Genomic DNA, 57437 nt, shown 5'->3' with positions numbered 1-57437 from the left:
GAGGTGTAGACCCACTTGTCGAACAGGGCGTCGAGCTGCTTGCCGGAGACCTTCTCGGCGAACGCGATGAAGTCCCGGGTGGAGACGTTGCCGTCCCGGTTGACCGTCGGCCACAGCTTGACGAGCCGGAAGAACGCCCGGTCGCCGATGGTCTTGCGGAGCGCGTGCAGGGTCATCGCGCCCCGGTCGTAGACGGTGGAGTGGAAGATGTTGTCGCGGCCGGGGTCGGCCGTGACCGGCTTCCACAGGTCGTCGTCGGCGGGCGTGGCGTACACCTCGTCGAAGCTCTGCTGCGCGGTCTTGCCGGTGTACTTCTCGAAGTACAGCCACTCGGAGTAGGTGGCGAAGCCCTCGTTGAGCCAGATGTCGGCCCAGCGCTCGGGCGTCACGCTGTCGCCGAACCACTGGTGGGCCAGCTCGTGGACGGTCAGGTCCGGCCGCGGGATGGTGCCCGGCCGCCGGCCCAGGTCGTACACCGGGCGGCCCTGGGTCTCCAGCGCGTACCCGACCCCGGCGTCGACCACGATGCCGCCGGTGGAGGAGAACGGGTAGCGGCCGTAGGTGTCCGCCAGCCATTCCAGGAACTGGCCGGTCTGGTGGTGGAAGTCCGTCGCCGACGAGGCGGGGATGCCGAGCCGGGTGTGGGTGGCGGTGATGTTGGGGATGCCGCGCTTGGTCCGGCCCTTGACCACGTCGAACTTCCCGATCGCGATCATGCTGAGCTCGCTGGCCATGGGCCTGTTCATCACCCATCGGGTGGTGGTGCGGGCGCCGCTGGTCCAGCGGCCCGCCGGGTCGCCGTTGGCCAGCGTGGTGAGGTCCTTCGGCGCGGTCAGCGTGAAGGTGTAGGTGGCCTTGTCGGCCGGGGTGTCGTTGACCGGGTAGACGGTCGCGGCGCCGATCGGCTGGTTGAGCATGACCGCGCCGTCGGCGGTCGGGATCCAGCCGGAGCGGCCCAGCGCCGGGTCGTCCACGCCCTCGGGGACGCCCGAGTACGCCACCCGGACGGTGAAGCCGGTGCCCTTGCGCAGGCCCTTGGCCGGGGTGATCTGCAGCTCCTGGGCGCCGGTGCGCTTGTAGGCGGCCTTCCTGCCGTTCACCGTCAGCGCCGAGATCCGCAGCGGCCCCTGGAAGTCGAGGTTGAACCGCGACAGGTGCTGGGTGGCCCGCGCCTTGATCGTGGTGACCGCGGAGATGCCCTTGGACGCCGGGTCGTAGGTCAGCGCGATGTCGTAGTGGGCGGCGTCGTAGCCGCCGTTGCCCATGTCGGGGAAGTAGGGGTCGCCCGCGCTCGCCGCGCCGGGCGTGTACCGCACGGCGGCCGCGCCCGCGGGTGCGGCCGTCGCCATCAGGCTCGCGGCGACGCCGAGCGCCACCGCGGCCGCCGCTCGGGGAGATCTGCTCATCGGCTCGTCCTCAGCTCATCAGACAACGCCCATCAAGCTGGCAGCGCGATCTGCGCGGGACAAGCTCGATTCGGTATCGAATTCGTTGGGACCGCCCGCCCCGGCCGGGGCGGTCAGCCCGCGGTGCCGGGCAGGGCGGTGAGGAACAGGCGGGTGATCTCGCGGGTGTCGTCGGTGCGCCAGGCCACGGCCAGCTCGGCGGGCGTCAGGCCGCGCACGGGCCGGCAGACCACGCCGGGCCGCTGGTAGAGGCGCGTGTTGCCCTCGGCGAGCAGGACGACGCCCAGGCCGGACGACACCGCCTCGAACACCTCGTCCGGGGCGGTGGCCTCGGCGCCGATCCGCGGCGGACGCCCCCCGCGGGCGTCCAGCGCCAGCCAGAAGTCGCGCAGCGGACCGGCCGCGGCGGGCAGCGCGATGAACGGCTCGTCCAGCAGGTCGGCGAAGTCGATCTCGGCGCGGGCGGCCAGCGGGTGGTCGTCGGGCAGCGCCACATGGCGGCGCTCGCCGGCCAGGGTGCGGGTGCTGATGCCGGCGGTGGGCACCGGCAGCCACACGAACGCCACGTCGCTGGAGGCGTCGGCCAGCCCGGCGCTGGGGTCGTCCCAGCCGACCAGCCGCAGCGAGACCGTCCAGCCGGGCGCCAGCTCCCGGAACCGGCGCAGGGCCCGGCGCTGCAGGTCGCGGCCGACGGCCGTCTGCATGCCGACGACCAGGGTGCGGGGGCGGCCGAGCACGCGGGTCTCGGCGTAGGCGCGGTCCCAGACGTCCAGGACGTCGCGGACGGCCGGCAGCAGCGCCGCGCCCTGCGGCGTCAGCGCGATCCCGCGGCCGCGCCGCTCGAACAGCTCGAAGCCCAGCCGCCGCTCCAGCGCGCGGATCTGCTTGGACAGCGCCGGCTGCGAGACGAACAGCCGGGCGGCGGCGCGGGTGAAGTTCAGCTCGTCGGCGATGGCCGCGAAGTAGCGCAGCTCCCGGAGATGGGCATCCATTACTTCTGGTTATACCGCTATGTCTTGGACGTTCGGACCGTCCCGGCGGCAGCGTGGGGGCATGACCGAGATTCCTGCGCGCGAGCTGGGCCGCCTGCGGGTGCCCGCGATCGGATACGGGGCGATGGTGCTGTCGCCCGGCATGTACGGCGACATCGACGAGGACCGGGCGCTGGCCGCGCTGCGCCACGCGCTCGACGCCGGCGCCACGTTCGTCGACACCAGCGACGGCTACGGCGAGGACGGCCACAACGAGCGGCTCGTCGGCAAGGCCGTCAAGGGCCGCCGGGACGAGGTGGTGGTGGCCACCAAGTTCGGGTTCCGCGTGCCCGACGGCGCCGAGCCGCACCGCTTCCCGGTCGGGTTCGCGTTCGGCGAGCTGGCCGTCAACGCCGAGCCCCGGTACGTGCGCGGGTACGCCGAGGCCAGCCTGCGCAACCTGGGCGTCGACGTGATCGACCTGTACTACCCGCACTTCCCCGACCCGCAGGTGCCGATCGAGGACACCGTGGGCGCGGTCGCCGAGCTGGTGGACGACGGCCTCGTCCGCTACCTGGGGCTGTCCAACGTCACGGCCGAGCAGCTGCGGCGGGCGCACGCGGTGCATCCCGTGCAGGCCGTGCAGACCGAGTGGTCGATGTGGCGGCCGGTGGACCCCGACCTGTCGGCGGCCGCACGCGAGCTCGGCGTCGGGCTGGTGGCGTGGAGCCCGCTGGGCGCCGGGTTCCTGACCGGCACCGTCGAAAAGGTCGGCGACGGCGATTTCCGCCGCAACCACCCCCGGTTCGACGACGCCAACCTCGCCGCCAACAACGACGCCTACGTGGCCGTGCGCGGCATCGCCGCCGACCTCGGCATCACCCCCGGGCAGCTGGCGCTGGCGTGGCTGCTGCACCAGGGCGACGACGTGGTGCCGATCCCCGGCAGCCGCACCCCCGCCCACATCGATGAGAACCTTCAGGCCGCCCGCATCGACCTGCACGCCGACACGCTCGCGCAGGTGGACGCCGTGCTGGCGCGGTTCGCCCCGGCGGGCGGCACGCTGCTGCGGGACGGCGGCCGATGACCGGGCGGCGGACCGCGGCGGCGGCCGCGCTGGCCGCCGCGCTGACGCTCGCCTGGTGCGCAGGGACCGGCGAGTCTCCGGACGCCGCGTCGGCGACGTCGGCGGGGGAGCCGGCCGGGGAGTCGTCGGCGCGGCCGCCGGACCGGGCCCCGCCGCCGGGGTCGACGCCGCCGCGCAGGCGTACGTGGACGCGGTCGACCGGCGCGATCTGGACGCGCTGGTGGACGCGTTCGCCGCCGGCGAGACGGTGGTCGACGCGTCCCGGAGGATCAGCGGCCGCGACGCCATCCGCACCTGGGCGCGCAACGAGGTGATCGGCGGCACCCTGCGGGTCCTGTCGATCGTGGAGCGGCGGGGCGACGGGCAGAAGCTGCTGGTGCACTGGGCGCCGTCCGGGGCGCAGGGCTGGCGGGCGCACTACGACTTCACCGTGTCCGGCGGCAAGATCCGCACCGCCGACCTGCAGTACGCCTGAGACCGGCACGCCTGAGACCGGTGCGCCTGAGACCGGTGCGCCTGAGACCGGTGCGCCTGAGGTGCGCGCGTCCGCCGCGGCAGGGACTCACAGGCGGCGGGCCTCCCGGGGGCGGGCTCCACCGGCGGGGCGGTCACCAGCGGCGGGGCTTGCCCTTGCCGTACAGCCAGGCGCGGAACAGGCCGTCCAGGTCGCGGCCGGAGATCCGCTCGGACAGCCGGACGAACTCGGGCGTGGTGGCGCTGCCGTCGCGGTGGGTGCGCGCCCACTCGCGCAGGATCGCGAAGAACGCGCGGTCGCCGACCCGCCGGCGCAGCGCGTGCAGGCACATCGCCCCCCGCGTGTAGACCGAGAACCCGAACATGTCCTTGCGGCCGGGCACCCCGGGCGGCGGGCGGAAGACCGAGGAGTCGCCGGGCATCCGGTAGTACCGGCGGAACACCTGCTCGGCGGTGCCGCGGTGGCGTCCGCCCCGCTCGCCCCGCTCCCGCCACAGCCACTCGGCGTAGGTGGCGAAGCCCTCGTTGAGCCAGATGTCCCGCCAGTTGCGCACGCTGACGCTGTTGCCGAACCACTGGTGCGCAAGCTCGTGCACGATGAACTCCTCGCTCGGCACGAACCCGGCGTAGACCGGACGCTCCTGGGTCTCCAGCGCGTAGTCCAGCTGCGGGTCGTCGACGACGGCGCCCGCCGTGGCGAACGGATAGCGGCCGAACATCTTCTCCGCCCAGCGCACTGCCTTGATCGTGGTGCGGTGCACGCGCTCGGCCGACCCGCGGAACTTCGGATCGACGGCGGTGATCACCGGGATGCGGCCCGCCCGGCCGCGCCGCATCCGGAACCGGCCGATCGCGACCGTCGCCAGGTAGCTGGCCATGGGCGAGTCCTCGGCCCACTCGTAGGTCGTCCGGCCGCCCCGGCGGACGACGCGGCCGGGCCTGCCGTTGGCGACCGCGCGCAGGCCCTTGGGCACGGTGATCCGGAACGAGTAGGTCGCCTTGTCGCTGGGATGGTCGTTGACCGGCAGCCAGGTCGGCGCGCCGTCCGGCTGGGACAGCACGACCGCGCCGTCCCGGGTCGGTATCCACCCGTAGGTGCCGAGGGGGCCGTCCGGCATCGGGCCGGGCCGCCCGGCGTACCGCACCACCGCGGTGAACGTCTGCCCCGCGGGGATCATCCGCGGCGGGATGATCATCAGTTCCTGGCCGTCGCGCTCGTGGCGGGCGGGCCTGCCCTCGACCGTGACCGAGGAGATGGCCGGACCGCGGAAGTCCAGGCTGAACGCCGACAGCGACTGCGCCGCCCGGGCGTTGACGGTGACGGCGGCGTCCACCTCGCCGCCCTTCCTGCCGGAGTAGGTGAGATCGACGTCGTAGTGCTGGACGTCGTAGCCGCCGTTGCCCGCGTGGGGGAAGTAGGGGTCGCCGAGGCCAAAGCCGCCGATCACGCCGTAGTCGGCGGGATCCTCCCCGGGGACGGCGGACGCGTCCCCGCCGCCCGTGGTCACCAGCAGGACGGCCGCGGTCGTCGCCGCGGTCGCGCGCACCCAAACCCCGTTCATCGAGGTCACTGTGCGCGGCGGGGCGGCGCGGCGGCGCACGGACGCGCCGGAGGCTGCCCAGAGCTTGCCTGCGCTTGGCCGCCGTTTGACGGTCGCGGCCCCTGGCCGGGGTCAGCGGCCGGGGCGGCCCCGCTTGTACAGCCAGTCGTCGAACAGCGTGCGCAGCTTCTGCCCCGACACCCGTTCGGCCACCTCGATGAACTGCTCGGTGGTGCCCGAGGAGTGCCGCCGCTCCTTGGTCCAGGTCTGCAGGATCCGGAAGAACGCGTCGTCGCCGACCTTCGTGCGCAGCGCGTGCAGGGTCATGCCGCCCCGGTCGTACACCGAGCGGGCGAACATCTGCGTGCGGCCGGGGTTGCCCGGCGGCACGTCCCACAGCTCGCGGTTCGCGCGGTTGGCGTACAGCTCGTCGAACTTGGACTGCACGGTCTGCCCGCCCGACTTCTCCAGCCACAGCCACTCGGCGTAGGTGGCGAAGCCCTCGTTCAGCCAGATGTCCTTCCAGCGGGTCAGGCTGACGCTGTTGCCGAACCACTGGTGCGCCAGCTCGTGCGCCAGCAGCGACTCGTCGAGGTCGTACGCCCCGTACACCGGGCGGTTCTGCGTCTCCAGTGCGAACCCGACCTCGGCGTTGTCGGCGATGCCGCCGGTGGAGGAGAACGGGAACGGGCCGAACCGCCGCGCCAGCTCGTCGGTGATCTCGGCGTTCTTGGCGTGGAAGGCGTCCAGCTCGGTGCCCGGCAGCGTCGGGTCGACCGCGGTGATGTTGGTGACCCCGCCGGACGTGCGGCCCGTCGCGACGTTGAACCGGCCCACGGTGACCGTGGCCAGGTAGGTGGCCATCGGCTCCTTCACCCGCCACTTGGTCGTCGTCGACCGGCGCGCGGAGATCGGCGTGACCGCCGGGCTCTGCTCCGCGCCGGGCGAACCGGGCGCCTCGGGGCCGCCGGACGGGGCGCCGCCCCCGGTGTTCAGCGGGGCGGCGGGCTCGCCGTTGGCGACGGCGGTCAGCCCCTCCGGAACGGTGATCTCGAAGTCGAACGTGGCCTTGTCGCTGGGGTGGTCGTTGCTGGGGAACCAGGTGTGCGCGCCGCTCGGCTGGCACGCCACGAACACCCCGTCGGGGGTGCGGATCCACCCGTAGCGGCCCAGGATCGGGTCGTTGACCGCGCGCGGCGTCCCCGAGTAGCGCACCACCACGGTGAACCGGGCGCCCTTCTCCACCGGCTTGGCCGGGGCGACGGTCAGCTCCTCGCCCTCCTGCCGCTGCTGCGCCGCCGCGCCGTCCACCGTCACCTGCGACACCTGCAGGCCGGCCAGGTCGAGGTTGAACGACGGCAGCCGCTGCGTGGCGGTGGCGGTGATCTCGGCGGTGCCGTCCAGCTCCTGGGCGCCGCCCGGCGTGATGGCCAGCTTGAGGCCGTAGTGCTGGACGTCGTACCCGGCGTTGCCGGCGCCGGGCACGTAGGGGTCGCCGATGGTGTCCTGCCCGGGGCGGACGGCCGCCTCCTGCGAAGCCTGGGCCGACCGGCCCGTGCCGCGGTCCGTGCTGGGCAGCTGGCAGGCCGCCGCCGCGCCGACGAGCGCCAGCGCGGTCAGGCCCGCGGCACCGCGTGCGGCGGCACGCGAGCGACGCGGGCGGGCGGGCCTGTGCGGGTCTCCGGCGATAGGCACGGTGCCCAGCCTGCCCGCCGCCGGGCGGAGTGGGCAAATCCGCAGTAAAAAGATCTACCGCCGGGGGTCGATCAGCGCCGGGCGTAGGGGTTGGGCGAGCCGGGCGGCGCCTTGACCACCACCGTCCCCGCGACCTTGTCGTGCAGGGCCTGCCTGCGCTCGTCCCACAGGATCCACGCCACGTCGACGATGCCGACGCAGCCGCACAGGCCGCCCAGGACGCTGTAGAACGCCGACCGGCCCGCGGCCTGGCCGGCGCTGATCGCGCCGCCGGTGTCGGCCCGCACCACCCTGGTCCTCAGCAGCATCTTGCCGAGCGTCTGCCCGAACCGCAGGTGCATCAGCCAGTAGTAGAGGAACGCGAGCCCGAGGTAGGCCAGGTTCACCGCCAGCTGCCCGCGGTCGACCGCCGGGGCGTTCGGGGACGGGCCGGTCATCTGCCGCCAGTCCACCAGCGGCAGCAGGACCGGCAGCATCACCACGCTGAGCAGAAGGGAGTCGACGACGGCCGCGCCGAGCCGCGCCCAGCGGCTGGCGAGTTCGGCCGGGGGCCCCGCTGTTCCGGACGGGCCGTGGCCGCCGGGGGACGGGGGCGTCCCGTACCGGGGGACCTCGCCCTTGGCGCCGTAGGAGCCGGGATACGGAGGCGGCTCGCCGGGCTGTTCGCCGGGCTGGGGCTGCCGGGGCGGCGGCTGGGCGCCGGACTCGCCGGGGGCGCGCCACGGCCGGTCCTCCGGCCGTTCCCCGGGCGTGGGGTCGTGCGGCGGATGCGTCATGCCGTCAAGGTGGGCTGGCGCCACCGCCGCCCGGACCTCACCACGCCCGGGACCGGCGAATGTTTACCGCCCGCTGATCGCCCGTTGCCGCCGGGCGCGCCGCGGGGCGGGCCGGCTCACAGGTTGCCGCGGCGGGCCTGCTCGCGCTCGATCGCCTCGAACAGGGCCTTGAAGTTGCCCTTGCCGAAGCCCAGGGAGCCGTGCCGCTCGATGAGCTCGAAGAACACCGTGGGCCGGTCCTGGACCGGCTTGGTGAAGATCTGCAGCAGGTAGCCGTCCTCGTCGCGGTCCACCAGGATGCGGCGCTTCTGCAGCTCCTCGACCGGCACCCGCACCTCGCCGATGCGGGCGCGCAGCTCGGGGTCCTCGTAGTAGGAGTCGGGGGTGTCGAGGAACTCCACCCCGGCGGCCCGCATGCCGTCCACCGCGGCCAGGATGTCGTTGGTCGCCAGTGCGACGTGCTGCACGCCCGGGCCGCCGTAGAACTCCAGGTACTCCTCGATCTGCGACTTGCGCTTGCCCTCGGCGGGCTCGTTCAGCGGGAACTTCACCTTGCGGGTGCCGTCCGCCACGACCTTGGACATCAGCGCCGAGTACTCGGTGGCGATGTCGTCGCCGATGAACTCGGCCATGTCGGTGAAGCCCATGACCCGGTGGTAGAAGTCGGCCCACTCGTCCATGCGCTCGACGTTGCCCACGCAGTGGTCGATCGCCTGGAAGTACCGCTTGGCCGGCGGCTCGACGATCGGGTCGGCGGGGACGAAGCCGGGCAGGTAGGGCCCGGTGTAGTTGGAGCGGTCCACCAGGGAGTGCCGCGTCTCCCCGTAGGTGGCGATCGCGGCGATCACGACCTTGCCGTGGTCGTCCTCCAGAACGTGCGGCTCGGCCAGGCCCGTGGCGCCCTTGGCGAGCGCGTGCCGGTAGGCCGCCTCGACGTCGGGGACCTCGATGGCCAGGTCGACCACCCCGTCGCCGTGCTCGGCGACGTGCCGTCCGAGGTCGGTGCCCGCCCGCACCGGCCCGCGGAACACGAACCGCACCGAACCCGACTCCAGCACGTGCACCGCCTCGTCGCGGCTGCCGTTCTCCGGGCCGCGGTAGGCGACCCGGCGCATGCCGAACGCGGTGGAGTAGTAGTGCGCCGCCTGCACGGCGTTGCCGACGGCGAACACGACGGCGTCCATGCCCTTGACCGGAAACTCGTCCATGCCGCCAATCTCGACAGACGGCTGCAGAGTGCGCAAGAGTGGTCCAAATCACTAGGCAATCTGCACAGTGCCATGGGGGAACGCCCGAGAGACCTGTACAGGATGACCACGAGGAGGACGCGGTGCCCGCCGAACCCGTCGACGGCCTGGACGGACGGTTGATCGAACTGCTGGCCGCCGAACCGCGCATCGGGGTGCTGGAGGCGTCCCGCCGCCTGGGCGTGGCGCGCGGCACCGTGCAGGCGCGGCTGGACCGCCTGGCCAGGCGCGGGATCGTCCGCGGCTACGGCCCCGACGTGGACCCGGCCGCGCTCGGCTACGGCGTGACGGCGTTCGTCACCCTGCAGATCCGCCAGCCCGGCGGGCACGACCCGGTGGCCGAGCGGCTCGCCGCGATCCCCGAGGTGATCGAGGCGCACACGATCACCGGGCCGGGCGACATGCTGTGCCGCATCGTCGCCCGCAGCAACCAGGACCTGCAGCGCGTCATCGACCTGGTCGTCGACGTGCGCGGGGTGGAGCGCGCCTCGACGGTGATCTCCCTGGCCACGCAGGTGCCCTACCGCACCCTCCCGCTCGTCCGCCAGGCCGCCCGCGCCGCCGAGGCCGCCCGCCGCGCGGGAACGCCCGCCGACGACCGGCAGCCGCGCAACGGGGGCCGGTGAACGGTCGGTCTCGCGCGGGCGGCCGGGGGGACGCGGGGGCGCACAGGGAGCGTGGGGCGGGAAAGGCGACGGCCCGCCGCCCTGGCGGGCGGCGGGCCGGGTGCTCGGTCGGCTGTGGCCGGGAGGTCAGGAGCCCTGGTAGGCGGTCGCGCCGAGGATCTCGACGGTCATGGTGCGCCCGTTGGGCAGCGTGTAGGTGGCCTTGTCGCCGACCTTCTTGCCGAGGATGGCGGCGCCGAGCGGCGACTTGGGCGAGTACACGTCGATGGGGGCGCCGCTCTCCTCGCGGGAGGCCAGCAGGAAGGTGACCTCCTCGTCGTCGCCCTCGAACGCCACGGTGACGGTCATGCCGGGACCGACGACGCCCTCGGTGCGCGGGGCCTCGCCGACGCGGGCGTTCTCCAGGATGCTCTGGAGCTGTACGATCCGCGCCTCGATCTTGCCCTGCTCCTCCTTGGCCGCGTGGTAGCCGCCGTTCTCGCGCAGGTCGCCCTCCTCTCGCGCCGCCTCGATTTTCTGCGCGATCTCGATGCGGCCGGGGCCCGACAGGTGGTCCAGCTCGGCCTTGAGCCGGTCGTACGCCTCCTGGGTGAGCCAGGTGACGTTGTCAGCGCGGGTCTCGGTCACGGGTACTCCTCATCCACATGTTGCGATCCTCGCTCGCCCGGGGGAGAGCGCCACATCGACATGAAATGCGGCCAGGTGAAACCTCTAGCCTATGCGATGTGTGCGGGTAAAGGTTCCCTGCGGGCGGGCTACGTAATCTGCCAAAACCGAACTCACCGGCCGCGGCCCGCCGCCGGGCGAATCAAATCTTCCGGCACTCCGTGATCCGGGCACTGACGGCCCGCCGGGACGTCTGCAGGGTGTCGGTGCGGCTGAGCTTCTCCGCCCCGGGCGGGACGGTGATCTCCTTGTGCGCCACCACACCGAAGTCGTCGCCGAAGGCGTACACCGCGCAGCGCACCTCCGTGTCCTTCGGTTTGGCCACCTGGTACCGGATCTGAACAGAAGAATCGTTCGGTATGGAAAAGGCGACGGTCTGTGCCGCTATTCCCGCCGGCTGGCCCACGTTCGCCAGAACCGCGGTCCACCCCAGGGCCAGCAGCGCGGTCAGCACGCCGATGACGACGTACCCCAGCCGGCCGCCGCGGCGCGGCCGCTCGGAGGCGGTGGGGGCGGGGGACGCGCTGGTGGCCATGCGGGAATCTCCGTGCGATCCGTGGACGTTGTCAGGGACAATTCTCATCTGTCGCGGCGGGTGCTCCGTACCGGGGGCCTCGTAACGCCCGAACATGCTGCTGAGAGGGAGAACCCCAGGTGTCCGAGCTCATCGACGGTACCGTGCCGGCCGGTTCGCCGAACGGCGCGCAGGGCGGTCCACGACCGGACGGATCCGGCCGGGGCGGCGGCCGGCTGCGGCTGATGGCCGTGCACGCCCACCCCGACGACGAGTCGAGCAAGGGGGCCGCCACCATGGCCCGCTACGTCGCCGAGGGCGTGGACGTGCTGGTGGTCACCTGCACCGGCGGCGAGCGCGGCGACATCCTCAACCCGGCGATGGAGCGTCCGGAGATCCGCGCGGACATCGGCCGGGTGCGGCAGGAGGAGATGGCCCGCGCCCGCGAGATCCTGGGCGTCGACCAGCGCTGGCTGGGCTTCGTCGACTCCGGCTTCCCCGAGGGCGACCCGCCGCCCCCGCTGCCGGAGGGCTGCTTCGCGCTGGAGCCCCTGGAGAAGGCCGCCGAGCCGCTGGTGCGGGCCGTGCGCGAGTTCCGCCCGCACGTGATCCTCACCTACGACGAGAAGGGCGGCTACCCGCACCCCGACCACGTCAAGACGCACGAGGTGTCGGTGGAGGCGTTCGAGGCCGCGGGCGACCCCGACCGGTACCCGGGGACGGGCGAGCCGTGGCAGCCCCTCAAGCTCTACTACCACATGACCTTCAACCAGGAGCGCATCCTCGCCCTGCACAAGGCGATGCAGGACGCCGGGCTGGAGTCCCCCTACGGCGACTGGATCGAGCGGTTCGACGAGCGGCCGCAGCAGTGGGAGATCACGACCCGCGTGCCGTGCGCCGACTACTTCGAGATCCGCGACAAGGCGCTGCTGGCGCACGCCACCCAGATCGACCCCAACGGCTTCTGGTTCGCCTGCCCGCTGGACCTCCAGCGCGAGGCATGGCCGACCGAGGACTACCATTTGGCCAGGTCCCTGGTGGACACGGAACTGCCGGAGGACGACCTGTTCGCCGGCATCCGGGAGAAGGTGTCTGTGTGATGCTTCCGCTGGCCGTACCGCTCGACCGGGCCGCCGCGCTCGGCAACGCCATTCCGCTCAACGACGACACGGTCACCCCCGGCTTCCTGGGGTTCGGCTTCTTCGTCGCCCTGGCGGTGGCCACGTTCCTGCTGCTGCGCTCGATGAACAAGCGGATGCGCAAGATCCAGGCCCCGCGCGAGGAGGACCTCAAGCAGCAGGAGTGGGAGCGCGCCCAGAAGGCCGAGGCCGAGAAGGCCGCGGACGCGCCCCGCAAGGACTGACCGCGTAAGAACAGCGCGGGAACCGGCCGGGCCGCCCCCGGCGCGCAGCGGCTCCGGCGGCGTGCGGGCCGGGGTCAGGCCTTGCGGTGGTCCCAGCTGACCACCCGGTCCGGCTCCATCACGATCACGACGCGCTTGGCCAGCGACTTCTCCAGGCCCGCGGCGAAGTCGGCGTCCAGCGGCCGGCCGGGCCCGGGCACGGGCAGCCCGGCCATGCGGGCGCCGACCACCGCGCCGACCCGCAACCTGACGTCCGGGTCCTCGATGATGCGGCCCTTGCCGTACAGCACGGCGCCGCGCAGCTCGTGGTACTGGGTGCCGTCCTCCACCAGGCAGGTCATGGTGGGGTTGCGGCGCAGGTTCAGCACCTTCTGCGAGCGCTGGTAGGTGGTGAAGGCGATCTTGCCGTCGAGCAGCGCGTAGAACATCGTCACCAGGTGCGGTTCGCCCTGCGGGCCGACCGTGGCGACCTGCACCTTGAACGACGCGGCCAGGAAGTCGGCGACCTCCTGCGGCGTCATCTTGATCTGCTCGCGCTTGTTTCCGGCCACCGGCGCTCCTCGGGTCCCATCGCGTCACCGACGTCGCCGCCAGAATAACCAGTCGCTTACCTGGGTGGGGCGGGGCCCATCATGGGGGCATGTCCGCGCGTGATCTCGTCGTCCTCGGCTCCGCGAGCGCGGTGCCCACCAGGTTCCGCAACCACAACGGCTATCTGCTGCGCTGGGACGGGCACGGCCTGCTGTTCGACCCGGGGGAGGGCACGCAGCGGCAGATGACCCTCGCCGGCGTCTCGGCGCACGACGTGACGTGGATCTGCGTCACCCACTTCCACGGCGACCACTGCCTGGGCGTGCCGGGCATCGTCCAGCGGATCGCCCGCGACGGCGTGCCGCACCCCGTGCACGCCGTGTTCCCCGCCTCCGGCGCCGTCTACTGGGAGCGGCTGCGGCACGCCACCGCGTTCGTCGACACGGCCGTGATCGACGAGCGGCCGGTCTCCGGCGACCGCGCCGAGATCGCCGCCGGCCCGTTCACCCTCACCGCGCGGCGCCTGTCGCACCCCGTGGAGTCCTACGGCTACCGCCTGGAGGAGCCGGACGGGGTGACGATGCTGCCCGCCGAACTGGCCGCCCGGGGCGTGCGCGGCCCGCTCGTGCGGCGCCTGCAGCAGGAGGGACGGGTCACCACCCGCGGCGGCCGCACCGTCACGCTGGAGGAGTGCAGCGTGCGGCGGCCCGGCCAGAAGGTCGCGTTCGTCATGGACACCCGGCTCTGCGACGCCGCCTTCGAGCTGGCCGACGGCGTCGACCTGCTGGTCATCGAATCGACGTTCCTCGACGAGGACGCGGCGCTGGCGGCCGAATACGGCCACCTCACCGCCGGGCAGGCGGGCCGGGTCGCCGCCCGCGGCGGGGTGCGGCGCCTGGTGCTCACCCACTTCTCCGAGCGCTACCGCACCGACGACGAGCCGCGTTTCGCCGCCCAGGCCGCCGCCGCGGGCTTCACCGGCGACATCGTCGTCGCCCACGACCTCGACCGCGTCCCGCTGCCCCGCCGCCGGCGCGCGCCCGCGGGCGGGGGCCGGGCGGACGGGTGAGGAACCGGCGGATCGGGCAGGATCGGTGGCATGAACCGCCTCAAGGACGCGACCAGCCCGTACCTGCTGCAGCACGCCGACAACCCCGTGGACTGGCGGGAGTGGGGCGAGGAGGCGTTCGCCGAGGCCAGGCGCCGCGAGGTGCCGGTGCTGCTCTCGGTGGGCTATGCCGCCTGCCACTGGTGCCACGTGATGGCGCACGAGTCGTTCGAGGACGAGACGACCGCGCGGTTGATGAACGAGATGTTCGTCAACATCAAGGTCGACCGGGAGGAGCGGCCCGACATCGACGCCGTCTACATGGAGGCGACCCAGGCCATGACCGGCCAGGGCGGCTGGCCGATGACGGTGTTCATGACGCCCGAGGGGCACCCGTTCTACTGCGGCACCTACTTCCCGCGCCCGCAGTTCCAGGCGCTGCTGCAGGCCGTCCACAAGGCGTGGACGGAGAAGCGCGACGAGGTGGTCGGGCAGGGGCGGCAGGTCGTCGACGCCCTGGCCTCGCGCGGCCCGGTGGCGGCGCGGGCCGAGCCGCCCGGCGCCGAGCAGCTCGCCGGCGCGGTGCGGGCGCTGGCCGCGACCTACGACGCGGCGCGCGGCGGGTTCGGCGGCGCGCCGAAGTTCCCGCCGTCGATGGCGCTGGAGTTCCTGCTGCGCCACCACGCCCGCACCGGCGACGAGCAGGCGCTGGCCATGGCCGGGCACACGCTGGAGGCGATGGCGCGCGGCGGCATCTACGACCAGCTCGGCGGCGGCTTCGCCCGCTACTCGGTGGACGACTCCTGGGTCGTGCCGCACTTCGAGAAGATGCTGTACGACAACGCGCTGCTGGCGCGCGTGTACGCGCACTGGTGGCGGCTGACCGGCAGCCCGTTCGCCCGCCGGATCGCCGTGGAGACCTGCGACTGGATGCTGCGCGACCTGCGCACCCCCGAGGGCGGGTTGGCCTCGGCCCTGGACGCCGACAGCGAGGGCGTGGAGGGCAAGTACTACGTGTGGACGCCCGCGCAGCTGCGCGAGGTGCTCGGGGACGACGACGGCGCTTACGCGGCCGAGGTCTTCCAGGTCACCAGGGGCGGCTCGTTCGAGCACGGCACCTCGGTGCTGCGACTGCCGCGGGACCCCCAAGACGCCGAGCGCCACGCGCGCGTGCGCGCCGCCCTGCTGGAGGCGCGCGGGCGGCGCGTGCCCCCGGCCCGCGACGACAAGGTCGTGGCGGCCTGGAACGGGCTGGCGGTCGCCGCGCTGGCCGAGTGCGGGGCGCTGTTCGAGCGTCCCGACCTGGTGGCGGCGGCGACGGAGATCGTCCGGCTGGTGGCGGACGTGCACCTGCGCGACGGCCGCCTGGCCCGCACCTCGCGGGCGGGGGCGGCCGGGGCCAACGCGGGCGTGCTGGAGGACTACGCCGACATGGCCGAGGGGCTGCTGGCCCTGCACGCCGTCACCGGCGACGCCGCGCACGTGCGGCTGGCGGGGGTGCTGCTGGACGCGGTGCTGGAGCGGTTCGGCGACGGCTCGGGCGGCTTCTACGACACCGCCGACGACGCCGAGCGGCTGTTCCGGCGGCCCCAGGACCCCACCGACAACGCCACCCCGTCCGGCCAGTTCGCCGCCGCCGGGGCGCTGCTGTCGTACGCGGCGCTGACCGGTTCGTCCCGGCACCGGGAGGCCGCCGCGGCGGCGCTGGCGCCGGCCGGCCTGCTGGCCGCCCAGCACGCCCGGTTCGCCGGGTGGGGGCTGGCCGTGGCCGAGGCGCATGCGGCGGGGCCGGTGGAGATCGCGATCGTGGGGGAGCCGGAGGACGAGCGCACGCGTCGGCTGCACCGCACGGCGCTGCTGTCGCCCGCGCCGGGCGCGGTGGTCAGCGTGGGGGCGCCCGGCGCCCCGGCGGAGGTGCCGCTGCTGGAGGGGCGCGGACCGGTGGACGGCGCGCCCGCCGCGTACGTGTGCCGCGACTTCGCCTGCCGCCTGCCGGTGACGACGCCGGCCGACCTGACCCGGGAGCTGCATTCCTAGGGCCGGGTGCGGACAGCGGCCCGGCTTCTTTGGACGAGAGATCCATTTTTATGGCACTGTGACGTTGATCTCGTCTCAGCCGGGTGTTACCAATGAGTAGCTGAGACGGATATGCCGTTTTTCCGGCGGATCGCCGCAAGTGGCGCTGGTTACGGTATGAACCTGGACGTAGGCCGTGGAATCGGCCATGGTCACCAGGGCCGCGGTCCTGGGGGCCGATCGGGGCGAGGACGAGGGAGTGGTGGGGTGCGCGAGCCGAGCCGCCGGATGCTACCGATGATCATCGGCGTGACGGCGGCGACCACACTGGCCGCCGACGTCGCGGTGCTGCTGGCCCACGGCTCGTCGGCGTCCCCCGGAGCGCAGCCGCAGACCCAGATCGCCGGCCGGTTCGTCGCCGCGTCCGGCAACTCCGCGCTGACGCCGGCGGCGGTGGCCCCGCTCGGCAAGCGGCTCACCCCGCACGTGCTGGTGGCCGCGCCCGGCACGCTGCCCGCGAGCACCGTCGAGAAGATCCGCCGGATCAAGGGCGTGCGGGGCGTCGAGGTCGTCGACGCCGTCCAGGCCGTGGTCGCGGGCAAGCGGGTGGGGCTGCTGGGCGTCGACCCGTCCACCTTCCGCAACTACACGCCCAAGCCCACCGCCCAGTCCGACGCGCTGTGGCGCAACATCGCCGCGGGCGACGTGGCGGTGTCGTTCACCATGGGCAGCGACGGCGGGCTGCAGCTGGGCAGCAGCGTCCCCATCGGCGGCCGGGAGCGGCAGAGCCAGGTGCGGGTCGGCGCGTACGCCACCATGGGCATCGCCGACGTCGACGCCGTCGTCTCCCACGACGTCGCCCGCGCGCTGGGGGTGCCGTCCGGCAACGCCCTGCTGATCTCCGCCCCCAAGGTCGACCCGGACAAGCTGATCAAGTACCTGCGCGCCAAGGTGCTGCCGAAGCAGGCCAAGGCCGTCGAGGTCGATCCCGAGATCGACTACCCGAGCACCGGGCGGCTGCCCGAGGCCAGGGGCCAGGTGATGACCGCCCGGCAGGTGCGCACCGTGATCGAGGCCGCGCGGTCGCGGCTGGGGTGGCCGTACGTGTGGGGCGGCGAGTCGGAGGCCGAGGGCGGCTACGACTGCTCGGGGCTGATGCAGTACGCCTTCGCCCGCGCCGGCATCCGCCTGCCGCGCGTGGCCGCCGACCAGGCCCGCGCCGGCTGGGTGATCCCGTTCGAGAAGGCGCAGCCGGGCGACATGCTGATCTGGGCCAACGACCCGACCGCGCCCGGCTACATCTCGCACATCGCCCTCTACATCGGCAACGGCAAGATGATCGCCGCGCCGCGCCGCGGCACCGTGGTGCAGGTGCAGGACGTCTACTTCCGCAACTTCAAGGGCGCGGTGCGCGTCAACCCGCGGCGCGCCGCGAGCATCGCCTACTGAGCGTCGCGGGCTGACGGCCGCGCCCTGGATCTTGCGCGCCGCCTCTTGCGCCCCGGCCCCGGTCAGCCCGCCGCGGGCGGGGCGTCGATCGGGCAGCCCGCCGCCAGGAACGCCATGTTGCGGTCGATGAGCTCGCCCAGGTCCTCCTCGCCGCCGCCGTCGATCCAGGTGTACATGGCGCCGATCATCATGCCTATCAGCGCCCAGGAGAACGCCTGCACCTCCGGGTCCCCGACCGACCGCCCGGTGCGTTCGGCGACGAGTTCGCTGACGACCCCGAGCGTGCCCGCGCGGATCGACTCCAGCGTCCGGGCGCGCAGCGCCGGCACCTCCGCCATCAGCCGCACCCGCGTGACGATCGCGTCCCTGTCCTCGGCCCACATGTGCCGGAACACCTCGCGGTAGGTCGTCCGCAGCGCCTCCACCACGGACAGCTCCGGCGGCTGGGCGCGGAACAGCTCGGCCATGATCGGGTCGTACTCGTCGGTGACGACCACGTCCTCCTTGGACGGGAAGTACCGGAAGAACGTGCTGGGGGACACCTCGGCGGCCGCGGCGATCTGCTCCACGGTGGTGGCCTCGTAGCCCTGCTCGGCGAACAGCCGCAGGGCGTGGTGCTGGATCGCCCTGCGGGTGCGCAGCTTCTTGCGCTCGCGCAGCGGCAGCCCGCGCAGGTGGCGCTCCAGCCGGTCCAGCGGATGGTCGGCGGGACGCTCCCCGTTCTGGCCGGACGGGCGGTTCTGCCCGGACGGGCGCTGGTCAGTCGGCCGCGTGCGCATGGGACGATTGTCGGCCATCGCCGGACGCGGCCGCATCCCGGTCCGCCCGCCGCCCCGGCAGGAACGCCAGCACCGGCACCGCCATGACGGCGGTGACGCCCGCGCAGGCGGCCAGCAGCCCGTTCATGCCGAACACGAACGCCTCGCGGGCCGAGGCGAGCAGCGCGTCGTCGCCCAGCCGCTGCGCCACCGCCGCCGCCCCGGCGACCGAGTCGCGCGCGGCGCCGGCCGCCTCGCCCGGAAGCCCGTCGGTCTCGACGCGGGCCCGGTACAGCTGGGACAGCAGGCTGCCGAGCATCGCGATGCCCAGCGCGGAACCGGTCTGCCGCAGCGTCTGCACCAGCCCGGAGTCGCGGCCGACCTCGCCGCCGGGCAGCAGCGAGATCACCAGGTCCATGGCGGGCACCATGGTGAGGCCGAGTCCCGCACCGAGCACGGTCAGCCACAGGGCGGCGTAGGAGTAGCCGCCGGTCGCGCCGGTCAGCGCCCCCAGCGCGAACCCGGTGCCGAGCACCGCCATGCCGGCGACCATGATCGGCTTGTGCCCGGTGCGGGCGGCCAGCCGGTCGGTGAGCACCGCGCCGACCATCAGGCCGAGCAGCATCGGGATCAGCCGCAGCCCGGTGCCGAACGCGTCGTTGCCCAGCACCACCTGCAGATACTGCGGCAGGACGAACAGGATCCCGGCCATCATCAGGTTGGCCGCCGCGGTGACCGCCGCCGACCACACGAACCGCCGGTCCCGGAACAGCGCCAGGTTCATCATCGGCTGCGGGGCCCGGCTCTCCCAGACGACCAGGTTCGCCAGCAGCACCGCCCCGGCGGCCAGCGCGATCAGCACCCCGGGGTGGTCCCACCCCGACACCGGCCCCTCGATCACCCCGTAGACCAGGGCCGCCAGGCCGGTGATCGACAGCAGCGCGCCCGGGAGGTCCAGCGCGGGCCGGGCCGGGTCGCGCGACTCGGGGACGAGCAGCGCGATGGCCGCCATCGCGACGACGACCACCGGAACGTTGATCACGAAGATGGAGCCCCACCGGAAGTGCTCCAGCAGCCAGCCGCCCAGCAGCGGCCCGAGCGGCAGGCCGAGCGCCATCGAGCCGGTCCACACCGCGATCGCCCGGGTGCGCTCCTCCGACGAGAAGATCGTCGGCAGGATCGACATGGACAGCGGCAGCATCACCGCGGCGCCGAGGCCCATCGCGACGCGGGCCGCGATCACCCCGGCGGGGGTGTCGGCCAGCGCCCCGCCGACGGAGGCGGCGCCGAACACCGCCAGCCCCAGCAGCAGCATCCTCTTGCGGCCGAACCGGTCGCCCAGCAGCCCGGTGGGCAGCAGCAGCGCCGCGAACACCAGGACGTAGGAGTCGACGATCCACTGCAGTTCGCTGGTGCCGGCGTCCAGCTCCCGGGAGATGGTGGCCAGCGCCACGTTCAGGATCGTCATGTCGAAGCCCAGGGTCAGCATCGCCAGGGCCAGTGCGCCGAGGGCCCACCAGCGCCGCGGGTCCGCTGCTGGCATGAGAGTCACCTCCTGTTGAGTCCTTGTCTGAAGTGGAAGTAACTCTCAAAAAATAGACAGTGTCAATCGGGGGGCGGCTGGCCGAGGGCGGCGGGGAGTTGTAATTTTGATTACGTGACTACGAGCGAGGCGGTGGAGAAGGTCCGGGGCTGGTTCACCGGCCGCCTGCCCGAGGACTGGTTCGAGGGGCCGGTCGAAGTCGTCCTCGACCGCGAGGAGATCAGCGTGGTCGGCCGCCTGCCCGAGCCCGCCGCCGCGCGCGGCGTCTCGGAGACCGAGCGCGCCGCCATGCTGGCCGGGCACATCCAGCGCTTCCGCGAGGACACCCGGGAGCGCCGCATGGCCATCGCGCGCGAGGCCGAGCACCGCTTCGGGCAGCGCGTGTCGTGGGGGGTGGTCTGCGGGGACGTCCGCGAGATGTTCACCACGCTGTCGGTGCCGGTGATGACCCGGCTGCGCCAGCCCGAGCGGCGCGTGCTGGACACCCTGGTCGAGGCGGGCGTGGCGCGCAGCCGCAGCGACGCGCTGGCCTGGTGCGTCCGGCTGGTCGGCAAGCACACCGACGACTGGCTCGCCGACCTGCGCGACGCCCTGCGGCATGTCGAACGCGCCCGCGCCGCCGGTCCGCAGGTGTAGCGGCCCCGACCGGCACGTCACCCCCCGGAGGGATTTCCCGTCGTTCAGCGCGAAATATGCTGAAACGGCGCACGAGGCGGCAAACGTCCAAGACGGTAGGACAGACCTTGCTCGCGAGCCATAATTGAGCCTCGTTCTCACAGGAGACGGCTGCTCGAAGGGAAGCCCACATGGGGGTTCGGTGGGGTGGGACGCGTCGCGGCGCGGGGCGCGGCGCGAGTCGTGACGCCGCCAAGGAGGGCGGGCGCCGGGCGCGCGTGACCTCGGCGGTCCGCCGCAGCGGCCCGTACGCGGCGATCCGCGACGCCGTCTACCGCATGTACGAGCGGCGCGTCGAGGCGTCGCTGCCCACCGACAACATCCCCCGCCACGTCGGGGTGATCCTGGACGGCAACCGCCGCTGGGCCCGCTCCATGGGCCTGACCGACGTCAGCACCGGCCACCGCGCCGGAGCCGACAAGATCTCCGATCTGCTGCACTGGTGCACCGAGGCCGGGGTGGAGGTGGTCACGCTGTGGCTGCTGTCCACCGACAACCTGTCGCGGCCCGCCGCCGAGCTCGACCCGCTGCTGGAGATCATCGAGAACACCGTGCAGAAGCTCGCCGCCGACGGCTGGCACGTCAAGCCCGTCGGCGCGCTGGACCTGCTGCCCGACAAGACGGCGCGTGTCCTGAAAGACGCCTACGAGGCCACATCCGGCGCCCCCGGCCTGATTGTGAACGTCGCGGTTGGGTATGGAGGTAGGCGTGAGATCGCTGATGCGGTGCGCTCACTGCTGCTTGAGCAGGCGGGCAAAGGCACCAGCATCGAGGAGCTCGCCGAGGTCCTCGAAGTCGAGCACATCGCAGAGCATCTCTATACGCGCGGCCAGCCCGACCCGGACCTGCTCATCCGCACCTCGGGGGAGCAGCGCCTGTCGGGGTTCATGCTGTGGCAGAGCGCCCACTCGGAGTTCTATTTCTGCGAGGTCCACTGGCCGGACTTCCGCAAGGTCGACTTCCTGCGGGCGCTGCGCTCCTACGCCGCGCGGCACCGGCGCTTCGGTTCCTGAGGATCACCCGCGGGAGCGCCCGCCGTTCCCGCCGATCGCCGCCCCGGGCGTCCCGGCGATCCCGCCGGTCCGGCACGCGAAGGGGGCGGACTGCGGCGCCACCGGCAAATCCCCTCTGCACAGGGAGATCGAGTGGCCACAACCTCCACGCGCCGGCCCCTTCCCGGGGGCTCCTCCGGGCCCGCACCCGACGGCTCGGTTCGGCGCACGTACGTCCTCGACACCAGCGTCCTGCTCGCCGACCCGGGGGCGATGACCCGGTTCGCCGAGCACGAGGTCGTACTCCCCGTCGTCGTCATCTCCGAGCTCGAAGCCAAGCGGCACCATCCGGAGCTGGGCTACTTCGCCCGGCAGGCCCTGCGCACCCTGGACGACCTGCGGATCGCACACGGGCGGCTGGACGCCCCGGTGCCGGTCGGGCAGCAGGGTGGAACGGTCCGAGTCGAACTCAACCACTCCGACCCCGCCGTGCTCCCGGACGGGTTCCGGCTGGGCGACAACGACACCCGCATCCTGTCGGTGGCGGCCTGGCTGGCCCGGGAGGGCCGCGACGTGGTGCTGGTGTCCAAGGACCTGCCGATGCGGGTCAAGGCGTCGGCGGTGGGGCTGGCGGCCGAGGAGTACCGGGCCGAGCTGGCGGTGGTGGAGTCCGGCTGGACCGGGATGCGCGAGCTGGAGGTGCCCGCCGACCGGATCGAGGAGCTGTACGAGACCGGCACGGCCGATCTGGAGGAGGCCCGCGACCTGCCCTGCCACACCGGCCTGCGGCTGCTGTCGGAGCGCGGCTCGGCGCTGGCCCGGGTGCAGCCCGACAAGTCGGTCCGGCTGGTGCGCGGCGACCGCGAGGTGTTCGGCCTGCGCGGCCGCTCCGCCGAGCAGCGGATCGCGCTCGACCTGCTGATGGACGAGGACGTGGGCATCGTGTCGCTGGGCGGCCGGGCCGGCACCGGCAAGTCCGCCCTGGCGCTGTGCGCGGGCCTGGAGGCCGTGCTGGAGCGCGGCCGGCACCGCAAGGTCGTGGTGTTCCGCCCGCTGTACGCCGTCGGCGGCCAGGAGCTGGGCTACCTGCCGGGCACCGAGAACGAGAAGATGTCGCCCTGGGCGCAGGCCGTCTACGACACGCTGTCGGCGGTGACCACGCCTGAGGTCATCGAGGAGGTCCTCGACCGCGGCATGCTGGAGGTGCTGCCGCTCACCCACATCCGCGGCCGGTCCCTGCACGACGCCTTCGTGATCGTGGACGAGGCGCAGTCGCTGGAGCGCGGGGTGCTGCTGACCGTGCTGTCGCGCATCGGCGCGGGGTCGCGCGTGGTGCTCACCCACGACGTCGCGCAGCGCGACAACCTGCGGGTCGGACGGCACGACGGGGTGGCCGCCGTGGTGGAGCGGCTCAAGGGGCATCCGCTGTTCGCGCATGTCACTCTGACGCGCTCGGAACGGTCGCCGATCGCCGAGCTGGTGACCGACCTGCTCGGCGACGTGGGCGTCTGACGCTCGCGCGGGTCGCGCGCCGCGCCCCGGTGGTCCCCTGCGGGCCGCCGGGGCGCGGCGTTTTCCGAGACCGATTCGGGTGCGAGAAGTAATCATTCGACGCCGTTGTGTGCATATGTGAGTAAGGTCACAAGATTGGGCGGCGTGTCGCGGAATCGCAGGTCCTGCACCCGTTTTGGGGACGTTACCGGCGAGTTGACAAATACCTCATCCGCAGCATTCGTCGCATTCTTGTTGCGGAGCCTCCCTTTCCGTCGGGCATTGTGTCTGCCCGTAAGCACCCCCCGAGTGGGCCGGGGGTGGAAGCAGTTCGTGCGCGTGACCATGCGCGTGCGACCGTCGGAAGGACCGCCTTGTACGGAGACCGTCCCGGGTCCCCTAGGCGAGACGATCGACAGTCCCCACAGCCGGAGCCGCAGACGCCCTTCCAGGCGGCTCCCCAGCAGCTTCCGCGGCAGAGTCCCCACGCGAGCGACGTGCGGGTCGCCGGGGCGTCCGCGCGTGCGGGCGTCGGTCTCGGCGAGCCCGGCGGGGACACCGCCACGATGCAGGCCGTCCCGGTGGGCGACCCGGCGCAGGCGCCCCACGGCGCCCCCGACGCCCCGCGCGACGAGATCGAGGTCGGCGGCATGCCCCAGCAGGGCGCTCCGCGTTCCCGCAAGCCCGCCAGGGCGCGCCGGCCCGCCCGGATCTCCAAGTCAACCAAGGCGCCCAAGGCCGCCACGGGGCCCGGCGAGCCGGGCCGGCCGGGCGGCGGGCGCACCGGGCTGAAGGTCGCCGCGGTGACGGCGGGTGCGCTGGTGCTGGTGGGCGGCGGCGCGGTCGCCGCGTTCGCCTTCACCGGCGGCGAGGACAAGAAGACCGTCGTGCAGCCGTCCCCGCTGGCGGACGCCCCCAGGCAGCAGCCGACCGTGGACCTGGAGGCCATGGAGGCCGCGCGCAAGAGGCAGGCGGTGGAACGCGCCTCCCGCAGCGCGCGCAAGGAGACCGCCAAGCGGCCCGTGCTGCTGCCCAAGGGCACGCCGATCCCGACCAAGACGCCCGAGAAGAAGGAAGAGAGCGGGTCGGACGAGGCGCCGACGGCGGGCAACCCGATGCCCGCGGGCGAGGCGCAGGCGTACGCCAAGGCCATCATGGGCAACTACGGGTTCGACCCCAGCACCCAGTTCGGCTGCCTGGTGAACCTGTGGAACAAGGAGAGCGGCTGGAACTACCGCGCCACCAACCCCTCCTCCGGCGCGTACGGCATCCCGCAGGCGCTGCCGGGTTCCAAGATGGCCAGCGAGGGCGCCGACTGGCGCACCAACGCCAAGACGCAGATCCGCTGGGGACTCAACTACATCAAGGGCCGGTACGGCAGCCCGTGCGCGGCGTGGCAGCACTCGCAGAGCACGGGCTGGTACTGACGGCCGTCCGGCCCCGAGCGGACGCCGATCGTCGTCAGGAGCGCCGGGGCGGCTCGGCGTTGGCCATGGACAGCACGTCCAGGGCCGCGTCGAGCTGCTCCAGCGTGAGCCTGCCGGCGTCGACGTGGCCGCGTTCCAGCACCACCTCGCGGATGGTCCGGCGCTCGGCCAGGGCCTGCTTGGCGACCTCGGCGGCCTCCTCGTAGCCGAGGTAGCGGTTGAGCGGGGTGACGATCGACGGGGACGACTCGGCGTACTCGCGCAGCCGCTCGGCGTTCGCCTCGATGCCGTCGACGCAGCGGTCGGCCAGCAGCCGTGCCGCACTGGCCAGCAGGCCGATCGACTCCAGCAGGTTGCGGGCCAGCATCGGCAGCATGACGTTCAGCTCGAAGCTGCCGGACGCGCCGCCGAACGCGACGGCCGCGTCGTTGCCGATCACCTGGGCGGCCACCTGGGCCACCGCCTCGGGGATCACCGGGTTGACCTTGCCCGGCATGATCGAGGAGCCGGGCTGCAGGTCGGGCAGCCGGATCTCGGCCAGCCCGGCGCGCGGCCCCGAGCCCATCCAGCGCAGGTCATTGACGATCTTGGTGAGGCCGACCGCGATGGTGCGCAGCGCCCCGCTGGCCTCCACCAGGCCGTCCCGGGCGCCCTGGGCCTCGAAGTGGTCGCGCGCCTCGGTCAGCGGCAGCCCGGTGGCGCGGGCGACCTCGGCGATGACGCGCGGCGCGAAGCCCTCGGGGGTGTTGATGCCGGTGCCGACCGCGGTGCCGCCCAGCGGCAGCTCGGCCAGCCGCGGCAGCACGGCCTCCAGCCGCTCCACCCCGTGCCGCACCTGCGCCGCGTAGCCGCCGAACTCCTGGCCGAGCGTGACGGGGGTGGCGTCCATCAGGTGGGTGCGGCCCGCCTTGACGACCGTGGCGAACTCGGCGGCCTTGCGGGCCAGCGCCGCCTCCAGGTGCCACAGCGCCGGGATCAGGTCGTTGACGACCGCGCCCGTCGCCGCGATGTGGATGGAGGAGGGGAACACGTCGTTGGACGACTGGGAGGCGTTGACGTGGTCGTTGGGGTGCACGGGGCGGCCCAGCCGCTCCTGCGCCAGCGTCGCGATGACCTCGTTGGCGTTCATGTTGGACGACGTGCCTGACCCGGTCTGGAAGACATCGACGGGGAACTGGTCGTTCCAGCGGCCGGCGGCGACCTCCAGGGCGGCCTCGCGGATCGCCTCGGCCAGCTCCTTGTCCAGCACGCCCAGCTCGGCGTTGACGGTCGCGGCGGCCGCCTTGACATGGCCGAGCGCCGCGATGTGCGCGGGTTCGAGCGTCCGCCCCGAGATCGGGAAGTTCTCCACCGCGCGCTGCGTCTGCGCCCGCCACTTGGCGTCGGCGGGGACGCGCACCTCGCCCATGGAGTCGTGCTCGATCCGGAACTGCGCGTGCTCGCTCATGGAAGGCCACCTCCGGCTTCGGGTTCCAGCTCTGCTCTCTCAGCAGCCCGGAGACGGCTCTGTGCATTCCCGGCGGGGCCTGCCGCATGCGGTGCGGGCGCGCGGCCCGGCGCCCGGACGCGCGGACCGGCGGGCGGTCAGCTTCCGGAGGTCTCCTTGGTGACGGTGTAGGTCTGCCGGCGGCCCGACTCGCCGAGCGGCTTGCGCTGCCCGTTGACCCACACGTCGCACGCGGACGCGTCGTGGATCACGGCGTTGAGGCGGGGCCGGTCGTACTGGCGGGCGTCCCCGCGCGAAAGCGTCTCGTCGGAGAGCACCTCCATGCTGGGGCCGGGCACCGACACGAAGATCCTGCAGTTGTCGGTGCGGGCCCGCACGACCAGCGCGGCGGACGCGGTGCCGGGCGGGGCGTCGTCGGCCGCGCCCGCCCGGGCCTGCGTGGCGGCCGTGGCGGGCTCGGTGGCCGACGGGCCGGAGCTCTGCCGGGACATGCCGATGACCAGCGCGGTGACGCCGATGCCGCAGGACGCCACCGTCGCCCCGGCCAGCGCGATCGCCGCCATCATGCGCAGCCGCGGGGTCGGCGGCCGGCGGCCCGAGCGCGGCCCGGCCAGCGCCCGCTCCAGCCGGTCGGCCGCGCGGGCGTGGCTGAGCCGCCGGGCGGGGTTCTTCGCCAGCAGGCCGCTCACCACGGGCGCCAGGGGGCCGGCGTTGCGCGGGACGGGCGCGGGCTCGTTGGCCAGCGCGCTGAGCGTGGCCAGCACGTTGTCGCGTTCGAAGGGCGGGCGGCCCTCCAGCGCGGCGAACAGCGTGGCGCCCAGCGACCACAGGTCCGAGCGCGGGGTGGCCTGCTCGCCCGCGGCCACCTCCGGCGCCACGTACGCGGGCGACCCCATGAAGTGGCCCGACTTGGTCAGGCTCGCCGACCCGGCCGGAAAGCACAGGCCGAAGTCGGTGAGCACCGCCCGGTCGCCGTCCAGCAGCACGTTGCCGGGCTTGATGTCGCGGTGCACGATCCCGGCGCGGTGCGCGGCCGCCAGCGCGTCCAGCAGCTGGCGGCCGATGGGGCCGACCCGCTCCGGCGGCAGCGGGCCGGACTCCCGGATGATCTGCTCCAGGCTGGGCGCCTCGACCAGCTCCATCACGATCCACGGCCGGCCCTGCTCGATCACCACGTCGTAGACCTCGACGATCGAGGGGCTGCGCACCTGGGCCGGGGCCCGCGCCTCGCGCAGGGTGCGCCGGTAGAAGACGATGCGGTCGTCCTCGGACAGCTCCTCGGGCACCCGCAGCTCCTTGATCGCCACGGCGCGGTCGAGAAGGTCGTCATGGCCCTTCCAGACCGTGCCGTGGGCGCCCTGGCCTATGCGCGAGACCAGGCGGTAGCGCGTCGCGAGTACGAGGCGCTCTGACCGGGACATGGCGGACAAGATACCGGAGGGGCTCCTCCGTCACCTGGCGGTGTGGGGCAGTTTGTTGGGGTGTCGGGTGAAATGCCGATCGACGGCCCGCGCCGTCACCGCCGTCCGATGGTCAGCAGCGGGCCGGTGGTGTCGGCGAAGAAGTCGTTGCCCTTGTCGTCCACCACGATGAACGCCGGGAAGTCGACCACCTCGATCTTCCAGACGGCCTCCATGCCCAGTTCCGGGTACTCCAGGACCTCCACCTTCTTGATGCAGTCCTGCGCCAGCCGCGCGGCCGGGCCGCCGATGGAGCCCAGGTAGAAGCCGCCGTACTTCTTGCACGCGTCGGTGACCTGCTGCGACCGGTTGCCCTTGGCCAGCATGACCAGCGACCCGCCCGCCGCCTGGAACTGCTCGACGTAGGAGTCCATGCGGCCGGCGGTGGTCGGGCCGAACGAGCCGGAGGCGTACCCCTCGGGCGTCTTGGCCGGGCCCGCGTAGTAGACGGCGTGGTCGCGCAGGTACGACGGCATCGGCTCGCCCGCGTCCAGCCGCTCCTTGATCTTGGCGTGCGCGATGTCGCGGGCCACCACCAGCGGCCCGGTCAGCGACAGCCGGGTCTTGACCGGGTAGCGGGTGAGCTCGGCGCGGATCTCGTCCATCGGCCGGTTCAGGTCGATGCGCACCACCTCGCCGTCGAGCTCGTCGTCGGTGGTGTCGGGCAGGAACCGGGCCGGGTCGGTCTCCAGCCGCTCCAGGAACACGCCCTCCGCGGTGATCTTGCCGAGGGCCTGCCGGTCGGCGCTGCACGACACGGCGATCGCCACCGGGCAGGACGCGCCGTGCCGCGGCAGCCGCACCACGCGCACGTCGTGGCAGAAGTACTTGCCGCCGAACTGCGCGCCGATGCCGAGCCGCTGGGTCAGCTCGAACACCTGCTGCTCCAGCTCCAGGTCGCGGAAGCCGTGGCCGAGCGGGGAGCCCTCGGTGGGCAGCGTGTCCAGGTAGCGCGCGGAGGCGTACTTGGCGGTCTTGAGCGCGTACTCGGCGGACGTGCCGCCCACCACGATCGCCAGGTGGTACGGCGGGCAGGCCGCCGTGCCCAGCGAGCGGATCTTCTCCTCCAGGAAGGACATCATCCGCTTGGGGTTCAGGACGGCCTTGGTCTCCTGGTACAGGAACGACTTGTTGGCGCTGCCGCCGCCCTTGGCCATGAACAGGAACTTGTAGGCGTCGTCGGACGTGGCGTACAGCTCGATCTGCGCGGGCAGGTTGCTGCCGGTGTTCTTCTCCTCCCACATGGTCAGCGGCGCCATCTGGGAGTAGCGCAGGTTCAGCCGGGTGTAGGCGTCGTACACGCCGCGGGAGATGTGCTCCTCGTCGCGGCCGTCGGTGAGCACGTGCTGGCCCCGCTTGCCCATGACGATCGCGGTGCCGGTGTCCTGGCACATCGGCAGCACGCCGCCGGAGGCGATGCCCGCGTTCTTCAGCAGGTCCAGCGCCACGAACCGGTCGTTGGGGCTGGCCTCGGGGTCGTCCAGGATCTTGCGCAGCTGCGCCAGGTGCGCGGGCCGCAGCAGGTGCGCGATGTCGCGCATCGCGGTCTCGGTGAGCAGCCGCAGCGCCTCCGGCTCGACCTGCAGGAACCTCCGCCCGCCCGCCTCGAACGTCGACACGCCCTCGGACGTCAGCAGCCGGTACTCGGTGTCGTCCGGGCCGGTCGGCAGCAGGTCGGTGTAGGAGAACTCGGGCATCGATGTACCTCGCGCGCTGTCTCGCTCGCGGGCGCGCACCCGGCTGGGGAGCGGCCCGGGCTTCCGGTGGGGCCGCCCTACAGCGTACGACCGCCGCGCGGGTGGGGCGCCGCTGGGGCACGGGCCCGGTGGTCCACGGGTGACGGGATACGGCGTCGGGAACGCTGAACCTGATGTGACGGATCTGCATCTTCCCCTCGACCGGTCCGCCGGACGGCTGGCCGCACAGATTGCCGCGGGATTCCGCGCGGCGATCCGCTCGGGGCGGCTGGCCCCGGGGACGCGGCTGCCGTCCAGCCGCGACCTTTCCCGCGACCTCGACGTCTCCCGCGGTGTGGTGGTCGCCGCCTACGAGCAACTCGTCGCCGAGGGCTTCCTCCTCGCGCGGCGCGGGGACGGCACGCGGGTCGCGCCCCTGGCCCGCCCCGACGAGCCCCCGCCGCCCCGCCTCGCCCCCTGGGACGCCGCGCACACCGCCCCCGGCCCGCAGCCGAAGGCCACCGTGCGCAGGGCGCCCGCCGTCGACGCGCCGTCCCACGGCACCGGGACGGCCGCGGCGGACGAACCCGCCGCCGCGCCGCGGGACACGCCTTTCGAGTTCGCCTACGACCTGTGGCCCGGCCTCCCCGACCTGTCGGCCTTCCCCAGGGCGCGCTGGCTGGCGACGACGCGCGCGGTACTGCGCGACGTGCCGGACGAGGACCTGGCCTACCCCGACCCGGCGGGCGTGCCCGCGCTGCGCGCGGCACTGGCCGCATACCTCGGCCGAGTCCGCGCCCTGCACGCCGAGCCGAGGCAGGTGCTGGTGATGAACGGGGTGGCGCAGGGCCTTGCGATCACGGTGCGGCTGCTGGCCGAGGAAGGGCACCGCGTCCTGGCCGTGGAGGACCCCACGAGCGTGCGGCAGCTGCCGATGCTCGAGGCGGCCGGGATGCGGCTGGAGCGCGTCCCGGTGGACCGCGACGGCCTGGACGTCGACGCGCTCGCCCGCACCCGGGCGCGCGCGGTGCTGGTGACGCCCGCGCACCAGTACCCCACCGGCGTGGTGATGGCCCCCCACCGCCGCGCCGCCCTCGTCGCATGGGCGCGCAGGACGGGGGGCGTCATCCTGGAGGACGACTACGACGCCGAGTTCCGCTACGACCGCGATCCCGTCGGGTGCATCCAGGGCATCGCCCCCGAGCACGTCGTGCTGTTCGGGTCGGTGAGCAAGTCCCTGGCCCCGGCCATGCGGCTGGGCTGGGCCGTGGCGCCGCCGCACCTGGCCGAACGGCTGCGCGCCTACCGCGCCCACACCGACCTCGGCAGCCCCGCACTGGAGCAGCATGCGCTGGCGCGCTTCATCGCCGACGGCGGATACGACCGGCACCTGCGGGTCATGCGGCGGCAGTACCGCTCCCGCCGCGACGCCCTGGTGACGGCGCTGCGCACCCACGTCCCCGACGCGGTGGTGCGGGGCATCTCCGCCGGGATCCACCTGTACCTGGAGCTGCCCAGGGGATGCGACGAGGAGGCCGTCGTCGCGTCCGCCGCCCGCGCCGGGGTGTCGGTGGCGGGGGCGACGCCGATGTGGTCGTCCGCGCGCGCCGGGCAGGCCACGCCCGCGCTGGTGCTCGGCTACGCCCGGCTGCCGGAGGAGCGCCTGGCGCGCGCCGCCGAACTGCTGGGCAGGGCGGTTACGGAGGGTACAGGAGGGTAGGAAGAGGCTCCCCGCACAAGGAGGTATGGATGAGCCTGGACGAGGCCGCACGGCAGCTCAAGATGGCCGTTCACGACGCGCAGGTGGCGTTCGACTGTGTCGGGCTCGGCGACCTCGACCGGGCTCAGGAGCACGCGGTCACCGCCCGGGCCGCCGTGAACGCCGCCGAGGCCGCCCTCGCTCGCGCGCAGCAGGACATGACCCCCGAGGAGGCGCAGGCCGCGGGAGAACGCGCCGTCACCGCCCTGGAAGACGCCTGAACCCTGCCGACGCCCCGTTGCGTGCGGCATCGCGTGCGGCCCGGCCCACGCCGTCCGGGCCGTCCGGTCACACGGCCGGGCGCTCCACCGCCGGAGCGCCCGGCCGAGCCGCCTCGTCCACCACCGGGTCGAAACCCCGTGCGGTGACGAACACCAGCAGCACCAGCACCGTCGGCACGGCGAACGCCAGCCGCAGCCCGTGGTCGGGGTCGAGGGGCGCGATCGCCCCCACGACGGCGGCGCCCAGCACGAACCCCACGTAGTTGAAGACGTTGACCCGCGCCACGGCCACGCCCAGCCCGGTCGGGTCCACCTTGCCCGCCGCCGAGTACGACACCGGCACGATCACACTGAGGCCCAGCCCCGCCACACCGAACGCGGCGATGGCGACAGGCGCGTTGGGCGCGGCCACCACGCCCGCCATCCCCGCCAGGCCGACCGCCCCGCCCACGCGCACGACCCGCACCGCGCCCCACCGGCGCACGCCGAAGTCGGCCACCGCGCGGCTGACCACCATCGCGATCTGGTAGGCCACGTAGCCCAGCGGCGCCACCCAGGCGCTGCCGGACAGCTCGTCCTCCAGGTAGAGGGCGCCGTAGTTGGACAGCGCGGCGTCGGCGAGGTACGCCACGGCCATCGCCGTGCCCACCACCAGGATGGGCCGCCACGGGACGCTGCGTCCGGCCGCCTTCAGCTCCTCGGGGCTCGGCCCGTCGCCCTCCTCGTGCCTGCGGTACAGCAGGTGGCCGGTGCCCAGCGTCCCCGCCAGCCCCACCGCCGCGGCCGCGGTGAAGCAGACCGGCAGCGGCAGGTCGAGCCGGTTGGACAGCGAGGCCCACAGGCCGCCGAGGATGCCCGCCACGCTCCACACCGCGTAGCAGCCGGTGATCAGGCTCATGCCGTAGCGCCGCTCCACCGCGACGCCCTGGGCGTTCATCGCCGCGTCCACCGCCCCGACGGACAGCCCGAACAGCGCGACCGCCGCGTACAGCGGCGCGTCCGCGTCGCCGGTCGCCCCGATCAGCACGATCGCCGCGCACACCGCCGGCTGCGCCACCCGCAGCACCGGTCCGCTGCCGGCGCGCGCGAACACCGCGCCCGCCAGCACGCTGCCCAGCCCGGCGACCAGCGGAACGGCCAGCAGCACCAGCGACAGCGCGACGTCGCCGAGGTGGTGCGCCTTCTGGATGCGCGGCACCTGGGTCACCAGCGCGGCGAAGCACAGGCCCTGCACGGCGAACGCGGCGTAGGCGGCCAGCCGCGCCCGCCGGTCCCGACCGGTGATCCGCACGGTCATCCGGCGCCGCCTCTCCGCCACCCGGGCCGAAGATGAGAAAGTTTCGCGTCAGGGTCGGCAGCGTACCGCAGCGCCTCCGCCGTGCGAATCCCCCGAACGGGACGGTCTCAGCCGGTGAGACGGTGTTCGCCGGTAAGTTCGGCCGGTGGGTTCGGCCGGTGGGTTCGGCCGGTGGGTTCGGCCGGTGGGTTCGGCCGGTGGGGCGGTGGTCAGTCGATGAGGCGGCGGCGCATACCGCGCACGGCCAGCAGCCACATCAGCGCGGAGAACACCACCAGCAGGGCCAGATGCCCCAGGTCGGCCGCCGGGCGCAGCCCGAACACCGCGTGCCGCACCAGCTCCACGCAGTGGAACAGCGGATTGGCCATCGCCACGTACTGCGCCCACCGCGGCAGCGCGTCCACCGGGAAGAAGGTGCCCGCCACCAGGAACAGCGGCGTCACCACACCGGTGATCACGTAGTCGAACGAGTTGATGGACGGCACGACCGTGGACGTCCACATCCCGAACAGCGCGAACCCCAGCGACAGCCAGAACACCACGACCGGCACCAGCAGCATGCCCGGCGCCGGGTCCAGCCCGAAGAACAGCGCCACCACCAGCGGCGTGCACGAGTACACCGACGACTTGGCCGCGATCCACAGCGCCTCGCCGGCGACCAGCTCGTGCACGTCCACCGGCGTGGCCAGGATCGCGTCGTAGGTGTGCTGGAACACCCGCCGGATGTAGCCGTTGAACATCCCGGGGAACACGGCGGTGAACAGCGCGGCGATGCCCACCACGCCGGTCGCCATGAAGTCCAGGTAGCGCATGCCGGACACCACCGCGACCAGCGACCCGAACCCGTAGCCGAACGCCAGCAGGTAGAACGTCGGCTCGACGGTCGCGGCGAACGTCTGCGACCGCCAGTAGCGGCGGAACAGCGCCAGCTCGTGCCGCCAGATCCCGCCCACCGGCGCCAGCTCGAAGCGGCGCAGCGGACGCGGCGGCGCGACCCGCTCCGCCGTGCGGTCGGCGGTCATTCGACACTCTCCCCGGTGAGCACCACGAACACGTCCTCCAGGGTGGCCGCGCGGCGGACGCCGTCCGGCCCCAGCTCCTCGGCCACCGACGGCGGCATCGCCTCGGCCTTCAGCACCGACACCGACGGGCCGGTGCGCCGGGTGGCCAGCCCCGCCGCGTGCGCCAGCCGCTCGACCTCCGCCAGCCGGTCCGGCGGGCCGAAGTGCTCGACGACCTGCCGCCCGGCATGCTCGGCGATCAGGTCGGCCGGGGTGCCCCGCGCCACCACCCGGCCGCGCGACATCAGCGCGCAGTCGTCGGCCAGCCGCTCGGCCTCCTCGATGTAGTGCGTCGACATCAGCACCGTCGTGCCGTGCGAGCGCAGCCCGTCGATCAGCCCCCACAGCTCGGCGCGCACCTGCGGATCCAGGCCCACGGTCGGCTCGTCCAGCAGCACCAGCGCGGGACGGTGCACCAGCCCGCGCGCGATCAGCAGCCGCCGCCGCATCCCGCCCGACAGGTCGTCCACCTTGGTGTGCGCCCGGTCGGTCAGGTGCGCCAGGGCCAGCGCGTCGTCCACCGCCGCCCGCCGCTCGCGCCGCGGCACCCGGTACAGGTGCGCGAACACCTCCAGGTTCTCCCGGGCGGTCAGCTCCTCGTCCAGGTTGTCCTGCTGCGGGACGACGCCCATCGCCGCGCGCACCCGTTTGGACTGGCCCGGCACCGGCAGGCCCAGCACCCGGATCGTGCCCTCGTCGGCGATCGCCTGGGCGGTGAGCAGCTTCATCGTGGTCGACTTGCCCGCGCCGTTGGGGCCCAGCAGGCCCAGGCAGGTGCCGGGCGCGACCTCCAGGTCGAGGCCGTCCACGGCGGTGAAGTCGCCGAAGCGCTTGACGACGCCCCGCATGCTGATCGCGGCCGTACCCCCCTCGGCCGGGTCCCGGACGGAGGTCTGCGCACCACGCTGAACGGCCATGAGCGTCACTCTAGGTGACAGAACGGGCAAAACCCTACAGATTTTTCCGTGCCGTTGACGATCTTTTCCGGCGCCGCTTCCGTCGCGGCGGTCGACACGGCCCGCCCGCCTCCGCGGATCCGGCGGGCGCGGCGCGGCCGGCGGCTACCCTCTAAGCGTGGAGACCCCCAGCCGACGGCCCACGGACGAACCCAGCGTGCGGGATTTGCGCGCCTCCGACGCCGACCGGGAACGCGTGGCGGCCGTGCTGCGGGAGGCCCTGGCCGACGGGCGCCTCACGATCGACGAGCACGCCGAGCGCACCGAGCGCGTCTACGCCGCCCGCACCCTCGGCGACCTCACCGGCCTCACCGCCGACCTCGGCCCCCAGGAGACCCAGCCGATCGTCGTCGACGACCGCCCGCTGTCGGTCATGTTCGGCCGGACGCGGCGCGAGGGCCGGTGGGTGGTGCCGGTCCGGCTGCCGCTGCTGGCGCTGTTCGGCACCGTCGAACTCGACCTGCGGCAGGCCGTGCTGCAGCGGCGGCACGTGGTGCTGGACGCCATGGTGCTGGGCGGCCGCATCCGCCTGCTGGTGCCCGACGGCGTCCGCGTGAACGTCACCGGGCGCACCGTCCTCAGCGCCCGCGACGTGCGCACCCGCCCCTACGACGAGGGCCCCACGGTCGAGATCGGCGGCACGATGATCTTCGGTTCGGTGCGGGCCCGCACCCCGAAGCGCAGCCTGCGCGACCGCGTCCGCGGCCGCCTGCAGCGCCGCCGCTGAGCCGCCCGCGCGGCCGAGTCGCTCAACCGAGCGGCCGGGCCGAACCGCCGGGCCGAACCGCCGGGCCGAACCGCCGGGCCGAACCGCCGGGCCGGGCCGCCGAGCCGCGGCCCGGCCGCCGGCGCCGCTACTGCGCGGTGTCGAAGTTGATCGAGCTGTAGGCCCGCAGCTTGCTCAGCTTGTGCTCGCTGGTGATCGAGCGGATGGTGCCGCTGCGCGAGCGCATCACCAGCGAGTGCGTGACCGCGGTGCCCTTGCGGTAGCGCACGCCGTCCACCAGCTCGCCGTCGGTGATGCCGGTGGCGGCGAAGAACACGTCGTCGGAGGTGACCAGGTCGTCGGTGGTCAGCACCCGGTCCAGGTCGTGCCCGGCGGCCAGGGCCTTCTCCCGCTCCTCGTCGTTGCGCGGCCACAGCCGGCCCTGCAGCACCCCGCCCAGCGCCTTGATCGCGCAGGCCGCGATGATGCCCTCCGGGGTGCCGCCGATGCCCAGCAGCAGGTCCACGCCGGTGCCCTCGCGCGCCGCCATGATCGCGCCGGCCACGTCCCCGTCGGTGATGAACTTGATCCGGGCGCCGGCGGCGCGGACCTGCCGGACGATGTCCTCGTGCCGCGGCCGGTCCAGGATCACCACGGTCACGTCGTGCGGCGAGGAGCCCTTGGCCTTGGCGACGGCGGCGATGTTGTCGGCGATCGGGCGTTCGATGTCCACCACGTCGGCGGCCTCCGGGCCGGTGGCCAGCTTCTCCATGTAGAACACGGCCGACGGGTCGTACATCGACCCGCGCGGCGCCACCGCCAGCACCGCGATCGCGTTGCCCATGCCCATCGCGGTCAGCCGGGTGCCGTCGATCGGGTCCACGGCCACGTCGCACTCGGCGCCGCTGCCGTCGCCCACGTGCTCGCCGTTGTACAGCATCGGGGCGTTGTCCTTCTCGCCCTCGCCGATCACCACCACGCCCCGCATGGCCACGGTGTTGATCAGCTGGCGCATGGCGTTGACGGCGGCGCCGTCGGCGCCGTTCTTGTCGCCGCGGCCCACCCAGCGGGCGGCGGCCATGGCGGCGGCCTCGGTCACCCGGACCAGCTCCAGGGCCAGGTTGCGGTCCGGCGCCGCGGGCTCGGTGACGAGCGGGGAGTGGACGGTGGTCTCGTGCGACATGACGGCGGCCTTTCGGTCGGTGATCTCCGTGGATTCTCGGCGCGCTCCGTCCGGGGTCACAAATTGGACCAGACCAGACATGGCGCATGCGGGATCCAATACCCCGAACGGTCCGGTTTTGACGGACCGGGCATCGGCGGAGCACGCTCCATCGGCCCGGAGGGCGTAATCTCAGGGCTCATGAGCAGCGAGATCGATGTCCCCTCCGGCCAGGTCGCCGCGGGGGGCGGTGCGGACGCGGCCGGGACCCGCGCGGACACCGGCGGCGACGCCCCCGCCCGAACCTCCGACCGCGGCGCCGCCACGCGCAGCGCGCTGCTGGCCGCCGCGCGGGACGTGTTCTGCGAGGCGGGCTTCGCCCAGGCCGCCGTCACCGACATCGTCGCCAAGGCCGGGGCCAGCGTCGGCAGCCTCTACCACCACTTCAACGGCAAGGCGGACCTGTACCTCACGCTGTTCGAGGAGTTCCAGGTCCGCCAGCAGGAGCGCACCCGGGAGGCGGTGAGCCGGGCGCGCGAGGCCGGGGAGACCGATCCCATGCGGCTGTTCATCGCCGGGGCGGGCGCCTACCTGGACGGCTGCCTGGCCGAACGCGACGTGGCCCGGCTGTTCATCTCCGGTGACGGGCCGCCCGGCTTCGACCGCGTCATGCGCCAGCGGCTCAACAAGTGGGCCCGCCGCAACGCCGCCCTGTTCCACACCGCCGACGGGGGCGTGGACGAGGCGCTGGTCGTCGTGCTCACCGGGGCGATGGCGGGCGCGGTGTCGGAGATCTCCCTCAGCGACGACGAGGCGGCCTCGCGCGCGCTCGCCGCCGACGTCATGGCCATCGTGTCCACGATCCACAACCCCCGGACGCGGCACCGCTGACCGTGCGGGATCCTGGGACCGTGAGCGAGAAGACCACCCCAGCGACGACCGAAGCACCGCCGAGCGAGGCCCCGCCGAGCGACGCCGTGCCCGGCGGCGCCGCTCCCGAGGACGCCGCCCCCGACGCCGGTGAGAACGCCACCGCCAACGATGCCGGTGGAGCCGCCGCCGCGGGCGACGCCGCGGCGGACGGGCAGGCGGCGGCGCGGGCCGAGACGCCGGGCGGCGGCCGGGCCGCGGCCACGGGGCCGGTCCGGGTGAGCCCCGCCGTCTACAAGCGGCTGACCACCGGGCTGGGCGGGTTCACCATGGCGATGGGCGCCTGCCTGCTGCTCGTCGCGGCGATCTACCTGATCACGCCGCGCAGCCACCAGGAGGTCCTGCCCACCGTCGACTACCAGAGCCAGCTGTGGGCGATGCGCAGCGACGCCCCCTACACCGTGTACGCGCCCGAGAACCTGCCGCCCACGTGGCGCCCCACCAGCTCGCGGCTGCACGGCCTGGGCGAGGGCAAGGGGCCGGTGGCGTGGCATCTGGGGTTCGTCACCCCCAGCGACGAGTACGCGGCGCTGGAGCAGAGCAACGAGAAGGCGTCCGAGTACGTCCCCCGGATGACCAACAACAAGAAGCCGATCGGCACCCAGCAGGTCGACGGCGTCACCTGGACCAAGTACCACCGCAAGGACAAGAAGGCCAACTCCCTGGCGCGCACCCTGCCCAACGGGGTGAGCCTGGTGGTGACCGGCACGGCCTCCTACGAGGAGCTGGCGGTGCTGGCCGCGTCCCTCAAGCCGCAGCCCCGGACCACCGGCGGCGTCCCGGTGCCCACGGCCTCGCCGTCGAACCCGTCCTGAGGACGAGACGACCTCGTGGCGGCCTCAGAAGGGGGCGTCCGGGCCGTCACCTTCCGCCGGCTCGCTCATCGCCGCGGCCAGGCGCGCGCGGGCGCCTTCGAGCCACTCCTCGCAGATGGCGGCGAGCTTCTCGCCGCGCTCCCACAGGCCGAGCGACTCCTCCAGCGTGAGCCCGCCCGCCTCCAGCCGCCGGACGACCTCGGCCAGCTGGTCGCGGGCCTGCTCGTAGGACAGCCGCTGCTCGCCGGCCCCGTTTCGGGCAGAGTTCTCCTCGGTCACCGTTCAACCTTAGTCATCGGCGGAGTCGTCGCCGGGGCCGCCGCCGGTGTCGCCGCCGGCGGCGGCGGTGACCGCGAGGCGGCCGTCGGCCAGCCGCACCAGCAGCCGCTCGCCGGCGCCGACCGCCCCGGCCTCCCGCACCACCGCGCCGTCCTCGCGCTGCACGATCGCGTACCCGCGGCGGAGCGTGGCGGCGGGGGAGAGGGCGACCAGCCGCGCCCGGGTGTGCGTCAGCTCGTCGCCGGCGCGGTCCAGAGCCGCGGTCAGGCAGCGGCGGGCCCGGTCGCGCAGCGCGCGCACCTGCTCGTCCTGCCGTTCGATCTCGCGGACCGGGTCGGCCAGCGCCGGCCGCGACCGCATCGCCTTCAGCCACGCCAGCTCCCGCTCCACGGCCCCGGCCAGGCAGCGGCGGCCGCGGTCGCGCAGCTGCCGCACGTACTGCAGCTGCTCGCGCACGTCCGGGACGACCTTCTTGGCCGCGTCGGTGGGCGTGGAGGCCCGCACGTCGGCCACCAGGTCCAGCAGCGGGGTGTCCTGCTCGTGCCCGATGGCGCTGACCACGGGGGTGCGGCAGGCCGCCACCGCCCGCACCAGCGCCTCGTCGGAGAACGGCAGCAGGTCCTCCATGGACCCGCCGCCGCGGGCGATGACGATCACGTCGATCGCGGGGTCGGCGTCCAGCCTGCGCAGCGCCTCCATCACCTCGCCGACCGCGTACGAGCCCTGCACGGCGACGTTCTCCACCTGGAACGCCACGGCGGGCCAGCGCCGCCGGGCGTTGCGCAGCACGTCGTGCTCGGCGTCGGAGTCGCGCCCGCAGATCAGGCCGACCCTGCCGGGCAGGAACGGCAGCGGCCGCTTGCGCTCGGACCGGAACAGCCCCTCGGCCGCCAGCACCCGCTTGAGCCGCTCCAGCCGGGCCAGCAGCTCGCCGACGCCGACCGGCCGCACCTCCAGCGCCGCCAGCGAGAACGTCCCCCGGTTGAGCCAGAAGTCGGGCTTGGCGTGCAGCACCACCCGGGCGCCGTCGGCCACCGCGGGACCGGCCGCCTCGAACACCGCGCGCGGCCCCACGACCCGCACCGACATGTTGGCCACCGGGTCGCGCAGCGTCAGGTAGACCGTGCCGCCGCGGGCGTTCAGGTCGGTGATCTGCCCCTCGACCCAGATGCGGCCCAGGCGCCCGATCCAGCCGCCGACCGCCTGCAGGACGGTGCGGACCGGCACCGGCGACTCCGCCGAGGTCTCCATCGCCATGCAGGCAGCCTATGCCGCCCGCGCCGGACCGCGGCCCGGCGCTCCGGTGTGACCGGGCTCACCCGAATAGTTAGCCAAACTAAGTTAGACTGCCTAAGTATCTGTTCCGTGAGGTGACCTTCCGTGGCAGCGTCCGACCACGTACCCCCTTCCGCGCAGTCCCGTCCGGCCCCGGCGCCCGTGCCGCCCCCGGCCGGGCAGGCGCCGCCGGAGCGGCGGCCCGCCGACGCCGACCGCGCGCTCGCCGAGCAGTTCAACCGGCGCATGCGCGACGTCGTCCTGCTGCTGCGCCGGGTGTCCGCCGACCAGCCCATCACCGCCCAGCAGCTGTCCGTGCTGGGCTCGCTGGAGGCCGGGCCGCGCCGGATGACCGAGCTCGCCGCCGAGCACGGCGTCCGGCTTCCGACCATGACCGCCCAGATCAACCGACTGGAACGCGACGGGCTGGTCGCGCGGGGCCGGGACGCCGCCGACGCGCGCGTCGTCACCGCCCGGCTCACCGAGACGGGCACCGACCTGCTGCACGCCGGGCGGGAACGCCGCCTGGCGTTCCTGGCCGAGCGGTTCGCCGCCCTCAGCGACGAGGACCGCGCGGCCGTGGCCGCGGCGCTGCCCGCCCTGGAACGGCTCCTCACCGTCCCCTGAAAGGAGCTTCATGCACCCGACGCCCCCCGGCGCCCCGTCCGCCCCCGAGCAGGCGGCGCGGCGCGGCGGCATCCTGCGCCAGCCGCTGGCGGTCTGGGCCACCGCCTTCGCCGCCGTCGTCGCCTTCATGGGCATCGGCCTGGTCGACCCCATCCTGCCCGCCATCGCCGAGGGCCTGGACGCCACGCCCAGCCAGGTCTCCCTGCTGTTCACCAGCTACTTTCTGATCACGGCGGTGGCGATGCTGGTCACCGGCTGGGTGTCCAGCCGCATCGGCGGCCGCCGCACGCTGCTGGCCGGGCTCGCGCTGGTGGTCGTGTTCGCCTCGCTGGCGGGCGCCTCCGACACGGTGGGCCAGCTGATCGGCTTCCGCGCCGGCTGGGGGCTGGGCAACGCGCTGTTCGTGGCCACCGCCCTGGCGGTGATCGTCGGGGCGGCCAGCGGCGGCGCCGAGTCGGCGATCATCCTCTACGAGGCGGCGCTCGGCCTCGGCATCTCCATGGGCCCCCTGCTCGGCGCGCTGCTCGGCGACATGAGCTGGCGCTACCCGTTCTTCGGCACCGCCGCCCTGATGGCCGCGGGCTTCCTGCTGATCGCCGCGCTGCTCGGGCCGACGCCCCCGCCGCAGCGGCGGACCGGGCTGACGGACCCGATCCGCGCGCTCGCCCACGGCGGCCTGGCGACCGCCGCGTTCACCGCGCTGTTCTACAACTACGCGTTCTTCACCGTCCTGGCCTTCACCCCGTTCGTCCTGGGCATGGACGCGCACGGCATCGGCCTGGTGTTCTTCGGCTGGGGCGTGATGGTGGCGCTGGCCTCGGTGTTCGGCGCGCCGTTCCTGCAGCGCCGTATTGGAACGGTCCGAGTGATGCACCTGGCGCTCGGGCTGCTCGTGCTGTGCCAGCTCGGCCTGGCGCTGACGGGCCGCACCGGGATCATCATCTCCACGATCCTGTCCGGCATCCCCATCGGCCTGAACAACACCGCCTTCACCGAGGCCGCCATGGAGGTCTCCGACGCGCCCCGCCCGGTCGCCTCGGCGGGCTACAACTTCGTCCGCTGGCTCGGCGGCGCCATCGCCCCATACGCGGCCGGACGGCTCGGCGAAGAGATCAACGCGGACCTGCCGTACTACGTCGGCGTGGTCAGCTGCCTGATCGCCGTGCTGATCCTCGTCCTGCGCCGGCGCCACCTGAGCGGCCTGGAGCGCGTGGACAACGACCACGCCGTCCAGGAGAACCCGCTGCCCAGCCGCACCTAGCCCCCTGGACGCGCTGACGGCCCCCGGGACGCGTCCCGGGGGCCGTTTGTATGCCGCTTGTGAGCCGCCGCCGGTCAGTGGAGGCCGTTGAGCTTGGCGATGCGGCGCTCGTACATGCGCAGCACATCGGCGCGCGCCGCGTGCTTGCTCTCGTACTCGCGCAGCAGCTTCACCTGGTCGACCGTCAGGCCGCGCAGCCGGGCGCGCAGCTGCGGCAGCGTGGCCTCGTCGTAGTTGGGCACCGGCAGGTCCTCGGCGACCTTCTCGGCCTCGGCCTGCGCCGCGGGCTTCGACTCGGGGCGCGGATCGAACCGCGCCTCGTTCTTCGACCCGGCCTCGGTGCCGGCCGTGGGCTCGGGCTCGCGCTCGGCCCGGGGCTCCGGTTCGGGGGCGGGCCCCGGCGCCGGCTTGACCTCGGCCTCGGGAGCGGGCTCGGCCTCAGGTGCCGGCTTGGTCTCGGGGGCCGACGTGGCCTCAGATGCCGACCTGCTCTCGGGGGCCGGCTTGGCTTCGGGGGTCGGCTTGGTCTCGGGTGCGGGCTTGGCCGCGGCCTCGGGCTTCGGGGCCGGCTTGGGCGCGGGTTCCGGCCGAGGCCTGGTGGCCGCGGGTTTGCCCACGGAGATCTCGCCGCCCGCGGTGCCGCCCGCAGGCTTCGGCCGGGCCGCAGGCCCGGGCCCGGCGGGTCGTCCGGCCGTCCGGCCGCGCGCGGCCGCCGGGGACGGCGCGGATGCGCCCTCGCCGCCGCGCACGCGCTCCACCACTTGGCCGACGACCTTCTCGGCGGTGTGCCGCACGTCCGAGCCCAGCCGGCTCAGCACCGGACGAACCCCGCCGCCCTCGGTCAGCTCCTTGTAGTCCTTGGTCAGCCGGTCGCTCAGCAGCAGCGCCCGGCCCACACCGAACATGGCCAGACGGACGGCGTGCAGCGGGAGGTCGCGAACCTGCTCGCCGACGGTGTCGCGGACCCGCTCCTTGAGGCGGCGCGGCGATCTCGTCATCGTCATCCACTCCCTGCTGTCGGGATCCTTGGCTCGGTCGGTCGGCCACCGCATCGTTCGTCACCTTTCACTCTGCCGTATCGGCGCGAGAGCGGTCACCCCGGGGTTAATGGAATCGCGTCCAACAAGCGCGTGGAGTGGGTCACAGCCAGTCGGCTTCGCCAGAGCCTCCCCCCACCGGGGCGCGCCCCCCCGGGGGGCGGGACGCCGTCGGCCGTACGGGACCGGTGACGCGGCCCGTACGATAGGGCCATGACCTCCACCAGCCAGCGCAAGGTCCTGCTCGCCAAGCCACGCGGTTACTGCGCGGGTGTGGACCGCGCCGTGCAGACGGTCGAGATCGCCCTTGACAAGTACGGGCCGCCCATCTACGTGCGCAAGCAGATCGTCCACAACGTGCACGTCGTCAAGACGCTGGAGGAACGCGGCGCGATCTTCGTGGACGAGACCGAGGAGGTCCCCGAGGGCGCCATCGTGATCTTCTCCGCGCACGGCGTCGCCCCCGTCGTGCACGACGAGGCGCGCAGCCGCAACCTGCGCACCATCGACGCCACCTGCCCGCTGGTCACCAAGGTCCACAAGGAGGCGGTCCGGTTCGCCAAGGAGGACTACGACATCCTCCTGATCGGGCACGAGGGCCACGAGGAGGTCATCGGCACCACCGGCGAGGCGCCCGACCACATCCACCTGGTGGACGGCCCCGACGACGTCGCAGGCGTCCAGGTCCGCGACCCCGAGAAGGTCGCCTGGCTGTCGCAGACCACGCTGTCGGTGGACGAGACGGTCGCCACCGTGGAGAAGCTGCGCGAGCGGTTCCCGAAGCTCGTGGACCCGCCGTCCGACGACATCTGCTACGCCACCCAGAACCGCCAGACCGCCGTCAAGGAGATGGCGGCCCGCGCCCAGCTGGTCATCGTGGTCGGCTCGGCGAACTCGTCCAACTCCAAGCGGCTGGTGGAGGTCGCCAAGGAGCACGGCGCCGACGACGCCCATCTGGTCGACTACCCCGAGCAGATCGACCCGGCCTGGCTGGAGGGCGTCACCACCGTCGGCGTCACCAGCGGCGCCTCCGTCCCCGAGGAACTGGTGCAGGGCGTGCTGGCCTGGCTGGCCGAACGCGGCTACGGCGACGTCGAGGAGATCGAGTCCGTCAAGGAGAGCATGCGCTTCGCTCTGCCGCACGAGCTGCGCAAGGACCTGCGCTCCGCCTGACGGCCCGCCGCCGGGCGGCCCGCGCGGCTCGGCCCGGGGCGCGGTGCGGCTCTGCCGGGGCGCGGTTCAGTCGACCTCGCCGTGGTGGAGGCGGCGGCGGTCGCGGGGGGAGTCCGGCGACTCGTCCCACCGGACCGGGTTCTCGTTCTCCTCCTCCTCGAACAGCCGCGTGCGGGCCAGCTTGGCGCGCAGCTCCCGGACGTTGGCCGGCAGCCCGCGCGGCAGCGACAGCAGCAGCACCAGCAGCGTCCCCAAGAACAGCCACGGCGCCGTGGTGGCCAGGGACGTCAGCACGCCCACCGTCACTCCGCGCAGCAGCGACCCCTGCCCCAGGGTGGTCAGGAACTCGGCCAGGACGGTCGCCGCCAGGAACACCAGCGGCGGGCTGACCACCAGCGTCAGCAGGTCGGCGGGACGGGTGGTCAGGACCGCCAGCACGCACCCGGCGACGAACCCCGCTCCCGCCAGCAGCTCCCAGTCCAGCCACCGCGACAGCAACGCGCCCACCAGCCCGGCGGCGAAGATCACCACGATGCCGCCGCGCCCGGTCAGCGTGGTCGGCGAGCCGCCCGGCCCGCCCGCGCGGGAGCGTGCGGCGGTGCCGCGCCCGCGCCGGCCTCCACGTCGCACAGCTCTCCCCGGGGCAGGCGAGGCGTCCTCCGACGCGTCGCGTACCGTCGATGAACTCATTGCCACCTCTTTCGCCGATCAATCTGATCAGGGATGGCCCGTCCGCCGAAACCTACCGGTTCGGTCGCCTGCCCCGGCCGGGAACGCCCGTCCGCGCCCGGCTCGCCGTCGGCCGCCTCGCCGTGCCCGCCCCCGGTGCTCCCGCCCGCGGCGCCGTCGCCGGTGTCGCGGAACTCGGCGGCCGACAGTGCGCGCGGGCTCTCCTGCACCGGTTCGGGGCCGTCCAGCGCCGCCTCCACCACCCCCAGCTCGTTCAGGCGGCGCGCGCTGACCAGCACCCGGGTCTCCAGCGAGCCGACCGTGCGGTTGTAGGACCTGACGGCGTTCGTCAGCGAGCGGCCCAGCTCGTCCACGTGCCGCCCCATCGTGCCGAGCCGCTCGTACAGCTCCTTGCCGAGCTCGAACACCGCGCGCGCGTTGCGCGACAGGGCCGCCTGCTGCCAGGCGTAGGAGGCGGTCCGCAGCATCGTGATGAGGGTGGTCGGCGTGGCGATGTGCACCCGGCGGCTCATCGCGTACTCCAGCAGGCCGGGGTCGCGGTCCAGCGCCGGAGCGAGGAACGCCTCGCCCGGGATGAACAGCACGACGAACTCGGGGGCCGGGCTGAACGCCTGCCAGTACGACTTGGCGGCCAGCCGGTCCACGTGGTCGCGCAGGTGACGGGCGTGCGCGTCCAAGCGCGCGCGCTCGACGGCGGGGTCGTCCGCCTCGGCCGCCTCCAGGTACGCGGCCAGGGACACCTTGGAGTCCACGACGATGCTCTTGCCGCCCACGAGCCGCACCACCATGTCGGGGCGCACCGTCCCGTCCACCGTGGACGCGGCGGCCTGCTCGTCGAAGTCGCAGTGGTGCGTCATCCCGGCGAGCTCCACCACACGGCGCAGCTGCAGCTCGCCCCACCGCCCCCGGGCCTCGGGACGTTGCAGCGCCCGCACCAGCGTCCGGGTCTCGTTGCGCAGCTGCTCGGAACTCTGCCGGACGAAGTCGACCTGCTTGGCCAGCATCGCGTGCGACTCGCGGCGGCCCGTCTCGACCTCGCGCAGCTGCTCCTCCACCTTGGCCAGCGTCTCGCGCAGGGGGGCCACCAGGTGCTCCACCGCCTGCTTGCGGCGTTCCAGCTCGCCCGCGGCCTCCGCCCCCGCCGCCTTCAGCCGCGCGTCGGCCAGTTCCAGGAAGCGTTCGTTGCTGGCGTCGAGCGCACGCGCCGACAGGCTCTCGAAGCGCTCGGCCATCCGCTCCTCGGCGTAGGCCAGCTTCTCCTCGGCCGCCCTGGCCCGGGCGATGAGCCCGGCCTGGCGGCCGGTGGCGAGCGCGAAACCGACCACCACGCCGAGGGCGGCCCCCAGCAGCAGGCCGGCGAACAGCGCGAGATCCATCCGTTCATCGTGACAGCGCGGCCCGGCGCCGCCGGGAGCGACGCGCCGGACGACACCGCCCCGGACAAATGACCTCAGCGACTACTTACACCCGTGAAGCGGGCACGGTAGCGTCCGATGGCGCCGGTGTGGCCGCCATGGAGGAGACCGACAGGATGACGACCAGCACCAGCCCAGGGCCGCTACATCTCGCCGCGGCGACGGCGGCGCAGCGCAGAGTCGCCCGGACGCTGGCGATGGAACCGGGCGGCCCGCCCACCCTGCGCGCCCGCATCGCCAACCAGCTCCTGCGCGCCACGGTGAAGACCGCCTGGCAGTGCGCCCCCGACTCCCCGGCAGGTCTGACGCGCATGCAGCGCGTCGTCGGTGCCGTCGCACGATTGCAGGCCGTCCCGCCCGGCGTATCCACGGCACCGCAGGACCTGGGGGCCTGCACGGCCGAGTGGGTGCGCGCCGGTACGCCCGACGAACGGCGCGTCGTCCTCCACCTGCACGGCGGCGCGTACTTCTTCGGAAGCCCCCGCCTGTACCGTCCGTTCAGCTGGCGCCTGTCGGCCGCCACGGGACGCCCCGTGCTCGCACTGGACTACCGGCTGGCGCCCCGCCACACCCCCGCCGACGCCCTGGAGGACGCGCTCACCGCCTACGACTTCCTGCTGGGCCGCGGGTACCGGGCGCAGGACGTCGTCGTCGCCGGGGACTCCGCCGGTGGGCACCTGACCCTCGCGCTACTGCTGGAGCTGAAGAGCCGGGGCACACCCCTGCCCGCGGCCGCGGTCTGCCTGTCCCCGTGGGTCGACCTGTGCTGCGAGGCCGACTCGCACCGTCTCAACCGCCGCACCGAGTACCTCCTGCCCGCGGGCAAGCTCGCCCGGCTCGGCCGCCTGTACTGCCGCGGCAAAGACGGCGACGATCCCGTGTTCGCCCCGCTGCGCGGCGACCTGTCGGGCCTGCCGCCGCTGATGGTCATGGCCAGCGGCTCGGAGATCCTGCGCGACGACGCCCGCGGCGTGGCCGAGCGGGCGCGCGCGGCCGGGGTGCACGCCGTCTACCAGGAATGGGACGGCCAGGCGCACGTCTTCCCGCTGTTCGCCGGGTTCGTCCCCGAGGGCAGGGCGGCCTTCCGGCACATCGCCGAGTTCCTGCGGGCCGCGGAGGCCTGAGCCGTCCTCCCGCCGGCGGTCCGGTCGGCGTCCGTCCGACGTCCGTCCGGCGTCTGCGGGCCCATAGACTTGAGGGTCGTGAGCCTTTCCATCGGAATCGTCGGCCTGCCCAACGTCGGCAAGTCCACCCTGTTCAACGCGCTGACCAAGAACGAGGCGCTGGCCGCCAACTACCCGTTCGCGACCATCGAGCCCAACGTCGGCGTGGTCGGGGTGCCCGACCCGCGGCTGAACCGGCTGGCGGAGATCTTCGGCTCGCAGCGGATCGTCCCGGCGACCATGGAGTTCGTGGACATCGCCGGGCTCGTCAAGGGCGCCTCCGAGGGGCAGGGCCTGGGCAACAAGTTCCTGGCCAACATCCGCGAGACCAACGCCATCTGCCAGATCATCCGGGTGTTCAAGGACCCGGACGTCACCCATGTGGACGGCGAGGTGGCGCCCGCCCGCGACATCGAGACGATCAACACCGAGCTGGTCCTGGCCGACCTGCAGACGATCGAGCGGGCCCTGCCGCGCCTGGAGAAGGAGGCGCGCACCAGCAAGGACAAGGACAAGCTCGCGGTCGTCGACGCGGTCACCGCCGCGCAGAAGGTGCTGAACGAGGGCGTCACGCTGTTCGCGGGCGCCGCCGGGGCCGGGATCGACCTGGCGCTGCTGCGCGAGCTGCACCTGCTGACCGCCAAGCCCTTCCTGTACGTGTTCAACCTCGACGAGGAGGAGCTCGGCGACGAGGGCCTGCGCACCCGGCTGAGCGAGCTGGTCGCCCCGGCCGAGGCGATCTTCCTGGACGCCAAGATCGAGTCCGAGCTGATCGAGCTGCCCGACGAGGAGGCGCTGGAGCTGCTGCAGGGGATGGGCCAGGAGGAGTCCGGCCTGTCGCAGCTGGTGCGCATCGGCTTCGACACCCTCGGCCTGCAGACCTACCTGACCGCCGGCCCCAAGGAGGCCCGCGCCTGGACGATCCGCAAGGGCGCCACCGCGCCCGAGGCGGCCGGGGTCATCCACAGCGACTTCCAGCGCGGCTTCATCAAGGCCGAGATCGTCTCCTTCGACGACCTGGTCGCCGAGGGCTCCATGGCCGCCGCCCGCAACGCCGGGAAGGTCCGCATGGAGGGCAAGGACTACGTCATGCAGGACGGCGACGTGGTCGAGTTCCGCTTCAACGTCTGACCGCCGGGCGCGGTGTGGGAGTTGCACCGCAACCTGCAGCCCGCCGCCGGCGGACCGCTTCGGCGCCCCGCCGCGCGGAGGGTGGCCCGGCGGGTCGATCGCCCTTGCCCGCGCGGCGGCGGCCGCGTACCGCCGACCGTGATGCCTTGTCCGTTTTATAGCGGAATGTCGGTTTTCTGGGAATGGTCGTCCGAAACCCTGCCTGACCTGGTAGGTAAGCACCCTCCCGCGCCGGGGTGCTCGTCCCGAAGGGCGTTCGGCGCACTGTTCGGCGCCATGGATAGGGGATCGTCACCGTTTGGCAATCTTCCCCGTTCCGACTGAGGTGGATTGCATTATCCACAACCGCGTGCCGGGGCTGTGCTTCGCCGCGATGCGCTGGAACAATTGACGCTCGTGGTTACCCTGGGCCCGTAGTGGGGTCCAGAAACCGTGTCGTCCGCCCCTCGGGCGGGCGAGGCCGCACCAGGACAGGACCAGAGCAGGACCAGGCACAGGCAACGACCGCGCCGATCGGGGCGAGGCGCGAGCGGAGGCAGGATGGCTCGCAGGTCGGCCGTGGGACACGGCCGTGAGACCGCCGTGGCCGAGGAGGCGGCGCCGGCAGGCGCCGCGCTCGGCCAGGCCGTCGATCCGTGGGACGCGCCGGAGGGCGACGGCCGCCGGAAGCGCTCCGGCGGCGGCTCCGGCACCCGGGGAGGCCGCTGGAGCGGCTCCGGCGGCCGCTGGTGGATCTGGGTCGGCCGCGCCGTCCTGTGGGCGCTGATCATCGTCATCGTCGTCAACGGCGTGCGCGCCCCGTTCGAACGCTTCACCGCCGACGACAGCGGCTCGTCCGGCACCTCCGCCCCAGGGAAGGGCGCCCGGTTCCCCAGCAGCGCGGCGGGCGCGTTCGCACTGCAGTTCGCCAACGTCTACCTCAACTACGACCAGAAGAACGCGGGGGCCCGCGAGGAGCAGCTGCGCGCGTTCCTCCCCGAGGAGTCCGACGGGCAGTTCGGCTGGAACGGCGTCGGGCAGCAGCAGGTCCAGTCGGTCAACGTGGCCGGGGTGGACGTCAAGGACGACCACAACGGCATCGTCACCGTGCTGGCGCGCAGCGAGGACAGGTGGCTGCGGCTGGCCGTGCCCGTCTACGCCGCCGACGCCTCGTCGCTGGTCGTCTCCGGCCGCCCCGCGCTGCTGCCGCCCCCGAGCAAGGCCGCACTCCCGCAGCAGGGCGTGCGCGAACGCGACAGCGCGCTGGAGTCCGAGCTGCAGCCCGTCCTCGGCAACTTCTTCCCGGCGTACGCCAGCAGCAACCAGGCGACGCTGTCGCGCTTCTCCGACGGCGCGGCCATCGGCGGGCTCGCCAACACGGTGACCTTCTACCAGGTCCGCGAGATCATCGCGCCGCGCGGACCGGCGGGCGAGCGGACGGTCACCGCCACCGTCGCCTGGCAGCTGCCCGGCACCGGCCCCTCCGGCGGGGGCGGCGAGCTGGAGCAGACCTACGAACTGAAAATGATCAAGAAGGGGTCCACCTGGTACGTGCGAGACATCCGCGGCGCCACCCCAACGAGCGGATCATGAGAGGCCACGACGTGAGAGCACACCGGGGCCCGACCTCGCGCCGGACCCCCCGACCAGGAGGTTAGTTTCAGTCGATGCTGCAGCACATCATGGCGTCGATTCCGCTTGACGTCGTCGCGGCGCCCAACGACGAACTGCGGACCGACCAGCTCGCGGACTGGCTGCGCCAGATATTCGGCCCGTTGTTCCTCGTCATCGTGGGCATTGTCGCGATTTTTTTCTTGTTCACCCGGGAAATCACTCGTTTTGTGCAGTTCATTGTCCTGGCCATTGGGATCGGGGTGGTCTTCTACGTGCCGAACATCATCGAGACCACGGCCAAAGCGATCGCCAAGGCCCTCGGGGTCGATCTGACCTGAGCAGGGCCCCGCGGTCACCGAGGGAGGTCGGAACGGCCCCGCGCGGGCCGCAGGCGGCACTGTGCTTGCACAGTTAGGGGAGTTGGGGCGTGGATCTACCCACGTACACGAACATATGGCGCATTGAGAAGCGGTTGTACAAGCTGTACGACCTGCGGCTCCCGATGCCTCTGCCGCTCGTCCAGATCGGCGTGTTCGCCGGCGTGTTCGTGCCGTGGATCGTACTGCTGCGTTTCGTCGGCGTCCCCTTCGAGTCCCCGTGGCACGTGCTCTACATCGTTCCGCCGGGGGTGCTGACCTGGCTGGCCACCCGCCCGGTCATCGAGGGCAAGCGGCTGACCGAGCTGCTGCTGTCGCAGGCGCGCTTCCTGGCCGAGCCGCGCACCTGGTGCCGGCTGACCCCGATCCGCGAACCGCGCGAGGTCGTCGTCGTGGCCCGCGTCTGGCGCCGCGCAGGCGCCCCGGCCCCGGCCGCCGCCCCCGAACGCGCCGCCATCAAGTCGCGGCGCAGGTCCCGCCGCGCCCGGGCGGCGGTGGAGGAGGCCCCCGTCCCCGTTCTGGCCCCCAGCCCCGCCGTGGCCTCGGCCCCGCAGCCCCTGGCCGAGTACTCCGCCCAGCGCCGGGCCGCCGCCAACGGCTCCCGGCCCGCCGCGGCCGCGACAGGCCCCGCCGCAGTACAGCCTGCCGAAGACGGCCACGTCCACTCGGGCGAGCTGTCCGCCACGCCGCACCGCCACACCCCGCCGTGGGCGCGCCCCGCCCCGGCGGATGCGACCGCGCCCCGGGCCCGCGCGTCCGCTGGGGACGGCCAGGCCCCCCAGCCCGCCGCCACCGCCCCGCGCAGGTCGCCGTGGCCCGAAGCACCCGTCGGCGGCACGGCGTCCCCCCGGGCACGGCAGGACGACTCCAACGCGTCCCCCTCCGGCGAAGCCGACGCCCCCGTCCCCGCTCACGCGGCAGACGACGGGCGTTCGCCTCGAATCGGTGCTCCCGCCGAGCAGGCAGGCCACCCCTCGTCGCCGCGGGCGGAGGGCCCTGAGGCGCCGTCCGTTCAGCAGTCCGAAGCCGGCACGTCCGGCCGCGCCATAGGTGACGGCGGGCGTTCGTCCGAGGCCGGGGCGCCCGGCAAGGGGGCGCGTCGTGGCCCGGCGCCGTGGGCGGAGACGTCGGCGGGTGCGCAGGCCGACCGGGACCAGGCCCGGGCCGCCACCGGGAACGGACAGGTGCCATCGCCGGGGGCGGCCGAGGGCGCGGACGCTCCGAACGCACCGTCTCGGCCGGCGGCGGACGAGCACGCACGCGAACGGGACACCGAGCGGCAGCGGCCCGCGACGGCGCCGCGCAGGTCCTACGTGGTCGGCACCGAGAACGACGTGCGCGTCGCCGGTCCGGAGTCGCTGAAGAACAGAAAGTACAAGCCGTGGCGGCGCCGGTCCCGCGGCATCGCGCACGAGGACGACACGCAGGCGGCGCCCGCCGCCCGGGCAGGCGCCGAGGACCGGCCCGGCGAGCTCGACCGTCCCCCGGCCACGCCGACGCTTGAAGCCTCCCCCGCCGAGGACGCCCCGGCGGCCGGGTCCGGCAAGCGCGCCTTCGCCTCCGGCACGCGGCGCCCCGGGGCATCGGCGGAGTTCTGGCAGGCGGGGGAGCCCGGCGGCCAGGAGCAGCGGCCCGCGCAGGAACCGCCGGCGACCCGTCCCGACGTCCCCCGGCAGGACCCTGCCGCGCCCGGTTCCGCGCCCGCCGCGACACGCCCCGACATTCCGCGTGCCACGCCTCCCGCGCCGGTGACGCGGCCGGACATCCCGGTGCGGCCGCCGCAGGGGGACGGCACCAGCGCTCCCGAACCGACCAGGCCCGAGATCCCGACGGTGCCGGGGGCCTTCGGCAGCGGAGGGCAGCCCGAGCCGCCCCGGCCCCCGGAGCCTCGGGAGCCGCAGCCGCAGCGGCCCGCCGCGCAGCATTCGCAGCCGGTCGGCGACGAGACCGCCGGGCGGCCCCAGACGGAGCAGCCGCCCAGGCCGCTGCGTCCGGCCACCACCGACGCGCGCGTGTGGCCGCCCGTGCCGGCGCCGCGGCACGAGCATGCCGAGCCGCAACCGCGGGCCGACGAGCAGGCGCAGGCGGAACCGGAGGCGCACGAGCCGCCTCGCGAGGTGCGGTCGGGGCCCGCGTCGCCCATCCGGACGGGGCCGCCGCCCGTGCAGCCGCGCCCCCGTCCGCGGCCGATGCCGCTGCCGGAACCGCCCGCGCAGGCGCCCGCCATCACACCCCCCGACCCCGAGCAGCAGCCCGCGCCCACGGGCGGGCTGCGGCGGCTGCTCCAGGCGGTCGGCGGCGGGCACGGCGAGGTCGACGCCGAGTACGAGCAGCGGCTCCAGCAGCCGTTCCAGGGCACCCGGCACATCGTGGTGCTCGGCTGCACCGGCGGCGCCGGGCAGACCGTCACCGCGCTGATGCTCGGCCACACCTTCGCCCAGCACAACGGCGAACCGGTGGTGGCGATCGACATCAACCCGGGGCCGGGCGCGCTGGCCCGCCGCACCCGCAGCGAGACCAACGAGACGCTCACCGGGCTCATCACCCGCGCCGACCAGGTCACCAGCCTCACCGCGATGCGCCGCTACACCTCGCAGGCCAAGTCCGGGCTGGACGTGATCGCGGCGGGCAAGAACCCGCTGCAGGCGCTGGACGACCGCGACTACGCCCTGGCGATCCGCACCATCGACAAGTTCTACTCGGTGACCCTGCTGGACGCGGCCGCCGCGGTGGTGGCGCGGGTGCTGCCGTACGCCGACCAGCTGGTGCTGGTGGCGCCCGCCAGCGCCGACGCGCCGCGCGCGGTGGCGATGACGTTCGAGTGGCTGGACGGGCACGGCTACTCCGAGCTGCGCTCCCGCGCCGTGACGGTGATCAACGGGGTGAGCCGCCGCAGCATGGGCGACGTCGAGCAGGCCGAGGCGGTCGCCCGCGGGCGCTGCCGGGCGCTCGTGCGCATCCCGTGGGACGATCATCTCAGCATGGACCGCGCGCCGCGCAACGAGCTGAGGTCGCTGCGCGCCCCGACGCGGCGTGCCTACCTCGCCCTCGCCGGCGTGGTCGCCGGCGGGTTCGCCCTCGTACCCGAGCGTTACCAGGAGCCGCAGCAGCAGGAGCAGGAGGCCACCCGATGAGCAGGGCAGCGAAGGCTCGGGCGAGCCGGCTGGCGGTGCGGTACTTCGACGACCGGGTACTGCTCACCGACAGCGCGGCATGGGCGTACTTCCGGCTGCCGACGGTGTCGTACGAGTTCACCACCGCCGAGGAGCGCGAGGCGCTGGCCACCAACATCACCATCGCGCTGGCCGGGATCCGGATGCAGGACGCCGAGATCCACCTGCGCATCGCGCACCGCACGTACCCGGCGGCGGACTGGGCGCTGGCGCTGGACCGCACGTCCGACGGCGGAGCCGGCTGGCGCGAGTACCTGGAGGAGACCTACGCGCACGTCTGGGCCAAGGACTTCTGGACCAAGGAGGTCTACCTGGGCGTGCGGCTCGGCCCGCGCGGCATGGGCGCGCACCTGTCGGGCGGGGTGCTGGCGCAGCTGCTCGGCCTCTACAAGCGCAGCGAGCAGGCGCTGGGCATCGACGACGACGCCATCGACGGCAAGGAGATCGCCCGCTGGACCGAGCAGGCCGAGCGGCTCGGCCGGGCGCTGTCGTCGTCGGCGCTGTACGCCAGGCACGCCACCTCCACGGAGGTGGCGTGGCTGTTCCAGCACGCGGTGACCGCGTCGCTGGCCGACCCGCCGCCCTCGGCGGTGCCGCGCCGCACCTGGGGCAAGGGCGAGATCGAGGCGCTGGTCGAAGGCGCCATCCACAACGGCCGCTCGTACCTGAGGGTGGAGCAGCCCAACACGAGCGGGGTGGGGCCGGGCGCCACCGCCCAGTCGTATGTGGCGTACCTGTCGTTCGCCCGGTTCCCCGACATGATGCCGTTCCCCGACGGCGAACCGTGGCTGCACTACGCCGACGCGCTGCCGTTCCCCGTGGAGATCAGCTCGCGGATGAAGCTGATCCCGCCCGCCAAGGCGTCCAAGGACGTCTCCCGCAAGCTGGCGCACGCCCGCGACATGGACCAGCACATCCGCGAGGCGGGCGCCGAGGCGCCGATCGCGCTGGCCGAGCAGATCGACGCGGCGCGGATGCTGGAGCACGGCATCACCAAGGAGCGGCTGCCGTTCGTGTACGGCTGGCACCGGCTGATCGTGTCGGCGCCGACGGAGGAGCTGCTGGCGCAGCGGGTCGACGCGGTCGTCGAGCACTACCGCGACATCGGCATCGACGTGGTGAACTCCACCGGCGACCAGTTCTCGCTGTTCTGCGAGTCGCTGCCGGGCGACCGGATCAGGCTGAACGCCTACGCGCAGCGCCAGCCGCTGCGCACCATCGCGGGCGGCATGCCCACCGCGACCGTCGACCTCGGCGACCGCCCCGACGACAACGGCGAGGGCTGGGTCGGCCCCTACATCGGCGAGACGCTCGGCCGGGCGAGGTCCATCGTGCACTTCGACCCGCTGGTCGCCGCGGCCCGCAACCGCCCCACCGCGGTCGCGATCACCGGCGAGCCGGGCGGCGGCAAGACCACGCTGGCGCTGCTGCTGCTCTACCAGATGGCGCTGCGCGGGGTGACGATCGCGGCGATCGACCCCAAGGGCGACGCCGAGTCGCTGGTGCAGCTGCTGCGCTCGCGCGGCCGCAAGGCGCGGATCCTGCCGCTGGGGTCGGCGGCGCCCGGCCTGCTGGACCCGTTCTCGTTCGGGGACGACCTGGCCGCCAAGAAGACCATGGCGACCGAGACGCTGCGGCTGCTGCTGCCGCGCATGTCCGAGGAGCGCGAGTCGGCCATGATCCAGGCGGTGGGCGCGGTCGCCAACGCCGACCGGCCGTCGCTCGGCAAGGTCGTCGACTTCCTGGAGCAGGCCGACGACCCGGCGTCCAAGAACCTGGGCGCGGTGCTGCGGTCGATGTCGGAGATGCGGCTGGCGCGGCTGTGCTTCGACCCGTCCGGCGGGGAGCGCATCGACTCCGAGGGCTGGACGACGGTGTTCACGCTGAGCGGCCTGACCCTGCCCGACATGGCGATCTCGCGGGACGACTACTCCTACGAGCAGCGCCTGTCGGTGGCGCTGATGTACCTGGTGTCGCAGTTCGCGCGGCGGCTGATGCACGGCCTGGACCGGCGGCTGCCCAAGGCGATCTTCCTGGACGAGGCGTGGGCCATCACCTCCACGCCCGAGGGCGCCAAGCTCGTCCCCGAGGTGTCGCGGATGGGCCGGTCCCGCAACACCGCCCTGATCCTGGTGTCGCAGAACGCCGGAGACCTCTTGAACGAACAGGTGACCAACTGCTTGTCGTCGGTGTTCTCGTTCCGCTCCACCGAACGGGTGGAGGTCGGGAACGTGATGTCGCTGCTGGGGGTGGAGAACTCCGACGAGCACCGGGCCGTGCTGCGCAACCTGGGCAACGGCGAGTGCATCTTCCGCGACCTGGACGGACGGGCGGGCCGCATCGGGATCGACCTGATCTCCGAGGAGCTGCTGCGCTGGCTGGACACCAACCCGACCAGATCGCGTCCGGGGGCGGAACTCACCGCGGCGGGGGCGGACATCGAGGAGGTCGGCCGATGAGGGGTCCCCGGTTGGCGGGCGCGGCACGCCGCGTCCGCACGATGGCCCGCCCCGCGCGCGGCGGCGGCCTGGCTGGTCGCAAGGCAAGGCGTGGTGTGCCCGGCGGCGGTGCGGCCGTCGGCGGCCGGGGCGGGAGACGAGCCGTGGGGCAGGGCGGCGTTCGGCGTGCCGTGACAGGTCGGATGGCCGGACGTCTGGTGCGGCGTCCGGCGCGCGTGCGCGTGCAGCGTTCACCGGCCGAAGGGCTCGACCCGGCCGTCCTGAGGGCGCGGCGGCGGCGCATGCGTCCGGCGCGGCGCCGGTCGGCGGTGCTGCTGGCGCTGCTGGCGGTGTTCCTGCTCAGCCCGGTGGCGCCCGCCGGTGCGTCGATCCCGCTGCCGAGCGTGGGCGACGCCTGCCGTCCGGCCGACAACCCGCTGCCCGAGCAGTACGGGTCGGGCCTCGACGGGATGATCATGCCGCCCGGCTACCCGGACGAGAAGCTGCGCAAGACCCCGGTCGAGGACCTGACCTACTACGACCGGTACGGGATGGCGGGCCAGTTCTGGTACGCGGTCGACATGGGCTGCTCGGACGCGATGGCCATGGTGGGCAACGGGCTGGCCAACACCACGTTCACGCTGGTGCGCGTCATCGACCGCACCACCATCAGCGTGTACCAGGCCGCCGCGTCCGACTCGCTGCTGGGCTGGCTCAAGAACACCGTCGACGGCGTCATCAGCGACATCGGCACGACGTTCAACGCCCGCTACTGGTCCTGGGTGGTGATCCTGGGCGCGATGTGGCTGGCCTGGTGGGGGCTGGTCCGCAAGCGCGCCAGCAGGGTCACCGAGGGCGTGATCTGGATGGTCGCGGCCATGGTGGCGCTGATCTGGCTGATCGCCCGTCCCGGGGACTTCACCACGCTCGGCACCAAGGTGTCGGAGGCGACCAGCGCCGCGTTCAACGCCGCGCTGCCGCAGAGCGACACCCGCGGCAGCACCTGCATCCCGCGGCCGGACGGCAAGCCGGACCCGGCGACCACGACGAAGGTGGACGCCACCACCCGCAACGCCAACGGGCTGTGGGTGGCGCTGGTGTGCAAGCCGTGGCTGATGGGCGAGTTCGGCACCGCCGACCCCGACGCCAAGATCGTCAAGGAGAACGCCGACAAGCTGCTGTGGGCGCAGGCGGTCGACATGCCCGAAACATACGGCCAGCAGCGGCTCGACCTGGAGAAGAAGTACGACACCTACAAGGACGTCGCCAACAACATCAAGGACGAGCACGCCGGCGTCTACCCGCTGTTCCAGGGCAAGAACTGGCAGAGCCGGCTCGCGGTGGCCTTCGGCGGGCTGTTCGCCGCACTGGTGGCGGGGCTGCTCATCCTGGTCATCGCCATCGCGTTGATCGTGGTGAAGATCGCGTTCCTGCTGCTGCTGGTGGCCGGGCCGATCTTCCTGGGCATCGGCATCCATCCGGGCATCGGCCGGGTGATCGCGGTGCGCTGGCTGGAGCTGCTGCTGTCGATGCTGCTCAAGCAGGCCGCGCTGATCGGCGTGCTGTCGCTGCTGCTGTGGGCGTACGGGCTGATCCTCGGCGAGACGCTGCCGTGGGGCCTGCAGATCCTGCTCATCGCGCTGGTCACGTTCGCGGCTTTCGTCTACCGCAAGCCGTTCCAGCACCTGTTCTCCGCGGTCGGCTACTCGGCCGTGGGGGCGCGGGAGAAGAGCGAGGCGCAGCTCGACAAGTCGGTGGCGGAGGCGCGCAAGAGCACCACGGCGCTGGCGACCGCGGTGGTGCCGGGTGCGGCCGGGTACCGGCTGGGCCGCCTCGGCAAGAACGAGGCCGGTGCCGACACGGCGGGGCTGTCGGACGCGTCCGTCGGCGCCGGTACGGCCTCCGAGCGGCGCGGCGCGGCCGGTGCGGCGGCGGGGAACGGCGAGGGCTCCTCCTCGGACGCGGCGCCGGTGCTGGCGGCCAAGCCGCGCAACGCGGCGGCGGCCGGACGGCCGCGGC

Annotated in this window: 50 protein-coding genes (1 of these 50 running past the window's edge); 27 read left to right on the top strand and 23 right to left on the bottom strand. The window is 73.5% G+C overall.

What is annotated here, in order from left to right:
- Together ABD879_RS06165 and ABD879_RS06160 are read right to left on the bottom strand one after the other, a co-directional pair.
- On the bottom strand, positions 1-1406 hold the 5' portion of the coding sequence (locus ABD879_RS06165) for a M1 family metallopeptidase (protein ID WP_345018290.1). The gene continues 19 nt to the left of window position 1, outside the view; only the first 1406 of its 1425 coding nucleotides appear in the window; the start codon lies at positions 1404-1406; the stop codon falls past the left edge of the window.
- A gap of 113 nt (positions 1407-1519) precedes the next feature.
- Positions 1520-2398 carry a LysR substrate-binding domain-containing protein gene (locus ABD879_RS06160; RefSeq protein ID WP_345018288.1) on the bottom strand — a complete coding sequence of 293 codons (879 nt, stop codon included), beginning with the start codon at positions 2396-2398 and terminating at the stop codon, positions 1520-1522.
- Between the two features lie 61 nt (positions 2399-2459).
- Between ABD879_RS06160 and ABD879_RS06155 the strand changes: the two genes are divergently transcribed.
- Positions 2460-3464: an aldo/keto reductase gene (locus ABD879_RS06155; RefSeq protein ID WP_345018286.1), complete on the top strand. Its 1005-nt coding sequence runs from the start codon at positions 2460-2462 to the stop codon at positions 3462-3464.
- A 55-nt stretch (positions 3465-3519) separates the two neighbouring features.
- Positions 3520-3939 carry a nuclear transport factor 2 family protein gene (locus ABD879_RS06150; RefSeq protein WP_345018284.1) on the top strand — a complete coding sequence of 140 codons (420 nt, stop codon included), beginning with the start codon at positions 3520-3522 and terminating at the stop codon, positions 3937-3939.
- Positions 3940-4072: 133 nt separating this feature from the next.
- Here ABD879_RS06150 and ABD879_RS06145 read toward each other — a convergent pair whose 3' ends face one another.
- The 4 genes from ABD879_RS06145 to hppD all read right to left on the bottom strand — a co-directional run bounded on the left by ABD879_RS06145 (position 4073) and on the right by hppD (position 9158).
- Positions 4073-5500 (bottom strand): M1 family metallopeptidase, encoded by a 1428-nt coding sequence (locus ABD879_RS06145; protein WP_345018282.1) that lies wholly within the window; start codon positions 5498-5500, stop codon positions 4073-4075.
- A 111-nt stretch (positions 5501-5611) separates the two neighbouring features.
- Positions 5612-7174 carry a M1 family metallopeptidase gene (locus ABD879_RS06140; RefSeq protein WP_345018280.1) on the bottom strand — a complete coding sequence of 521 codons (1563 nt, stop codon included), beginning with the start codon at positions 7172-7174 and terminating at the stop codon, positions 5612-5614.
- A gap of 71 nt (positions 7175-7245) precedes the next feature.
- A complete protein-coding gene (locus ABD879_RS06135) occupies positions 7246-7950 on the bottom strand; it encodes an RDD family protein (RefSeq protein WP_345018278.1) in 705 nt (234 codons plus the stop codon).
- Positions 7951-8066: 116 nt separating this feature from the next.
- Positions 8067-9158, bottom strand: a complete 1092-nt coding sequence (gene hppD, locus ABD879_RS06130; protein ID WP_345018277.1) for a 4-hydroxyphenylpyruvate dioxygenase — start codon at positions 9156-9158, stop codon at positions 8067-8069.
- 122 nt (positions 9159-9280) lie between these two features.
- Between hppD and ABD879_RS06125 the strand changes: the two genes are divergently transcribed.
- Positions 9281-9823, top strand: a complete 543-nt coding sequence (locus ABD879_RS06125) for an Lrp/AsnC family transcriptional regulator (protein ID WP_345018275.1) — start codon at positions 9281-9283, stop codon at positions 9821-9823.
- A gap of 126 nt (positions 9824-9949) precedes the next feature.
- Here ABD879_RS06125 and greA read toward each other — a convergent pair whose 3' ends face one another.
- Together greA and ABD879_RS06115 are read right to left on the bottom strand one after the other, a co-directional pair.
- The gene (gene greA / locus ABD879_RS06120; RefSeq protein ID WP_285492026.1) at positions 9950-10450 is read right to left on the bottom strand and encodes a transcription elongation factor GreA; all 501 of its coding nucleotides are present in this window, start codon (positions 10448-10450) and stop codon (positions 9950-9952) included.
- 181 nt (positions 10451-10631) lie between these two features.
- Positions 10632-11024: a DUF4307 domain-containing protein gene (locus ABD879_RS06115; RefSeq protein WP_345018270.1), complete on the bottom strand. Its 393-nt coding sequence runs from the start codon at positions 11022-11024 to the stop codon at positions 10632-10634.
- A gap of 224 nt (positions 11025-11248) precedes the next feature.
- On the opposite strand from ABD879_RS06115, the gene mca reads away from it, so the two are divergent.
- Positions 11249-12103: a mycothiol conjugate amidase Mca gene (gene mca, locus ABD879_RS06110; protein ID WP_345018376.1), complete on the top strand. Its 855-nt coding sequence runs from the start codon at positions 11249-11251 to the stop codon at positions 12101-12103.
- The gene (locus ABD879_RS06105) at positions 12103-12366 is read left to right on the top strand and encodes a hypothetical protein (protein ID WP_345018375.1); all 264 of its coding nucleotides are present in this window, start codon (positions 12103-12105) and stop codon (positions 12364-12366) included. The genes mca and ABD879_RS06105 overlap by 1 nt, the downstream gene beginning before the upstream one ends.
- A 74-nt stretch (positions 12367-12440) precedes the next feature.
- On the opposite strand, the gene ABD879_RS06100 is transcribed toward ABD879_RS06105, so the two are convergent.
- Positions 12441-12917: a pyridoxamine 5'-phosphate oxidase family protein gene (locus ABD879_RS06100; RefSeq protein WP_345018268.1), complete on the bottom strand. Its 477-nt coding sequence runs from the start codon at positions 12915-12917 to the stop codon at positions 12441-12443.
- Positions 12918-13006: 89 nt separating this feature from the next.
- Here ABD879_RS06100 and ABD879_RS06095 point away from each other — a divergent pair, with 89 nt between their 5' ends.
- From ABD879_RS06095 to ABD879_RS06085, 3 genes are all read left to right on the top strand, one after another.
- Complete coding sequence (locus tag ABD879_RS06095; RefSeq protein WP_345018266.1) at positions 13007-13966, top strand: ribonuclease Z; 960 nt, start codon at positions 13007-13009, stop codon at positions 13964-13966.
- Between the two features lie 30 nt (positions 13967-13996).
- Positions 13997-15982, top strand: a complete 1986-nt coding sequence (locus ABD879_RS06090; protein ID WP_345018264.1) for a thioredoxin domain-containing protein — start codon at positions 13997-13999, stop codon at positions 15980-15982.
- Between the two features lie 246 nt (positions 15983-16228).
- The gene (locus tag ABD879_RS06085) at positions 16229-17410 is read left to right on the top strand and encodes a C40 family peptidase (RefSeq protein ID WP_345018262.1); all 1182 of its coding nucleotides are present in this window, start codon (positions 16229-16231) and stop codon (positions 17408-17410) included.
- Positions 17411-17472: 62 nt separating this feature from the next.
- On the opposite strand, the gene ABD879_RS06080 is transcribed toward ABD879_RS06085, so the two are convergent.
- Both ABD879_RS06080 and ABD879_RS06075 read right to left on the bottom strand, forming a co-directional pair.
- On the bottom strand, positions 17473-18189 hold the full coding sequence (locus ABD879_RS06080) for an acyl-CoA-like ligand-binding transcription factor (RefSeq protein ID WP_345018260.1): 717 nt from the start codon (positions 18187-18189) through the stop codon (positions 17473-17475).
- The gene (locus ABD879_RS06075) at positions 18170-19711 is read right to left on the bottom strand and encodes an MFS transporter (protein WP_345018258.1); all 1542 of its coding nucleotides are present in this window, start codon (positions 19709-19711) and stop codon (positions 18170-18172) included. The genes ABD879_RS06080 and ABD879_RS06075 overlap by 20 nt, the downstream gene beginning before the upstream one ends.
- 114 nt (positions 19712-19825) lie before the next feature.
- Here ABD879_RS06075 and ABD879_RS06070 point away from each other — a divergent pair, with 114 nt between their 5' ends.
- From ABD879_RS06070 to ABD879_RS06055, 4 genes are all read left to right on the top strand, one after another.
- Positions 19826-20347, top strand: a complete 522-nt coding sequence (locus ABD879_RS06070; protein ID WP_345018256.1) for a hypothetical protein — start codon at positions 19826-19828, stop codon at positions 20345-20347.
- A 257-nt stretch (positions 20348-20604) separates the two neighbouring features.
- Positions 20605-21399, top strand: coding sequence for an isoprenyl transferase (locus tag ABD879_RS06065; RefSeq protein ID WP_345018254.1), 795 nt, complete (start codon positions 20605-20607; stop codon positions 21397-21399).
- Between the two features lie 132 nt (positions 21400-21531).
- A complete protein-coding gene (phoH2, locus tag ABD879_RS06060) occupies positions 21532-22890 on the top strand; it encodes an RNA 5'-3' helicase PhoH2 (RefSeq protein ID WP_345018252.1) in 1359 nt (452 codons plus the stop codon).
- 476 nt (positions 22891-23366) lie between these two features.
- Positions 23367-24296 (top strand): aggregation-promoting factor C-terminal-like domain-containing protein, encoded by a 930-nt coding sequence (locus ABD879_RS06055; RefSeq protein ID WP_345018251.1) that lies wholly within the window; start codon positions 23367-23369, stop codon positions 24294-24296.
- 34 nt (positions 24297-24330) lie between these two features.
- Here the strand turns inward: ABD879_RS06055 and ABD879_RS06050 are convergent, their stop codons facing one another.
- From ABD879_RS06050 to ABD879_RS06040, 3 genes are all read right to left on the bottom strand, one after another.
- A complete protein-coding gene (locus tag ABD879_RS06050) occupies positions 24331-25743 on the bottom strand; it encodes a class II fumarate hydratase (RefSeq protein WP_345018250.1) in 1413 nt (470 codons plus the stop codon).
- Between the two features lie 137 nt (positions 25744-25880).
- Positions 25881-27164 (bottom strand): serine/threonine-protein kinase, encoded by a 1284-nt coding sequence (locus ABD879_RS06045; protein ID WP_345018249.1) that lies wholly within the window; start codon positions 27162-27164, stop codon positions 25881-25883.
- A 95-nt stretch (positions 27165-27259) separates the two neighbouring features.
- The gene (locus ABD879_RS06040; RefSeq protein ID WP_345018247.1) at positions 27260-28900 is read right to left on the bottom strand and encodes a fumarate hydratase; all 1641 of its coding nucleotides are present in this window, start codon (positions 28898-28900) and stop codon (positions 27260-27262) included.
- A gap of 175 nt (positions 28901-29075) precedes the next feature.
- Here ABD879_RS06040 and pdxR point away from each other — a divergent pair, with 175 nt between their 5' ends.
- Together pdxR and ABD879_RS06030 are read left to right on the top strand one after the other, a co-directional pair.
- Positions 29076-30599, top strand: a complete 1524-nt coding sequence (gene pdxR, locus ABD879_RS06035; RefSeq protein ID WP_345018244.1) for a MocR-like pyridoxine biosynthesis transcription factor PdxR — start codon at positions 29076-29078, stop codon at positions 30597-30599.
- Between the two features lie 29 nt (positions 30600-30628).
- The gene (locus ABD879_RS06030) at positions 30629-30859 is read left to right on the top strand and encodes a hypothetical protein (protein WP_345018242.1); all 231 of its coding nucleotides are present in this window, start codon (positions 30629-30631) and stop codon (positions 30857-30859) included.
- A 67-nt stretch (positions 30860-30926) separates the two neighbouring features.
- Here ABD879_RS06030 and ABD879_RS06025 read toward each other — a convergent pair whose 3' ends face one another.
- From ABD879_RS06025 to ABD879_RS06015, 3 genes are all read right to left on the bottom strand, one after another.
- On the bottom strand, positions 30927-32156 hold the full coding sequence (locus tag ABD879_RS06025) for an MFS transporter (RefSeq protein ID WP_345018240.1): 1230 nt from the start codon (positions 32154-32156) through the stop codon (positions 30927-30929).
- A gap of 209 nt (positions 32157-32365) precedes the next feature.
- Positions 32366-33178: an ABC transporter permease gene (locus tag ABD879_RS06020; RefSeq protein ID WP_345018238.1), complete on the bottom strand. Its 813-nt coding sequence runs from the start codon at positions 33176-33178 to the stop codon at positions 32366-32368.
- On the bottom strand, positions 33175-34134 hold the full coding sequence (locus tag ABD879_RS06015) for an ABC transporter ATP-binding protein (RefSeq protein ID WP_345018236.1): 960 nt from the start codon (positions 34132-34134) through the stop codon (positions 33175-33177). Before ABD879_RS06015 ends, ABD879_RS06020 begins: the two co-directional genes overlap by 4 nt.
- A 157-nt stretch (positions 34135-34291) precedes the next feature.
- On the opposite strand from ABD879_RS06015, the gene ABD879_RS06010 reads away from it, so the two are divergent.
- Positions 34292-34900, top strand: coding sequence for a DUF1707 SHOCT-like domain-containing protein (locus tag ABD879_RS06010; protein ID WP_345018234.1), 609 nt, complete (start codon positions 34292-34294; stop codon positions 34898-34900).
- Positions 34901-35027: 127 nt separating this feature from the next.
- On the opposite strand, the gene glpX is transcribed toward ABD879_RS06010, so the two are convergent.
- Positions 35028-36062 carry a class II fructose-bisphosphatase gene (gene glpX / locus ABD879_RS06005; protein ID WP_345018232.1) on the bottom strand — a complete coding sequence of 345 codons (1035 nt, stop codon included), beginning with the start codon at positions 36060-36062 and terminating at the stop codon, positions 35028-35030.
- 180 nt (positions 36063-36242) lie between these two features.
- Between glpX and ABD879_RS06000 the strand changes: the two genes are divergently transcribed.
- Both ABD879_RS06000 and ABD879_RS05995 read left to right on the top strand, forming a co-directional pair.
- Positions 36243-36932, top strand: a complete 690-nt coding sequence (locus ABD879_RS06000) for a TetR/AcrR family transcriptional regulator (protein WP_345018230.1) — start codon at positions 36243-36245, stop codon at positions 36930-36932.
- 20 nt (positions 36933-36952) lie between these two features.
- On the top strand, positions 36953-37786 hold the full coding sequence (locus ABD879_RS05995) for a DUF4245 domain-containing protein (RefSeq protein ID WP_345018228.1): 834 nt from the start codon (positions 36953-36955) through the stop codon (positions 37784-37786).
- Between the two features lie 24 nt (positions 37787-37810).
- Here ABD879_RS05995 and ABD879_RS05990 read toward each other — a convergent pair whose 3' ends face one another.
- Both ABD879_RS05990 and xseA read right to left on the bottom strand, forming a co-directional pair.
- The gene (locus ABD879_RS05990) at positions 37811-38065 is read right to left on the bottom strand and encodes an exodeoxyribonuclease VII small subunit (protein WP_345018226.1); all 255 of its coding nucleotides are present in this window, start codon (positions 38063-38065) and stop codon (positions 37811-37813) included.
- 9 nt (positions 38066-38074) lie between these two features.
- Positions 38075-39322 (bottom strand): exodeoxyribonuclease VII large subunit, encoded by a 1248-nt coding sequence (gene xseA, locus ABD879_RS05985; protein WP_345018224.1) that lies wholly within the window; start codon positions 39320-39322, stop codon positions 38075-38077.
- 123 nt (positions 39323-39445) lie between these two features.
- Here xseA and ABD879_RS05980 point away from each other — a divergent pair, with 123 nt between their 5' ends.
- Both ABD879_RS05980 and ABD879_RS05975 read left to right on the top strand, forming a co-directional pair.
- Positions 39446-39967 carry a MarR family winged helix-turn-helix transcriptional regulator gene (locus tag ABD879_RS05980; RefSeq protein WP_345018222.1) on the top strand — a complete coding sequence of 174 codons (522 nt, stop codon included), beginning with the start codon at positions 39446-39448 and terminating at the stop codon, positions 39965-39967.
- Between the two features lie 10 nt (positions 39968-39977).
- Positions 39978-41228 carry an MFS transporter gene (locus tag ABD879_RS05975; RefSeq protein ID WP_345018220.1) on the top strand — a complete coding sequence of 417 codons (1251 nt, stop codon included), beginning with the start codon at positions 39978-39980 and terminating at the stop codon, positions 41226-41228.
- A gap of 74 nt (positions 41229-41302) precedes the next feature.
- Here ABD879_RS05975 and ABD879_RS05970 read toward each other — a convergent pair whose 3' ends face one another.
- Entirely contained in the window at positions 41303-42226 is a 924-nt protein-coding gene (locus ABD879_RS05970) for a DUF8129 domain-containing protein (RefSeq protein ID WP_345018218.1), read from the bottom strand.
- A gap of 252 nt (positions 42227-42478) precedes the next feature.
- Between ABD879_RS05970 and ABD879_RS05965 the strand changes: the two genes are divergently transcribed.
- Positions 42479-43438 carry a 4-hydroxy-3-methylbut-2-enyl diphosphate reductase gene (locus tag ABD879_RS05965; RefSeq protein ID WP_345018216.1) on the top strand — a complete coding sequence of 320 codons (960 nt, stop codon included), beginning with the start codon at positions 42479-42481 and terminating at the stop codon, positions 43436-43438.
- 66 nt (positions 43439-43504) lie between these two features.
- Here ABD879_RS05965 and ABD879_RS05960 read toward each other — a convergent pair whose 3' ends face one another.
- Both ABD879_RS05960 and ABD879_RS05955 read right to left on the bottom strand, forming a co-directional pair.
- Entirely contained in the window at positions 43505-44068 is a 564-nt protein-coding gene (locus ABD879_RS05960; protein WP_345018214.1) for a DUF6542 domain-containing protein, read from the bottom strand.
- Between the two features lie 56 nt (positions 44069-44124).
- Positions 44125-45504 (bottom strand): DNA recombination protein RmuC, encoded by a 1380-nt coding sequence (locus tag ABD879_RS05955; RefSeq protein ID WP_345018212.1) that lies wholly within the window; start codon positions 45502-45504, stop codon positions 44125-44127.
- Between the two features lie 155 nt (positions 45505-45659).
- Here ABD879_RS05955 and ABD879_RS05950 point away from each other — a divergent pair, with 155 nt between their 5' ends.
- From ABD879_RS05950 to ABD879_RS05920, 7 genes are all read left to right on the top strand, one after another.
- Complete coding sequence (locus ABD879_RS05950; protein ID WP_345018210.1) at positions 45660-46667, top strand: alpha/beta hydrolase; 1008 nt, start codon at positions 45660-45662, stop codon at positions 46665-46667.
- Between the two features lie 78 nt (positions 46668-46745).
- Positions 46746-47837, top strand: coding sequence for a redox-regulated ATPase YchF (ychF, locus tag ABD879_RS05945; RefSeq protein WP_345018208.1), 1092 nt, complete (start codon positions 46746-46748; stop codon positions 47835-47837).
- A gap of 540 nt (positions 47838-48377) precedes the next feature.
- Positions 48378-49409, top strand: a complete 1032-nt coding sequence (locus tag ABD879_RS05940) for a conjugal transfer protein (protein WP_345018205.1) — start codon at positions 48378-48380, stop codon at positions 49407-49409.
- Positions 49410-49483: 74 nt separating this feature from the next.
- Positions 49484-49768, top strand: a complete 285-nt coding sequence (locus ABD879_RS05935; protein WP_345018203.1) for a hypothetical protein — start codon at positions 49484-49486, stop codon at positions 49766-49768.
- A gap of 89 nt (positions 49769-49857) precedes the next feature.
- A complete protein-coding gene (locus ABD879_RS05930; protein ID WP_345018201.1) occupies positions 49858-52941 on the top strand; it encodes a TcpE family conjugal transfer membrane protein in 3084 nt (1027 codons plus the stop codon).
- A complete protein-coding gene (locus tag ABD879_RS05925) occupies positions 52938-55439 on the top strand; it encodes an ATP-binding protein (RefSeq protein ID WP_345018199.1) in 2502 nt (833 codons plus the stop codon). The genes ABD879_RS05930 and ABD879_RS05925 overlap by 4 nt, the downstream gene beginning before the upstream one ends.
- Before the next feature lie 182 nt (positions 55440-55621).
- A partial coding sequence (locus tag ABD879_RS05920) for a type IV secretion system protein (protein ID WP_345018197.1) occupies positions 55622-57437 on the top strand: 1816 nt, incomplete at its 3' end.

The sequence above is a fragment of the Actinomadura keratinilytica genome (assembly GCF_039539665.1).
GTDB lineage: Bacteria > Actinomycetota > Actinomycetes > Streptosporangiales > Streptosporangiaceae > Spirillospora > Spirillospora keratinilytica.
The sequence above is the reverse complement of the archived record's forward strand: the minus strand, read 5'-3'. Positions and strand labels throughout refer to the sequence as shown.

Bases quoted from the DNA above. Each gene is read 5' to 3' on its own strand.
- ABD879_RS06160 (WP_345018288.1), bottom strand. From the start codon at position 2,398: ATGGATGCCCATCTCCGGGAGCTGCGCTACTTCGCGGCCATCGCCGAC.
- ABD879_RS06155 (WP_345018286.1), top strand. From the start codon at position 2,460: ATGACCGAGATTCCTGCGCGCGAGCTGGGCCGCCTGCGGGTGCCCGCG.
- ABD879_RS06145 (WP_345018282.1), bottom strand. From the start codon at position 5,500: ATGAACGGGGTTTGGGTGCGCGCGACCGCGGCGACGACCGCGGCCGTC.
- ABD879_RS06135 (WP_345018278.1), bottom strand. From the start codon at position 7,950: ATGACGCATCCGCCGCACGACCCCACGCCCGGGGAACGGCCGGAGGAC.
- hppD (WP_345018277.1), bottom strand. From the start codon at position 9,158: ATGGACGAGTTTCCGGTCAAGGGCATGGACGCCGTCGTGTTCGCCGTC.
- ABD879_RS06115 (WP_345018270.1), bottom strand. From the start codon at position 11,024: ATGGCCACCAGCGCGTCCCCCGCCCCCACCGCCTCCGAGCGGCCGCGC.
- mca (WP_345018376.1), top strand. From the start codon at position 11,249: ATGGCCGTGCACGCCCACCCCGACGACGAGTCGAGCAAGGGGGCCGCC.
- ABD879_RS06105 (WP_345018375.1), top strand. From the start codon at position 12,103: ATGCTTCCGCTGGCCGTACCGCTCGACCGGGCCGCCGCGCTCGGCAAC.
- ABD879_RS06095 (WP_345018266.1), top strand. From the start codon at position 13,007: ATGTCCGCGCGTGATCTCGTCGTCCTCGGCTCCGCGAGCGCGGTGCCC.
- ABD879_RS06090 (WP_345018264.1), top strand. From the start codon at position 13,997: ATGAACCGCCTCAAGGACGCGACCAGCCCGTACCTGCTGCAGCACGCC.
- ABD879_RS06080 (WP_345018260.1), bottom strand. From the start codon at position 18,189: ATGCGCACGCGGCCGACTGACCAGCGCCCGTCCGGGCAGAACCGCCCG.
- ABD879_RS06075 (WP_345018258.1), bottom strand. From the start codon at position 19,711: ATGCCAGCAGCGGACCCGCGGCGCTGGTGGGCCCTCGGCGCACTGGCC.
- ABD879_RS06050 (WP_345018250.1), bottom strand. From the start codon at position 25,743: ATGAGCGAGCACGCGCAGTTCCGGATCGAGCACGACTCCATGGGCGAG.
- ABD879_RS06045 (WP_345018249.1), bottom strand. From the start codon at position 27,164: ATGTCCCGGTCAGAGCGCCTCGTACTCGCGACGCGCTACCGCCTGGTC.
- ABD879_RS06040 (WP_345018247.1), bottom strand. From the start codon at position 28,900: ATGCCCGAGTTCTCCTACACCGACCTGCTGCCGACCGGCCCGGACGAC.
- ABD879_RS06030 (WP_345018242.1), top strand. From the start codon at position 30,629: ATGAGCCTGGACGAGGCCGCACGGCAGCTCAAGATGGCCGTTCACGAC.
- ABD879_RS06025 (WP_345018240.1), bottom strand. From the start codon at position 32,156: ATGACCGTGCGGATCACCGGTCGGGACCGGCGGGCGCGGCTGGCCGCC.
- ABD879_RS06020 (WP_345018238.1), bottom strand. From the start codon at position 33,178: ATGACCGCCGACCGCACGGCGGAGCGGGTCGCGCCGCCGCGTCCGCTG.
- ABD879_RS06015 (WP_345018236.1), bottom strand. From the start codon at position 34,134: ATGGCCGTTCAGCGTGGTGCGCAGACCTCCGTCCGGGACCCGGCCGAG.
- glpX (WP_345018232.1), bottom strand. From the start codon at position 36,062: ATGTCGCACGAGACCACCGTCCACTCCCCGCTCGTCACCGAGCCCGCG.
- ABD879_RS06000 (WP_345018230.1), top strand. From the start codon at position 36,243: ATGAGCAGCGAGATCGATGTCCCCTCCGGCCAGGTCGCCGCGGGGGGC.
- xseA (WP_345018224.1), bottom strand. From the start codon at position 39,322: ATGGCGATGGAGACCTCGGCGGAGTCGCCGGTGCCGGTCCGCACCGTC.
- ABD879_RS05975 (WP_345018220.1), top strand. From the start codon at position 39,978: ATGCACCCGACGCCCCCCGGCGCCCCGTCCGCCCCCGAGCAGGCGGCG.
- ABD879_RS05970 (WP_345018218.1), bottom strand. From the start codon at position 42,226: ATGACGAGATCGCCGCGCCGCCTCAAGGAGCGGGTCCGCGACACCGTC.
- ABD879_RS05965 (WP_345018216.1), top strand. From the start codon at position 42,479: ATGACCTCCACCAGCCAGCGCAAGGTCCTGCTCGCCAAGCCACGCGGT.
- ABD879_RS05955 (WP_345018212.1), bottom strand. From the start codon at position 45,504: ATGGATCTCGCGCTGTTCGCCGGCCTGCTGCTGGGGGCCGCCCTCGGC.
- ABD879_RS05950 (WP_345018210.1), top strand. From the start codon at position 45,660: ATGACGACCAGCACCAGCCCAGGGCCGCTACATCTCGCCGCGGCGACG.
- ABD879_RS05940 (WP_345018205.1), top strand. From the start codon at position 48,378: ATGGCTCGCAGGTCGGCCGTGGGACACGGCCGTGAGACCGCCGTGGCC.
- ABD879_RS05935 (WP_345018203.1), top strand. From the start codon at position 49,484: ATGCTGCAGCACATCATGGCGTCGATTCCGCTTGACGTCGTCGCGGCG.
- ABD879_RS05925 (WP_345018199.1), top strand. From the start codon at position 52,938: ATGAGCAGGGCAGCGAAGGCTCGGGCGAGCCGGCTGGCGGTGCGGTAC.